The 44,563-nt window shown below is 71.9% G+C and carries 35 protein-coding genes and 4 pseudogenes; 26 read left to right on the top strand and 13 right to left on the bottom strand.

What is annotated here, in order from left to right; translation table 11 throughout:
* Together ABD946_RS17675 and ABD946_RS17670 are read right to left on the bottom strand one after the other, a co-directional pair.
* A pseudogene (locus tag ABD946_RS17675) lies at positions 1–179 on the bottom strand (DUF4865 family protein); the annotation flags it as partial.
* A gap of 4,825 nt (positions 180–5,004) precedes the next feature.
* Positions 5,005–5,763, bottom strand: coding sequence for a helix-turn-helix domain-containing protein (locus ABD946_RS17670; protein ID WP_345284657.1), 759 nt, complete (start codon positions 5,761–5,763; stop codon positions 5,005–5,007).
* Between the two features lie 208 nt (positions 5,764–5,971).
* Between ABD946_RS17670 and ABD946_RS17665 the strand changes: the two genes are divergently transcribed.
* Positions 5,972–6,145, top strand: coding sequence for a hypothetical protein (locus ABD946_RS17665; RefSeq protein ID WP_345284655.1), 174 nt, complete (start codon positions 5,972–5,974; stop codon positions 6,143–6,145).
* 728 nt (positions 6,146–6,873) lie between these two features.
* Entirely contained in the window at positions 6,874–7,371 is a 498-nt protein-coding gene (locus tag ABD946_RS17660) for a glycine-rich domain-containing protein (RefSeq protein WP_345284653.1), read from the top strand.
* Between the two features lie 404 nt (positions 7,372–7,775).
* Here ABD946_RS17660 and ABD946_RS17655 read toward each other — a convergent pair whose 3' ends face one another.
* Complete coding sequence (locus tag ABD946_RS17655) at positions 7,776–8,804, bottom strand: hypothetical protein (protein WP_345284651.1); 1,029 nt, start codon at positions 8,802–8,804, stop codon at positions 7,776–7,778.
* Between the two features lie 111 nt (positions 8,805–8,915).
* Positions 8,916–9,446, bottom strand: a complete 531-nt coding sequence (locus ABD946_RS17650; RefSeq protein WP_345284649.1) for an ArsR/SmtB family transcription factor — start codon at positions 9,444–9,446, stop codon at positions 8,916–8,918.
* 361 nt (positions 9,447–9,807) lie between these two features.
* On the opposite strand from ABD946_RS17650, the gene ABD946_RS17645 reads away from it, so the two are divergent.
* The 7 genes from ABD946_RS17645 (at position 9,808) to tpg (ending at position 16,592) form a co-directional block, all read left to right on the top strand.
* Positions 9,808–10,455 (top strand): O-methyltransferase, encoded by a 648-nt coding sequence (locus tag ABD946_RS17645; RefSeq protein WP_380150236.1) that lies wholly within the window; start codon positions 9,808–9,810, stop codon positions 10,453–10,455.
* An 87-nt stretch (positions 10,456–10,542) separates the two neighbouring features.
* Positions 10,543–11,064 carry a MarR family winged helix-turn-helix transcriptional regulator gene (locus ABD946_RS17640; protein WP_345284645.1) on the top strand — a complete coding sequence of 174 codons (522 nt, stop codon included), beginning with the start codon at positions 10,543–10,545 and terminating at the stop codon, positions 11,062–11,064.
* Between the two features lie 108 nt (positions 11,065–11,172).
* Positions 11,173–11,712: a hypothetical protein gene (locus ABD946_RS17635; protein WP_345284643.1), complete on the top strand. Its 540-nt coding sequence runs from the start codon at positions 11,173–11,175 to the stop codon at positions 11,710–11,712.
* Positions 11,713–11,856: 144 nt separating this feature from the next.
* The gene (locus ABD946_RS17630) at positions 11,857–12,576 is read left to right on the top strand and encodes an NmrA family NAD(P)-binding protein (protein WP_345284641.1); all 720 of its coding nucleotides are present in this window, start codon (positions 11,857–11,859) and stop codon (positions 12,574–12,576) included.
* Positions 12,577–13,053: 477 nt separating this feature from the next.
* Positions 13,054–13,314: a hypothetical protein gene (locus tag ABD946_RS17625; RefSeq protein ID WP_345284639.1), complete on the top strand. Its 261-nt coding sequence runs from the start codon at positions 13,054–13,056 to the stop codon at positions 13,312–13,314.
* Positions 13,315–13,597: 283 nt separating this feature from the next.
* A complete protein-coding gene (gene tap / locus ABD946_RS17620) occupies positions 13,598–15,973 on the top strand; it encodes a telomere-associated protein Tap (RefSeq protein WP_345284637.1) in 2,376 nt (791 codons plus the stop codon).
* Between the two features lie 73 nt (positions 15,974–16,046).
* Positions 16,047–16,592, top strand: coding sequence for a telomere-protecting terminal protein Tpg (tpg, locus tag ABD946_RS17615; protein ID WP_345284635.1), 546 nt, complete (start codon positions 16,047–16,049; stop codon positions 16,590–16,592).
* A gap of 34 nt (positions 16,593–16,626) precedes the next feature.
* Here tpg and ABD946_RS17610 read toward each other — a convergent pair whose 3' ends face one another.
* On the bottom strand, positions 16,627–16,947 hold the full coding sequence (locus ABD946_RS17610) for a DUF1232 domain-containing protein (RefSeq protein ID WP_345284633.1): 321 nt from the start codon (positions 16,945–16,947) through the stop codon (positions 16,627–16,629).
* Between the two features lie 268 nt (positions 16,948–17,215).
* On the opposite strand from ABD946_RS17610, the gene ABD946_RS17605 reads away from it, so the two are divergent.
* Positions 17,216–17,878 (top strand): hypothetical protein, encoded by a 663-nt coding sequence (locus ABD946_RS17605; protein WP_345284631.1) that lies wholly within the window; start codon positions 17,216–17,218, stop codon positions 17,876–17,878.
* A gap of 24 nt (positions 17,879–17,902) precedes the next feature.
* Here the strand turns inward: ABD946_RS17605 and ABD946_RS17600 are convergent, their stop codons facing one another.
* The gene (locus ABD946_RS17600) at positions 17,903–18,472 is read right to left on the bottom strand and encodes a TetR/AcrR family transcriptional regulator (protein WP_345284629.1); all 570 of its coding nucleotides are present in this window, start codon (positions 18,470–18,472) and stop codon (positions 17,903–17,905) included.
* A gap of 126 nt (positions 18,473–18,598) precedes the next feature.
* On the opposite strand from ABD946_RS17600, the gene ABD946_RS17595 reads away from it, so the two are divergent.
* From ABD946_RS17595 to ABD946_RS17585, 3 genes are all read left to right on the top strand, one after another.
* A complete protein-coding gene (locus ABD946_RS17595; RefSeq protein WP_345284627.1) occupies positions 18,599–19,150 on the top strand; it encodes a cupin domain-containing protein in 552 nt (183 codons plus the stop codon).
* Positions 19,151–19,371: 221 nt separating this feature from the next.
* Positions 19,372–21,657 carry a tetratricopeptide repeat protein gene (locus ABD946_RS17590; RefSeq protein ID WP_345284625.1) on the top strand — a complete coding sequence of 762 codons (2,286 nt, stop codon included), beginning with the start codon at positions 19,372–19,374 and terminating at the stop codon, positions 21,655–21,657.
* 52 nt (positions 21,658–21,709) lie between these two features.
* Positions 21,710–22,102: an Mth938-like domain-containing protein gene (locus ABD946_RS17585; RefSeq protein WP_345284623.1), complete on the top strand. Its 393-nt coding sequence runs from the start codon at positions 21,710–21,712 to the stop codon at positions 22,100–22,102.
* A 26-nt stretch (positions 22,103–22,128) separates the two neighbouring features.
* Here ABD946_RS17585 and ABD946_RS17580 read toward each other — a convergent pair whose 3' ends face one another.
* On the bottom strand, positions 22,129–22,752 hold the full coding sequence (locus ABD946_RS17580) for a TetR/AcrR family transcriptional regulator (protein ID WP_345284621.1): 624 nt from the start codon (positions 22,750–22,752) through the stop codon (positions 22,129–22,131).
* A 126-nt stretch (positions 22,753–22,878) separates the two neighbouring features.
* On the opposite strand from ABD946_RS17580, the gene ABD946_RS17575 reads away from it, so the two are divergent.
* The gene (locus ABD946_RS17575) at positions 22,879–25,077 is read left to right on the top strand and encodes an MMPL family transporter (protein ID WP_345284618.1); all 2,199 of its coding nucleotides are present in this window, start codon (positions 22,879–22,881) and stop codon (positions 25,075–25,077) included.
* A 117-nt stretch (positions 25,078–25,194) separates the two neighbouring features.
* Positions 25,195–26,460, top strand: a complete 1,266-nt coding sequence (locus ABD946_RS17570; protein WP_345284616.1) for an FAD-dependent monooxygenase — start codon at positions 25,195–25,197, stop codon at positions 26,458–26,460.
* Between the two features lie 287 nt (positions 26,461–26,747).
* On the opposite strand, the gene ABD946_RS17565 is transcribed toward ABD946_RS17570, so the two are convergent.
* On the bottom strand, positions 26,748–28,304 hold the full coding sequence (locus tag ABD946_RS17565; protein WP_345284614.1) for a trypsin-like serine protease: 1,557 nt from the start codon (positions 28,302–28,304) through the stop codon (positions 26,748–26,750).
* A 624-nt stretch (positions 28,305–28,928) separates the two neighbouring features.
* Here ABD946_RS17565 and ABD946_RS17560 point away from each other — a divergent pair.
* From ABD946_RS17560 to ABD946_RS17545, 4 genes are all read left to right on the top strand, one after another.
* A complete protein-coding gene (locus ABD946_RS17560) occupies positions 28,929–29,072 on the top strand; it encodes a hypothetical protein (protein ID WP_345284612.1) in 144 nt (47 codons plus the stop codon).
* Between the two features lie 289 nt (positions 29,073–29,361).
* A complete protein-coding gene (locus tag ABD946_RS17555; RefSeq protein WP_345284610.1) occupies positions 29,362–29,661 on the top strand; it encodes a DUF4193 domain-containing protein in 300 nt (99 codons plus the stop codon).
* 283 nt (positions 29,662–29,944) lie between these two features.
* Positions 29,945–30,724, top strand: coding sequence for a DUF1761 domain-containing protein (locus ABD946_RS17550; RefSeq protein ID WP_345284608.1), 780 nt, complete (start codon positions 29,945–29,947; stop codon positions 30,722–30,724).
* A gap of 176 nt (positions 30,725–30,900) precedes the next feature.
* A complete protein-coding gene (locus ABD946_RS17545; RefSeq protein WP_345284606.1) occupies positions 30,901–31,203 on the top strand; it encodes a hypothetical protein in 303 nt (100 codons plus the stop codon).
* 30 nt (positions 31,204–31,233) lie between these two features.
* Here ABD946_RS17545 and ABD946_RS17540 read toward each other — a convergent pair whose 3' ends face one another.
* The 3 genes from ABD946_RS17540 to ABD946_RS17530 form a co-directional block, all read right to left on the bottom strand.
* A complete protein-coding gene (locus ABD946_RS17540; RefSeq protein ID WP_345284604.1) occupies positions 31,234–33,399 on the bottom strand; it encodes a M48 family metalloprotease in 2,166 nt (721 codons plus the stop codon).
* Between the two features lies 1 nt (position 33,400).
* A complete protein-coding gene (locus ABD946_RS17535; RefSeq protein WP_345284602.1) occupies positions 33,401–34,057 on the bottom strand; it encodes a hypothetical protein in 657 nt (218 codons plus the stop codon).
* Between the two features lie 624 nt (positions 34,058–34,681).
* Positions 34,682–35,218, bottom strand: a complete 537-nt coding sequence (locus ABD946_RS17530) for a hypothetical protein (protein ID WP_345284600.1) — start codon at positions 35,216–35,218, stop codon at positions 34,682–34,684.
* A 359-nt stretch (positions 35,219–35,577) separates the two neighbouring features.
* On the opposite strand from ABD946_RS17530, the gene ABD946_RS17525 reads away from it, so the two are divergent.
* The 3 genes from ABD946_RS17525 (at position 35,578) to ABD946_RS17515 (ending at position 37,961) form a co-directional block, all read left to right on the top strand.
* Positions 35,578–36,288, top strand: coding sequence for a helix-turn-helix domain-containing protein (locus tag ABD946_RS17525; protein ID WP_345284598.1), 711 nt, complete (start codon positions 35,578–35,580; stop codon positions 36,286–36,288).
* 81 nt (positions 36,289–36,369) lie between these two features.
* The gene (locus ABD946_RS17520; protein ID WP_345284596.1) at positions 36,370–36,924 is read left to right on the top strand and encodes a dihydrofolate reductase family protein; all 555 of its coding nucleotides are present in this window, start codon (positions 36,370–36,372) and stop codon (positions 36,922–36,924) included.
* A gap of 458 nt (positions 36,925–37,382) precedes the next feature.
* A complete protein-coding gene (locus tag ABD946_RS17515; protein WP_345284594.1) occupies positions 37,383–37,961 on the top strand; it encodes a DUF6368 family protein in 579 nt (192 codons plus the stop codon).
* Between the two features lie 218 nt (positions 37,962–38,179).
* Here the strand turns inward: ABD946_RS17515 and ABD946_RS17510 are convergent, their stop codons facing one another.
* A complete protein-coding gene (locus ABD946_RS17510; RefSeq protein WP_345284592.1) occupies positions 38,180–38,902 on the bottom strand; it encodes a transglycosylase family protein in 723 nt (240 codons plus the stop codon).
* A gap of 480 nt (positions 38,903–39,382) precedes the next feature.
* Positions 39,383–40,221 (bottom strand): annotated as a pseudogene (locus tag ABD946_RS17505) (GntR family transcriptional regulator).
* Between the two features lie 283 nt (positions 40,222–40,504).
* Between ABD946_RS17505 and ABD946_RS17500 the strand changes: the two are divergent.
* The 4 genes and pseudogenes from ABD946_RS17500 to ABD946_RS17485 form a co-directional block, all read left to right on the top strand.
* Positions 40,505–41,789, top strand: a pseudogene (locus tag ABD946_RS17500) (extracellular solute-binding protein).
* Between the two features lie 166 nt (positions 41,790–41,955).
* Entirely contained in the window at positions 41,956–42,804 is an 849-nt protein-coding gene (locus ABD946_RS17495; protein ID WP_425558646.1) for a carbohydrate ABC transporter permease, read from the top strand.
* Between the two features lie 92 nt (positions 42,805–42,896).
* A pseudogene (locus tag ABD946_RS17490) lies at positions 42,897–43,647 on the top strand (carbohydrate ABC transporter permease).
* A 73-nt stretch (positions 43,648–43,720) separates the two neighbouring features.
* Positions 43,721–44,563: beta-N-acetylhexosaminidase (locus ABD946_RS17485; protein ID WP_345284590.1), on the top strand; the 843-nt coding region annotated here is incomplete at its 3' end.

Raw genomic sequence — 44,563 nt, 5'->3', positions numbered from 1 at the left:
GCCACCGACCAGGAACTGCCATCTCCCGGTGTCGTTCCACAGTATAACGGGGCGTACTGTTCAGCCAGTGATCCCTGCTCGCGCGCGCTCGCGGATCAGGTACGCCTTCATCAGCCCAGACCGGCCCGGTCGTCGAGGGAGTCCCGCCCGACGGCCACCCGCTTGCGGATGATCCCCATGTCGTAGTCGGCGGGCAGGGTGAGCTCGTACTGCTTGCGTACACGGTTGGACTCTCCGGCAGCAAGGCGGTTCGACGGGCCGTCAGGTGATCAGCCTAGTATGCCCCGTCGACCGGGGCGGGGCGGTAACGGCAGGATGTCCCGGCAGACGTGTCACCCGATGATGAGAGGCGGTCCCCCATGGGCCCCGTGTACCCACCCGCGCCCCGGCCACCGCTCCTGGAGCGGGCGGGGTGTGTCTTGCCGAGCGACGAGCGGCGCGCCAGGCGCGAGCGGGCGCCGGCCTGGGAGCGCTTACAAGGACCCAGCAGAAGAACGCAGAAGGGACAAGGACAACGACTGCTGCGACGCCCTCGACTGCGCCGGACGGCTGCACCGACCCCTGTCTTGATCGGGCTTATGTCCCGGTGGTGTTTTCACCTCCGGCCTGCGGGCCGGTTGCTCACCGCCCACCGCCGGTCGCCTCGGCTCCCGGCGGCCGCGCCCTCCCGCCTTCCTGCACACGGCTCGGTGGATCACTACCGCACCCGATCAAGCCCTGGCCGTCGCCGCCTACTGCCCGTACACCCGGAGCTGCTCCACCTACGCCGTGCAGGCCCTGCACCGCCACGGTCGCCCGTGCGCGCCACCCGCCTGACGGCCGGTCGGGCTGCTGCGCTTCTTGCCTCTTGTGTTGGCACCCGGGGTGGCAGCGACCCGGTGCTCGAGTAGTCCTCGTCGCTTCAGTCGGAGTGCAGCGGGGTGGGTGAAGAGCGCCTCGGTGAAGTGGTCACCACGGTGAAGTCGAGGGCGTCGTATAGGCGGACTGCGGTGTCGTTGTCGGCGGGACGTTGAGACGATGTGGTCGGCGGTCTCCGAAGGCGGTTGCAGAGGGCGTGCCCCGCAGGCCGCCGCGCGCGCGCCCGGCAGTAGGGCAGGGCGTTGACGTTGCCGGATCACCGCCACCCGCTGCTGTCCGCCGACCAAGCGTGCACCCCGGCCACGCCGCAAGTCCCGCACCTCGTGCCGGAACGCCCACGTTTCTGGCCGTGTGTCGAGCATAGGTCGTCTAACCAGTTGCCGGGTAGGCGGCGGCGACAGCCCCAGCAGCTCCGGGGGTAGTTAGATCCGGGTGAGCACGGCCGTCTACACGGGACGGGCTCGTGCGGCGATGGTGGGGTTGGGGTCGTCAGCACCATCGCAGGAGCGTGTTCCCGTCCTTCAAAGCTGTGTAGGAAACCTCAGGTCGGCTTCACTGGCGCCCTGGGCAGGGTGCCCCGATGAAGCGTCGCGGCTTTAGCACCGGCAGCAGCGCGGCGGCCGTTCTCCGCCCCCGCCGCCCGCTCCGGTCGGCGTGCCGAAGCTAGCACCGGGTCGCGTCCTACGCCGACGGCGTACGGCAGTGGGGGGGGGGGCCACAGGTGCCCCGTTCGTGAGGGTGTACAGCTGGTGTGCTGCAAACAGGTCGTCAGTGTCGGACGAGTTCGACAGGTGCGGCGCCGGGTAGTGGATGCGGCGGCGCCGAGGGGCGCGGTCGGTGGTGCAGGCTGTGCATGGTGCGCGGGAGAAATCCCGGCAGCTACCGGGGTGCGGCCTTGGCGCGGGATCCAGTAGGTAGACCGTTGCCTCACGCATTGCTGCGACAAGTCGGGAGGTGCGTGTGGTTCGATGGCCGCCGAGTGGGGCGGGGATAGCGGTGTGATGGAGGGGCCAGCTCCGTGTGGTGTTTCTGACGGTTGCACTGTGCGATCCGGCGCAGTGGCGGGGTCCCTGACTGTCGTGCTGCATGCGGTTCACGTGCACCCTCCGGGGCTCCCGGTGGAGTGATCCCACCCCTCGGTGATCCACGCTTATGTGGCGTGACGCCCGTGCGCGTGTTGGAAGGGATTGAGCGAAACCCTGAGGCGGTCAGTTAGGGGCAATGTCAGTATGGGGTCTGCCGTTGAGCCGGTCCTGATATGTGGGACGGTGCAAATCGCTGGGTTGGCCTGTCGTCACTGTTTCACCTCGCGTCACGCGACAGAGCCGGGCTGGGCCCCCTATCGGTTTTGTTTTCGTCGTGGGCAGTTCGCGTGGACTAGTCATCCCGATTGTTCTGTGTGCCTTATAGCGGGTGTCGGTGCAGCGCCGTTGCCGCTTGTCCGCCTCGTGGGTGTGTTCAAGAGGACGGCTGTGTGGATGTCCGCAGGTTGGGGCGGGGCCGTGGAGTTTCGGTCCGCGGGGCCCCCAGGCGCTCGTGTCCGGGGTGAGTTCGTTCCTGCTGGTCCGCCTTTGTCAGTCGAGACTTGCTTGCTTGGCCGGTAGGTCGGGTTGAGCTTGGGTGGGGTGAGTGGTGTCCGGGTGCAAGGCGTGTCACTTTGCGCAACAAGGCCACGTTTCGCCGCCCTCTGTCCGTGTGCAGTTTAGTCCTCGTTGCGTTGCTTTCCTCGGGTTTTTGCTTTCGTGGCGGTTTCTCTCACTGGGAGACTGCTTCCACTGCAAGTGGATTTCTGATGTTATGTGCCATCATGGCGGGGCTCCGGACGGATAAGAAGTCATCTCGTTTGGATGAGCCGTCGGGTGCAATTACGGGCTGGCGGTGCGATGCTGGCGAAGCGGCGAAGTTGTCCGGCCTTGCGTTTCGTCTTCTTTGCTCTGGTGCGGTGTAGTGTCGCGAAGCCGCCGAGCCAGGCGACGGTGCGCTCTATTCACTCCTAACGGTGTGGCGGCCGAGGCGCTGAGAGGACTCGACGCCCCGCTGGCGATCGGTGCTTGGGATCTGTCCGTCGTCGCAGGTAGGACCGGATGATATCGGTGGTCTGTTAGCCTTTGTCGCCGTGCAGGTTTTTCCGGACGGCGTAGTGGTGCGCCCGCGGGTCCCGTCGTACTCGTGATGTCGGAATCGTTCGGGATGGTGCGGTTCCGCAAAGGAGGTATCTGTTAGTGTGGCCTGGGCTTGTCGTGCATTGTTGGTCTCCGGAGTAGCACCGTCGAGCGAGTTAGGGTTATCCGAACCGGTACGTTTTTTTCGGTGAGCAGGGTGGATCTTCGACCCGTCTTGCCCCGATCGACACGGATTCGGGGACCTTGTCTTGTTTCCAGCCTTTTCAGGGCCCTCATGTAGTCACTGAGTATCGACCGCGCAGCTGGACCAGTCCAGCTTGGCCGCCGCGAGCCGAGCTTCGTCCAGGAGGGACGCGTGGTCGTCTTTGGGCCGCCACACCTGGCCTTTGCTCGCCACTCTGTGGTTAACGCGTCCGGTGTGGTCGCGTGGTGAGGCCCGGGACGGCCTTCGACGGCAGGGCTGTGCAAGTTTGAGCCCGGGACGCTACGCTCTCCGAGTTCGCGGACGACAACCCGAGTCGGCGGCTCTAGCCACATCATCCGTGCGCGGTCCCCCGTGTGGCGTCGCCGGCCTAACCATCCCTGCTTGGGTCGGTGTCACCGGATCGTGTCTCCGTCACCAGGTTTCTTAGGGTTCTTCTGTGGACCAACGTGGGAACAACCCCAGCAGGTGAGCGTGCGTTAGTCCCGGTCGATCCAGCCGGGCTGTTCATACGATTCAGCAGGCCCGGCAGCTACTATATCTTCAACACTAATGTCCCACCCAAGGGGATGAATATGGTCTTCTAATGACCGCAGCCCTCGTGACAGGAGCCCTCGAACGTGACCTTCTTGTGTTTCTTCTTCCCTCGCGACTTCGAAGACTTCTGTCCAACATCGGACTTCCCCCGCCAACCTCGAACCGAAAGAATACAAGTTGGCGGAGCTCAGAGGTGGGCCGTCATGGTCCGGAAGGCCGCGGAAGCTTCGTATGCCTGCGGCACCATTGAGCTGGATGACTTTATGAAGCTCTGTCGTTCGGGGGGCAATGTCACAAGATTACTACACCCTTGTGTTCGGTTCCGTTTTACGTGCTTTACGCCACATCTACCTTGTTCTTGCTTTCTAGATTATCGTATTCGTAGCTGCATTGAGTCTTCGGTTGTGTGCCTTGTTCAGGACCACTAGTTTGCTTGGGTGTCCTGTATTTCTTTCTTCTGCTGGATAGCGACCTGTTTCTCCTCCGTCATCGTGACAGACTGCTTGATGGTGTGAGTTGTGTTCGCGGCCAGCCGGTTGTGCGAAGATGTGTGGTCGCTAATTTAGATATCTCTTAGTTTCAGGTGATAGTACTACTAGCGAGGTGCCTCAACTCAGTACTGGGTGGTCCTAGCTGCCGTGTAGCGGGTGCGGTCGCCCTTAACGGAGGTGTCCGAGTGTCTGAGGAGGTGGATTCGCGTGACGGGAACCCGCTAGGCCTAGTTAGGGACCGCGCGTCTGTGATGGACCCAACGTCAGCTTCCGGCGGCGTGCTGCCGAACGCCGAGGCCTTCTCACCGTGGCTATTTCCGTGGTGGCCCCTGTGTCTTCGGTGCTTCGTTGTGGCATATCTGGTAACACTGTCGAAGCGTGCGGCTGAAGGTTGGGTGATATCTCGACTCTGCTCAGCTCGCGCCGTTCCCCCCGGGAAAAAGGTGGACCGTGTTAAAGAAAAAATAAAAAGGCTGTGGCCCGTCGGGGTCCTTTGTCTGTTCATCGGACGGGGTCGGTAATTGCCTTGGGCGAGGATGGTGTGGGGCGAGGGTGAGCTCGTCGACGACTCTCTCTGAGGATCCGCACTTGCCAGGCCCGCATGCTTGTGGTTGTCCATCTAACACTTTGGATGTTGCTGTGGCTGCTTCGTTCAAAAAAAAAAAAAGGTGACCGAGGTGTAAGGGTAGAACAACCACAAAGCAGCCCTGGAGGCGAACCGCTCGCCTTCATGATCCTCATGCTTTCGTCTCCTTCAAGATCGAGGCAATTCGCTCCCGCGACTGAGGCACCGTCAACGCCACGGTCCGCAAGTGATCGTAGAGACGTACGGCTTTCCGGAAGAAGTCGGGAGACGCGAGTATCGTCCCGTCGTGGGATTCTCCACGTACACCACACCCGGGCTCTCCGAGAACGCTAGGATCGTGAGGACTCCACCCATCCCCTGGTGAGCACCGATCTCCCGGGGAAGTACCTGGATCTCCACATCGAGTTCCGCCTTCGCGTCGATCAGGAACTCCAGCTGCTCCCGCATCACCGCTGGCCCGCCGATCTGACGCCGCAACACGAACTCGTCGACGATGAACCAGCAGGTCGGCGCGTCAGCCGCGCGCAGGCGCTCCTGCCGCTGGAGCCGCAGTGCCAACTTCTCCTCGGGGTTCGGTACTTGCGCCTCCCAGATGACCTCGCGGGCGTACGCCTCCGTCTGCAGGAGACCGCTGACCAACTGAATTTCGAGGCTGCGAATGTCCTCGGCCCGCTTCTCGTGCTCGGTGTAGTCGAGCAGGTAAGGCTCGTGGAACGCCTGCTGGACCAATGGCCACAGCCGGGACAGCCCGCCATGTGCGTTGAGGACCTGGTCGAGTCGGTCGAGGAGTTCCTTCTTCGGTGCCCGCCGCGCTCGTTCGACGAGGCCGATCGTGTCGGCGGTGTAGCCGAGGAGTTCGCCGACCTGGTCCTGGCTCAGGCCGGCCCGGTCACGGTAGGCGCGGATCTCGTTCGCGACGAACGCCAGCGGGGTCGACGCGGGATCGACTGGTTTCGGGCTTCCCATCGGTCCCCTCCGGTGGTCCGACAGTGTTGGTTGTCGGACAGACAGCGCCGTGGCGGTGGTGGAGGATGCCCCTCCAGGCGGGACCCGACAGTTCGAGGTGTCGGGCCGTCACACCTGGTGATCGTAGCGCTGCGTGCCGATGCTGATACCCAGAACGAGCCAACGGGCAAGGCTGCAGGCCGAAGCCCGCCGGACGAATGGGTGCAGCATGACCAAGCAGTGGACGATCCCGGACCGACGGACGGCGATCCCCGGCTACGACCAGCGGGTCGGCTCCGCCGACTTCGAAACCTTCGCCACCGACTACCGCAACGGCTGGCAGGCGCGGGGTCGGATGCGCTGCACCGACCCGATGGCCAAGGGATCCGGGAGCGACCAGTGACGGCGGTCCCTCCGCCGAGACCGCCGGCCCCCGCCCCGCCCGGCTGCCTCGCCTGCGTCTGGCTCGACAGCATCGAACGCCAGCAAGCCGCCCCAGACGCGCCGATCCTGATGGACCCGTCGAAGATCGCCGACGCCCGGCGGCACGACTGTGATCCGGCAGAACGGGCTACCGCGGCCGAGGTTGCGGTGAGGATCGAAGCGGCGATGGCCGTCGTCTGGCAACGGCACGCGGCCCTCCGGACCCGGATCAGCCAGCCCCGGCGGTCAGCATGACCGCACCGAACGACGCCTCGTGGATCTCGATCCGCGTCTACGACCGCCGCCCTGACGGCACGGCAGCCGAGCGGGCACCCCGGCAGCGCTACGACGGTGACCTCGCTGCAGGTCTTCGCGAGTACCCGCCGTGCGAGTGCCCCGGCCCGTGCCCCCTGCGAGGCGAACGGCCGTGACCGACGACGATCGGTTCGCCCGGCGGCGGCGTGAGGCCCTGTACTGGGTCCTGCTCGCGCTCGTCGGCACGGCCGTTCTGCTCGGCGCCCTCACCCGCTGAGCACCCCCTTGAACTCCCGGCAGGAGATGTCGAGTTCTACTGCCGGGCTGCACAACGCCCGTCTCGGCCAGCCACAACCCTGGCAGGTCCGCTAGTCGAGACGGGCGAGGCTCCACCGCACGACCCGAGGCACTGGACGGTGCCCCGGAATCGACATGATGCGAGGAGACATCAGTATGTCCGAAACGATCGACGTCCGAATGCTGCTCACCCCCGACCAGTTCGACCTGGTCGTCCACACCGTGCAGGACAACAACCCCGGCATGGCGCAGGAGCTGGCGGAGCGCATCGTCACCGACGCGCTCAAGTTCGTCGCCACCGCCCGCACCTTCCCGAAGGTGCCGATCACGCCGTCCAACGTCGTGGACGAGGGCTGGCACGCGCTGATCCTCCACACCAGCACGTACGCCGAACTCTGCGGCAGGCTCGGCGGGTTCGTCCACCACTACCCGGAGCGGCCAGACCCCTACCGGCACGACGAGGGTGTCCTGCTGCGGACCGTCGCCCTGATCGAGGAGGCCGGCTACACCGCCGACCGTGAGCTGTGGCTCAGCCCGACGCGGGACCTCGTCGCCGTCGCCGCTGCGCAGTGCTCGCACACGCCGGTGCCGGGCGGGTGGCGGTCCGATCAACCCCGGCGCGTGCGCCTCGCACTGCTCCGGCGGCGGAGGTGAGGGTGGTGGCAGCGGTGCGACCCAAGGCATGTGAGCCCCGCTAGCCTGAGACTCCATCAACACGGGAGGCGGGGCCGATGAACGAGGACGAAGCCGAGCGGGCAGCGAGCGAACTGCGACGCCAGGGCCCTTCGAGGGGTGGCCGGGCCCTTGGACCCTGACCATCCGGAGGGCGAGTGGCGGGTGTTCGACGGCGCGGACCCGGCGACCCGGCGGGAGATCACCGACGCGACGGTACATGTCCGGCGGGTCGGGCCTCGGCGCGGCTTCGTCCTACCGTCCAACCCCTGACCGACTGACTGTGACCGCCACCCAGTAGGACCGGGTGGCGGTCACAGTTGGTCGGCGATGGCCTGGGCGGCGCCGGCCGGCGGTCGACCTCCCGGAGGCGGTCAGCCCGGTTCTCAGGACGGATCGGCACAACGGTTGGTGAGGCCGAGAGCCCAGGCGACGGTGGTGAACGGCAGCCGGTCGAGGTAGGGCCACGGGTCGATGGTGTCGTTCGGGCGGGTGCCGAGGACGCCGACCCACGGCGGCCGGAGCCAGCGGTCGACCGGGACTGTGATGCAGTGCAGGTGATACGCGGCCCGCCTCCATCCGAGGGGCTGCGGCCACTGGGTGGCGAGGCGGTCCTCGGCGAGGATGAGGGTCCCCTGGGCGGCGTGGTGGGTGGCGCACCGGCCGTGGCGGCCCGGGCGGACGGAGGGCTGGCGGCGGGTCAGCGCTTGGTGGCGAAGACCTCCAGCTGGCCCTTCGCCTGGGCCTCGACCGCCAGCTGGGCACCGATCATGACCTGCGGGGAGCCGGTCTCCTTGGACGGGCAGAAGCGGGCGTCCTTGACCGGGACGGAGATGAAGAGGGCCTCCTCGTTGCGGACCAGGACCAGCTGGTTGCCGGTGGCGCACTCCGCGTTGGGGGGCGCTGGGCGGGGAGGAGAGCCAGCTGACGGCCTGGTAGAGGCTTTCGCCCGGGCCGATGACGGTCGCGTTCGCCCGGTCGGTGACGAACTTGACGTCGCCGATCACGCCGGTGACCAGCTTGTGGAAGGTGCCGGCCCCGTCGGTGCGCACGTCGGCCGGGCCGTAGAGCTTGCACGGCTTGGCGGAGACGTTGGTCAGCTTGATGACGCCGGACCAGCGGGGGGAGGCGCTCTTGTCCAGTCCGGTCAGCACGCCGGTGACGTCGGTCTCCTTCTCGGAGCCGCCGCAGGACGGGGCGTCGGGCCGGCCGGTCGAGGTGGGCGTGGTTGAGGTCGGAGCGGGGACGGTCGGCGACGCGCCGCCGCCCGTGGCCGCCGAGGGAGCGGAGCCGGAGGCCGTGGGGGAGGCCTTGGTGTCACCGGCCGCCACCGGGCTCCCGGTGGAACTGCAGGCGCTGAGCGCGAGGACCGCGCAGGCCAGGGCGGTGGTGGCGGTGAGGTGACGGTTCTTCAAGGAGGGCTCCCAGGACGGTGAACGGCCCGCTGCTCGGACGGGTCCACACCCAGTACGTTCCGGGCGGGTGGTTCGGTTGCATCCGCGAGCCGGATTTCTGTCGGTGGTCCGTCAGGCGCCGTCGGCGGGGAGGCGCGGGACGTCCGCCCGGTAGAGGCTGACGAGCAGGCCGAAGGCCTCGCCGTGCTCGGGATCCTGGCCGGGGTGGGCGGCCCGGGTCTCGATGGAGCGGGCGAGTTCGCGGGCCTGCTCGGGGGTGAGCCAGAGGTGGCTGAGGCGGGTGTGGGTGGTGTCGTCCCGCTCGGGCAGCATCTCGGCGAGCGCGGCCTCCACCAGGAATCGGGCCCCGCCGCCCTCCTCCTCCGGCAGTCGGAAGCCCCGGCTGACCAGCGCGAAGTACTGCTCGGTGCCGCCCCGCACCTGCCGGGTCTCGGCGACCCGGACCAGCCCGGCGTCCTGGAGCACCCGGACGTGGTGGCTGACGGTGCCCTTGGCCAGGCCGGTGGCCTCCGCCAACTGCCGCAGGGTGGCCGGGCGCTGGCGCAGCGCGTTGACCATCTTGTGGCGGACGGGGTGGCCGAGGGCCTTGAAGTGCGCGGGGGAGTCGAGCGTCAGCGGCTCGTCGTCCTCGGGGGGTTCCATGCGGAAAGTGTCCATGGAATTCGACGCTTTGACAATCGGGCCCCTCGCGCCCCAGACTCCTGCTCGACCGGAAGCGTCCGTATCCGTCGACACTTTCAACGGGGGGAACCGCATGCCCATCTCCACCGCCCGCATCGCCACCGACCGCGCCGACCTCCTGCGGGCCGCCCTGCCCCTGGGGCCCGACGGCCGCCTGGCCCTGGCCGGTGGCGTCTGCACCGTCACCGCCACGGCGGACGGCCTCGAACTGACCGCCACCGCGCCGGACTCCGCCTCCCTGGAGGAGATCCGACGCACCGTCACCCGCCTGTCGGCCGACGGGCCGGCGGTGGAGTGGGGCGCCCCGTACGGCGGGGACAGCCTGGAGACCACCCACCCGGTCGCCGCCGAGTACGTGCTGGCCCACTGCACCCCCGCCGACCAGGTGCTGCGCGAGCTGGAGGCCGAGACCCGCGCCCTCACCGGCGGGGCCGCCCGGATGCAGGTCTCGCACGACGAGGGCGCGTTCCTGACCCTGTTGACCCGGCTGGTCGGAGCCCGCCGCGCCGTCGAGGTCGGAGTCTTCACCGGGTACTCCTCGCTCTGCATCGCCCGCGGCCTGGCCGACGGGGGCCGTCTGCTGGCCTGCGACGTCAACGAGGAGTGGGGATCGATCGCCCGCCGCCACTGGGAGCGGGCCGGCGTCGCGGACCGGATCGACCTGGTGATCGCTCCCGCCCTGGACACCCTGCGTGCCCTGCCCGACGCGCCCGAGCTCGACCTCGCCTTCGTGGACGCCGACAAGGCCGGCTACCCCGCCTACTACGAGGAGCTCGTGCCCCGGCTGCGCCCGGGCGGCCTGATCGTGCTGGACAACGTCTTCCTCGGCGGCCGCGTCCTCGACCCGGCCTTCGACGGGCCGGACCACCGCGCGATCCGCGAGCTCAACGCCTTCGTCGCGGCCGACCCCCGGGTGGAGGCGGTCATGCTGCCGCTGCGCGACGGGGTGACGGTCGCCCGCAAGCGCTGAGCCGTCCGGGGCGGTCCCGCGCGACACGGCGGGTCGTTTCGCGGAAGTCCTTGACCGAGGAGCTGGTTAGGCGCCATATTACTTCTCGTGACCCCGCAGTCCGCATTCGACCCTGGCGCCCCGAGCCTCGATCAGGCGCGCCGCCAGATCTCCCGATACGGCCTCGCGGCCGACCCGCAGGCGGTGCTCGTCGCTGCCCGGCTGATGGCGGCCGGCACCCGAGTCAGCCAGGCGGGCGAGGTGCACTTCGGCCGCTTCGGCCTCTCCACCGGCCGGTACCGGCTGCTCGCCGACCTGGAGGACCACGGCGGTGAGAAGTCGCCGTCCCAGCTCGCGGCCGGCCTCGGGGTCTCCCGGGCGACCGTGACCGGGCTGGTCGACGGTCTGGAGCGGGAAGGCCTGGTGGCCAGACGCCCGTCCGCGGAGGACGGGCGCGGCAACGTGGTGATCCTCACCGCGCGCGGGGCCGACCGGCTGCGCACGCTGGCTCCGGAGCACTTCGCCCGGATGCAGGCGATGGTCGGCGGGCTCTCCGAGGAGGAGCGCGCCACCTTCCTCGACCTGCTGGCCCGTGTGGTGGCGGGCGTTGACGCACTCACCGAAGACTGACTCCCGCTCAGGCGGGCCGCATGGCGGCCCGCCTTCCTTCGACCCTATTAGTTAGGGACCTAAGTACAAGTCTTGGGCCTCCCGTCGACCAATGGAAAGAGACCGTTCATGCGGACGAGAACTCCTGACGCTCCGGCGCCGTACGTCCTGTGGAAGGAGGTGCTGCCCGCCTACCTCATGCCCGCCGTGATGGCGAGCGCCGGCGGCTTCGCCTCCGGCCAGCCGCAGTTGGTGGCCGCCGCCCTCACCACCATCGGCGGCTCCTCCGCCCTGGTGGCCGGCGCCCTCACCGTCGCCCTGCACCGCCGCCCCGTGCCGGCCCGCCCGCCGCGGACCCCGCGGCTGCTCGCGGCCCTCGCCACGGGCCTCGCCGGCGCCGCCGCCGGCCTGGCCGTCGGCCTCGCCGCCTCCCAGCTGCTGCCGCTGATCCCCGCGCTCGACGGCAGCCCGTGGCCGGGCCGGCTGCCCGCCGACTTCGCGATCTCGTCCGCGATAGCCGGCACCATCGCGACCTTCCGCTGGCGCGGCAGCCGCGCCGCGCAGCGGGCTGCCGCCGCAGCCGCCACTGATTCCGCTACCGCTACCGCTACCGCTTCCGCCACCGCCGAGCCTGCTCAGGCTCCGCTCCTCGAAGGGCAGCCCTCGTGATCGTCGTCATGGGCGCAGCCGGCGCCACCGGCAGCGCCACGCTGCACGCACTCGCCGCCCGCGGCGTGCCGACCCGCTCCCTCACCCGCGACCCCCGACGGACTCGCTTCGTCGCTGGACGGCTCCGTCCTCGCCACCACGGAGGTGCTGGCCGCCGACGCCGCCGACCCGGACTCGCTGCGGGCCGCCTTCAAGGGCGCCGAGCAGCTCTTCCTCACCATGGCCAACGGGCCGCAGCAGGTGCGGTACGAGCTGAACGCCGTCGAGGCCGCCCTCGACAGCGGGATCCGACACGTCGTCAAGATCTCCGCACCGGCCGCCGAGGCGGACTCGCCGGTCGAGGTCTCCCGCGGCCACCACCTCATCGAGGAGCGGCTGCGCGCGACCGGCATCACCACCACGGTCCTGCGGCCGTACGCCTTCCTGCAGAAGCTGCTGCTCCTGGCGCCCGGCATCGCCGCGGCGGGCGTGGTGACCGGCGCGATGGGCGTGGCGCGCTGCAACTACGTGGACGTCCGCGACATCGGCGAGCTCGCCGCCGAGACCCTCATCCGCCCCGAACTGGCCGGCGGCACCTACCCGCTGACCGGACCCCGGGCCTACAGCTACCCCGAACTCGTGGATTTCCTGGGGGAGTTGCTCGGTCGGACGGTCCGCTACGTGGACCTTGGGCCGGACGGCCTGCGGGCTCACCTGATCGAGCGGGCCGCGATGCCGGAGTGGTTGGCCACCCACGTGGTGGAGATCCAGCAGCTGGCGGTGGTCCGGGAGGAGCGGCCGGACGACACCTTCCGGCGGGTCACCGGGCGGGAGCCCCGGACCCTGGAGGCCTTCCTCGCCGAGAACCTCCACGTCTTCCGCTGACGAGTGGCGGAGGTGGGGGTGTGATCCTCCCTTCGGGTGGGTTGAGGTTCGGTGGGCGGCGGTGGCGGGCAGAGCCCGTTCCGTGACGAACTCATCCTCCGCAGCCTCCGCAGGGCGCCGGTCGCGCCCCCGCCGCCGCCCGTCCCGCCCCGCCGTCGGCCTGCAGGCCCACCGCGCCCCGGTGCCGCCACGGCACACCGGCCGGGGCGGGTGCTGCCGGACCTGGTCCAGCGAACGCCGCGAGCGGAGCGGCCGCGTCGTGCGCACCACGTGGCACGAACCGGCCTGCAAGGCCGCGGCGGGACAGTGCGGGTGACGGACCCTCACGGCCCGCGCGGTGGCGGGCGGTTCGCCGTGGGGGAGAGGGCACTCGGCGTGCGGCCGAATGGGTGGGTTCGGGGGCCGTACGGTTCGGTGTTCGGCTGAACGAGTTACGGAGCGTGACTTTCCGCTGACCCGTTTGCCATGATCGGACTCATGCGAACCTTCGGTAAGGCGTTCGGCGCCTTCATTGCGGCATGCGCTCTCTCGGCTCTCCCCACCACCGCCTTCGCGGACAACGCCGCCGGTCAGTCCGGCAGCGGCAACGTCGCCATCGGTCAGGGCTCCGGCGCCGACGGCGGCGGCGTCTCCTCCAACTACGCGAACGTCACCTCGGTGACCGCCACCGGCTCCAACGTCGGCAACAACCTCGACCTCTGGCCCGGCGCGGTGCTGGTCGTACCGACCGGCCACTGAGGCCGGAAGCCCGACCCATCTGAGACCACCCGAGGGTCCCGGCCGTAGCGCTACGGCCGGGACCCTCCGTCGTTCCCGCCCGGCGGCCGGCGACCCCTTCGGCGCCGGAGGTCCGTCCTGACGGCGGAGGTGCACCGAGATCGTCGGGAGCAGGGAGATCGCTTGCTAGGGTCTGGTACCTGACCCCGCTCGCCGGTCGAGGCGCCGGGGCAGGTGGGAGGACGTTCGGGAGGTCGGTCCCGGGCGGTCTGAGACGGCGTCAGAGAGGGATCAGGAGACGGACATGACCGGTGCCTCGCCGCAGCAGACCCCGGACGCGATCGACGCGTTGCTCGGCGCCGGTCCCCGGCGGGCCGTCCCGCTACCCGAACCGGCCGAGCGCAAGCGGCTGCGCACCGAGTACGGGCTGACCAAGGCGGAGACCGCGGCGGCCCTGGACGTCAGCGCCGGGACGCTCACCGCCTGGGAGTCCGGGCAGCGCGAACCGCAGGGGGAGGGGCGCGCGGCGTACGCGCGGCTGTTGGAGGGCTTGGCGGCCCGGCTCGCCCCGCCGCCGCCCGGTCCCTCATCCGCGCCGGTCACCGCGGGCGCTCCGGCAGATCCCGTTCCGGCAACTCCGGCTCCGGCCGCGGCCGGTGAGGTCGTGGTGGAGCTGGACCGGACCGCCACGGGGGAGCTGGTGGTCGCGGAGCCGCAGGCGTGCGTGCGGTGCGGACGTCCGACCCCGTACCGCGCGCAGGGCCGTCCGGTGCACATGGGCGGCTGGTGCACCCCGGCCGTCTCCGCTCCGGTGCAGGTCTCCGCTCCGCCGCAGGAGGCTGCTCCGGCGCAGGTCGCCGTCCCCACCGGCGTGCCGCAGGCCGCGGCTGCCGCGCCTTCGGCTCCCGCCGCGCCGCGCCCGCGTACGGCCGTGCGCTCCCGACCCGCCGCGCCCAGGAAGGCCCCCGCCAAGTCCGTGGCCGCGCAGTCGGACTGGGAGCGGGCGGCCGCGGCCCGCTTCCCGGCCGGCCCGCTCGCCGTGCTCGACGTCGCCGCCGACGGCCGGGGGCTGGTGGCGTACCTCGCGGACGGTTCCCCGGCCGCGACCGCGCCGGACGCCCGTACGGCCGCCGCCGCCGTCGAGTGGGCGCTGGAGGCCGGACTCGGGCAGGGGAGGCTGCACCGGCACGGCCGCGACGGCGATCCGCTGCTGGTCCTCACCGACACCGCGCTCGCGGAGCTCGGCCTGCCCAGCGCCGGCCGTGACGAGAAGCAGGACTTCGTTCCGCGCCTGGGCCAACTCCCCAAGAACCACAAGGCGGTGAAGGCGCTGGAGAAGGCCGGCTGGCTGCTCACCCAGCGCGGTCTCGGCCCGTGGGCCCGGATCTACCGCACGCCGGAGGACGGCCGTCGCCAGTGCGTCCAGCTCTGCGTGCCGGCCTGGGGCGCCCTCGCCTCCGGCGGCTGGTCCGTCCCCGACGGCCTGGACGCCCCCGGCCTGGCCCGGCTGCTCGGCACGTACGCCACCCGGGTGCTGACGCCGCGCGGTTCGACGGCCGTCAGCGGTCTGGAGCTGGTGACCTCGCTGCGACCGCCCACGCGGGCGGTGCGCACCGAGAGCGGCTGGACCTCCGGCCCGGTGGAGGGCTCCCGGACGCACGCCTTCGACGCCGCGCCGCCGGAGGTGCCCGACGTCCACCCGCTGGCTCAGGAGCGGGACGGGAACGGCGAGTTGGTGACGGAGGCCTGGGACTGGCACCGGCCGCTCACCCCGGCCGAGAGCGCCCTGCCGTACGCGGTCGGACTGGACGTCAACATGGCCTTCCTCGCGGCGGCCGGCCGTCTCACCCTGCCGCTGTCCGAGCCGGTGCACGAGCTCGCCCCGGCCTTCGACAAGCGGATCCCGGGCAGTTGGCTGGCCGACCTCTCCCAGGTCCCGGTCGACCCACTGCTGCCCAACCCCTTCACCCCGGACGGCAGTTGCCCGACCGGTCCGGCCTGGTACAGCACCGCCAAGCTCGCCTACGCCGCCGAACTCGGCCACCCCGTGCAGCCGGCCGAGGGCTGGCTGCGGCACGAGTCCGGCCCCTACCTCGACCCCTGGCACAAGCACCTGCGGCAGGCCTACGTGGACACCATGGCCGCGCTCGGCATCCCGCTCGACCTGGCCGACACCGACCCGGTCGCCTTCCTCGACGCCATGGCGGGCCTGCGGACGGCCGGCGACCCGGTCGAACTGGCCGTGCTGAGCGCCGTCAAGCAGACGGCCAAGGGCACCATCGGGAAGTTCCGGGAACGGCCGCGCGGCCACGGCTACCGTCCCGGCGAGCGCTGGCCCGCGCTGGAGCGGCCCACCTGGGACCCGTTGATGCGCGCCCTGGTCATCGACACCGCCACCGTCAACCTGCACCGCAAGCTCCGCAAGGCCGCCGCCGAGGGCCGCCACGCCTTCGCGGTGCTCTCCGACTGCGCGGTCTTCGCCTCGCCGGGCCCGGGTGCGCTCGACGTCCTCACCCGGCCCGACGGGGCCGTCAGCGGCGCGCTGCGGCTCGGGGTGAGCCCCGGGCACGTCAAGCACGAGGGCACCCGGCCCATGGCCGAGATCGCCGCGCTGCTCGCCGACGGCGTCAACCCGGCCCGGCACATCAAGACCGGCGGAGCGGTCTCCGCCGACGAGTAGGACGAACCGGTGACCGGCGTCCGTCCGACGCCCCGCCGGCACCACCACCATCCGTACGAGGAGGAGCCGCAGCGTGGGGGAGATCGACGAAGGCCTGGAGCGGGTGGAGCGCACCCGGCCGATCCCGCAGTCCCTGGGCGCCCGGCTGCGGTTCCTGCTCAAGGGGCACAAGGGCTCCACCAAGGCCCTGGCCGCCGAACTCGGCGTCTCCCAGCGCACCGTCCAGCGGTGGCTCAAGGGCACCTCCACCCCCAAGCCGGCCGCGGCGGCCAAGGTGGAGCAGCGGGTGAGGGCGAAGTGGCAGCCGAGGGTGCGTCAGCGGGTGCGGCGCGACGCGGAGAAGCGCGGGTTCATGCTGCACCTCCAGGCCCGCTTCGGCTTCACCTCCTCCGCCGGCTCCACCGACGACCCGCGCCCGCGCACCCTCACCCAGCTGATGCCCGGCGAGGTCGCCGCCCGCCTCTACGCCGCCCGTGACGCCGGGGCGACCCAGGCCCAGCAGGAGCAGATCCTCGCCGACGCCCTCGGCGACCACTACTTCAAGGACGGCGGCCACCGCGCCGCGGGCCTGGGCGTCGAACTGACCGACCTGGAGTGGCTTGACATCGAGCAGCTGTAGCGAGCGGTGAGTGCGAGGTCGTCATGCGAGGTCGTCAGGCGGCGTCGCGGCCGGCCTCGCGGTCGGCGTCCGGCGGGGAGTGCGGGCCTGGGCGGAGTGCCGCCTGGTGGAGGGAGCGCAGGGCCAGCAGCAGGAGGCCGATGTCGTCGAGCAGGATCGGGTCGGGCAGCAGGTCCACGGGGCTGACGAGATAAGCGATCGACCCCCAGAACAGGACCTTGTTCGACATCGGGATCCCCGAGGCCGTCAGGACCTTGCGGGCCTGGACCAGTTTCACCAGCAGCACGGCCGCCACCACCATGCAGGCGACCACCAGCGCGCCGGCCAGCCACCAGAACACACCGCCGCCGTCCATCCGCGTCCCCGCCCTTCTCCCGTTCCGATCGGGTCCCGTCAGCCTGCCCTCTTCCCTGCGGACCATACACACCTGTCGGCGGCCCGTGGGGAGTGTGAGGTGCCGAGCCGCTGGTGGGGTGTGCGTCAACGGTGCTGTGGGGGCGGGTAGTTGGCTGGTTCGGTGATGTGTCGGGGCGGTGTGTCTCTGGGACAGTGGAAGAGCTGGTAGGCCGCGGCCGAGTGTTCCGGTGGGGGGACCCGGCGCGGCTCGTGATGGGGGTACCGTCATGGCCACTGCCGCGATCAACGGCAACGTCGTCACCGTCGACATCGACTCCACGCCGCCGCTGCGGCTCGACATGTCCCTGCAGCGCCACTCCTACCGCCACTGCGGCACGGCCGCCACCGCCGCAGGGGTCAACAGCCTGCTCCACGCGAGCGTCGACGACGCGACGATCGTGGCGGAGGCGCTGGAGGTCGGCGGCCTGCTGGAGACCCTGCTGGCGAGCTCCAAAGGGAAGTGGGGCCCGCTGTTCGGCCGGAGCCTGACGGTCACCTCGGGCCGCACCTACCTGGTCGACAACTCCGGGCTGGTGCCCGGCGCCGCCCCCAACCACTTCTTCGTCACCGGCGGCCGCGCGGTGTGGGCGGGCATGACCCAGGCCGAGTTCCTCGCGGCCCGGGACGTCCGGAGGGTCGAGGACGAGTTGCAGCAGCGCCGCACGGCGGGCGACACCTACCCGTACCTGGACGCCAAGCGCTTCGCCGCGAAGGAGGCGGAGCCGGGGCCGGGCGGTGCGGCGGGCGTGGCGGGGCGCGGTGGTGCGGTGAACCCGGTGGTGCGGGCGGTGGTCGCGGCCCGGGTCAGCATCGTCGGCGTGGACAGCACGCGGTTGGCGACGCTCTCCGGCCGGGGCGACATCGTGGCGCTGATCGTCAACCGGGGGTAGTGCCGGGGAGGCCGCGGCCGGGAGTCACGGGCGCGTCGCGTGGACGGTCCGCACCAGGGCGGTCATGACGTCGACCGCCTGCTCGTTGGTGAGCTGCTGGTCGCGGCACAGGGAGTGCCAGGTGGTGAAGGCGGCGGCGTGGCCGATGACGGCCGTGCGGACGGGGTCGTGCGGCCGGGGCCAGGCGTCCGCGAGGGTGTCGACGTAGCGGCGGAAGGCGCCGAGTCGCAGGTCGCGGACGGCCGGCGGCACGACGTGCTGGTCGCGGTGGACCAGGGCGAGCATCGCCTCGCCCTCGCGGTAGTGACGGTAGAGGTCGGCGAGTCCGACGGCCAGGCGCTCGACGGGGTCGGCGATCCGGGCCCAGCCGTCGGGGTCGGGCAGGGTCTGCCGGGCGAGCCAGTGCGCGGAGCAGGCCGTGAACAGGGCCGTGTCGTCGGGGAAGTGGCGGTAGACGGTCAGCCGGGTCACACCGGCGCGCTCGGCGATGGCCGCGATGCTGGTGGCGGCGGGGCCGGCGGTGCCGTGCAGGTGCACGGCGGCCTCCACGATCCGCTGCCGGGTGCGGTCCACGTCCTCGGCGCGTTTGCGCATCTCGTAGCCACGCGGTTTCGGTGAACGCTGCTGTTCGCTCAACTGTTGACGCCCCGGAGTCGGCGGAGGAGACTCGTTTTCAGAGAACACCAGTGTATCCCGAAATACTGCCGGGAAGTGATCGTCATGACCGGACCGCTCATCAGCCCGCCCGCCCCGTCCGCCGCGCGCGTGCCGCCGCCGCTGACCGTCGTCCGCCCGGGCGAGGGCACGGAGGCCTTCCTCGGCTCGATCGGGGTGGCCTTCAAGCTCTGGGGCGCCGACACCGGCGGAGCGGTCTCCGTCGTCGAACACCCCTTCCCTGTCGGGGCGTTGGTGCCGCCGCACCTGCACACCCGCGAGGACGAGTACTCCATCGTCACCGAGGGCGAGATCGGCTTCCGCTCCGGCGACCGCGAGGTGGTCCTGGGGGCCGGTGGCTACCTCACCAAACCCCGCGGCGAACTCCACACGATGTGGAACGCCGGCCCCGCCCCGGCCCGCATGATCGAGATCATCAGCCCGGCCGGCTTCGAGCACTTCTTCCGCGAACTGGCCGAGCTGCTCGCCGACGGCCAACCCCTCGCCGAGGACGCCCTGCCCCGCCTCGCCGCCGGCTACGGCCTGCGGTTCGGCCGCCCCGACTGGCTGCCGGACGTCATCTCCCGCTACGGCCTCACCCCGCCGCCCGGCTCCTGAGCGCGGCGCACGATGCCCGTTGGGAGGCCTTCAACTGACAGGCATGGTGCGGGCGGCGGCTGGGTAGCGGACGGACCATGGACGCCGCACTGTTGTGGACGGCCGGGGGAACGCTCGCCGGATGCGTCGCGTTGGGATTGGCGAGCTGGCAGATCCGTCTGCAACTGCGTCAGCATGCCCTGGGCGGTGGGCCGTTGGAGCCGGATCCGCAGGATCTTCCCGTGACGGTCCCGGTCTTGCCGCCCGTGCGCAGCCTGCCGGCCGAGTTCCGGGGCCGCCAGGACCAACTCGACGAACTCCTCACCATGGCGGGGCACTCCGAGGGGCGGGTCGTGGTGCTCACGGGGATGGGCGGCATCGGCAAGTCCACGGTGGCCGCCGCGGTGGCCGAGCAGGTGCGACGACGCGGAATCCGTCGGCACGTCTGGTGGGTCTCCGTCGCCGAGCCGGGCAGCCTGGTCGCGGGGATGCTGACCATCGCGCGGACCCTCGGGGCGTCGACCGCCGAGCTGAACGCCATCGCGTCCGGAGCGCCGCAGGCACCGGACGCCCTCTGGGCCGTACTGGAGAGGACCAGGCACCGCTGGCTCCTGGTCATCGACAATGCCGACACGCCGCAGGACCTCGCCCTCCCCGGTGCGCCCGCCGGTCCGCAGGGGGAGTCCACCCACGACACCAGCGCGGCGCGGGTGGCCGACGGCCGGGGCTGGCTCAGGAAGCCGCGCAGCGGAATGGTCGTCGTGACCACGCGCTACGCGGACGCGGCCACCTGGGGCCGGGACGCGACGATCCGCCGGATCGACCGGCTCGGCGCCGCCGACGCCGGGCGGATCCTGCGCGACCTCGCACCGGAGGGCGGAGACCAGCGGGAGGCGGAGAGCCTGGGGGAGCGGCTCGGTGGTCTGCCGCTCGCCCTGCACCTGGCGGGTCGTTACCTCGGTTCGGACTTCGCGCTGACGCGCGGGTTCGCTGAGTACCAGAGGTCGCTCGACACCTCCTCCCGGTCCGTGGACTTGCTGACCCCGGACCGGGACCTGAACCTCCCGGACCGGGCCACCGTCCTGCGGACCTGGGAGACCTCGCTGGACGCGCTCGACCTCGCGGGCGTGCCCCAGGCCCGTACCCTTCTGCGGCTGCTCGGCTGCCTCGGTTCCGCGACGGCGCTCCCCGACGACCTGCTGGATCCGGAGCTGCTCCGCACGCTCGCACCGCCGGACGCCGTCACCGCCACCGACCGGATCGGCTGGCTGGAACAGGGCATGCGGGCGCTGATCCGCCTCGGCCTGGTCGACCGGACGCCGGCAGCACCCGACGGCGAGCCGACCGGTCACCTGATGCTGCACCCGGTCGTGGCCGATGTCGCACGGGTGCACCTGGACACCGAACGACGGGCCGGGGAGGTCTCGGCGGTCGCCACGCCGTCCGTGGCCGTGGCGCTGATCGCCGGGGCGCTCGACCGGCTTGCCACTGACCGGCCCGCCGACTGGCCGCGGTTCCGCCTGCTCGCACCGCACTTCCGGGCCCTGCTCAACACCGTCGCACCGACTCTCGACGGCGAGGCGCTGGCGCTGCTCGCCCGCTGCGGGACGACCCTCACCGACTACTGCGAGTGGAGCGGGCCGGCCTCCTTGGGGGTCGAGGTCGCGACTGCGACGCTCGCCGCCGTCCGCTCGCTGCCGGAGGATCACCGCGACGTCCTCGAGGTCCGTTACTGGCTGGCCCGGTGCAGGGTGTTCCAGGACGACAGGGTCGCCGCGGAAAGGGAGTTGGGACAGCTCCACGCCGATCAGGTGGCCGCTCTCGGGGCTGCCGCACCGGAGGCCCTGCGGACCGAGTGTGTGCGTGCCGCCGTGCTGATCGGCCTCGGCCGCTACGAGGAGGCCGACGAGCTGCTCAGGGCGGTACTCGCGGCGCAGCGGGAGGTCCTGGGCGAGCGCCATCTCGACACCCTCGCGACCTACCACGAGCTGGGGCGGGTCGAGGGCCACCGCCGGCGCTGGCCCGAGGCCGAGGCGATGTTCCGCACGGCCGCCACGGGCCGGGCAGCGGTGTTCGGCACCGACCACCCGGCGGCCCTCGCCAGCCGCAACCGGGTCGGCTGGACGATCGGCGAGCAGGGGCGGACCGAGGAGGCCGAGGCCGAACTGAGCAGGGTGCTCGCGGTGCGCCGCAGCCTCTTCGGAGACGAGCACCACGACACCCTCGCCACCGTCGAACGGCTCGCCTGGGTCCGGGCGTTGAACGGACGGCTCGACGAGGCGGAGCGGGATCTCGCCTCCGTCGTCGGGATCAGGACCCGCCTGATGGGCCCGTCCTACCTCGGGACCCTGAACTCGACCGTCCTGCTCGCCCGGGTCATCGCCCGGCAGGGCCGACGGGACGAGGCGAGGAGCCTGCTGCTGGACGTGCACGAGCGGCAGCAGCGACTGCTGGGGAGCGGCCATCCCGAGACGGAACGGACCCGAGCGCTGATCGAGCAGCCCGGGCGGGCAGGGCCCGCCGGGTAGTGCTCGCCCCGTGCGCGTTCGCTGCACCCTGACGCCTGTGAGAATCGTGCGCATGAACGATGCTGACGGTTCGACAGGGGCCCGCCGAGCGCCGCGGATCACGCACCTGGAGTGGGGCCGGATGGAGGTCGAGGGCCTCGCCCCCGGGAAGGACTTCGTGCTGTACCCGGGTGGGGGGCATGCCTGGGACTGGAGCGTGCACGGCACCCGCCACGCAGCGGGTGTCCAGCCCGGCGACGCCCAGGAGCTCCTTGACCAGGGCGCCGAGGTGGTCGTCCTGACCCTCGGGATGGACCGGGTCCTGCGGATCGCCCCGGCCACCCTGGAGCTCCTCGCGGCCGCCGGTGCGGAGGTGCACGTCGCCGACACCCGTGCCGCCCTCGACCTCTACAACCGCCTCGCCGAGACCCGCCCGACCGGCGCGCTGTTCCACTCGACCTGCTGACCGACCGTCACGTGCCCGTGAGGGTGTCAGTCCGGTGCCGCGGCGCTCAGGAGCGCGTGGACGGTCGTGGCCATCGTGCGGGCGGCGGCTGCGGTGCCGAGGCCGGAGCTGCGCCAGTGGTGCCAGGTGGTCCAGGTGGTGGCGGCGTCCAGGGCGTGGAGCAGGTCGGTGCGACGGGCCCGGGTGAGGGGGTCGAGCTCGGTCGCGAAGACCTCGGACAGGCGTTGGCGGGCGAAGTCGAGCATCAGGCGGACGGCTTCGTCGATCTGCGGGGACGGGTTCTCCAGGCGCATGACGGCGAGCCGGGTGGGGGTGAGGCCCTCGAGGATGCGGGCGCGCTGGGCGACCAGTTCGGCGATGCGTACGTCCCGGGGGCCCGTGGTCGGCAGGGGGCCGACCTGTGCCATCAGCTGGTCCAGGCGGCGGGTGATGGCGACGCCGGTGAGGTGGGCGAGATCGGCGAAGTGGTGGAAGACCAGGCGGCGGGAGACGCCGGCGCGCGCGGCGACCTGGTCGGCGGGGAAGGTGGTGCGGCCTTCGTCGAGCAGGGACAGCACCGCGTCGGCGATCCTCTCGCGGGTCTGTTCGCCGCGCGCGGTCCGGCCGTTGACGGTGGGCTGGGTGGGCTTCGCGGGCTCGGTGCGTTCCACGGGGCTCCTCTCCTCGTCTCGCGTTGACATTATTGCACTCCGAGTGCAAGCCTCTCGATTGCACTCGGAGTGCAAGTGTCGTTTCCCGGGGACCCGCCGCCCCAGGCCATGCGAGAGGCGCCCGGCATGCTCACCCTCACCGGACGCTGGTGCGTCCGCAGACCCGGAACGGTCCTGACCGGCTGGCTGCTCCTGATCGCCGCCGCGCTCGCCGCCGTGACGCTCCTCGGCAGCGCCACCTCCGAGACCGTCACCATCCCGGGCAGCGACAGCCAGGCCGCCCACGACCTCGCCGCCCGTTCCTTCCCCGAGGCGCCCTCCGGCAGTCAGCCGGTGGTGCTGCACGTACCGCCGGACCGGCCGCCGCTCGGCTCGGGGCCGTCCGCCGAGGCGGTCCGGGCGGCGGCCCGCGCGATGGCCCTGGTCCCGCACGTGCTCGACGTCGGCCTGCCCTACGGGGACGAGGGCCGGGCGCGGATGAGCGCCGACGGACGCACCGCCTACCTCACGGTCGAACTCGACGTGAGCGCACGCGGGTTGACGCCCGAGCTGACCCGTTCGCTGCTCGCGGCCGCGGCCCCGGCCGAAGCCGCCGGCATCGAGGTCACCCCCGGCGGTGGCCTCGCGGCCGCGGCCGACAAGGGCTCGACCCACCGCAGCGAACTGGTGGGGATGGCCGCGGCCCTGGTCGTGCTGGCCCTTGCCTTCCGCCGCCCGGCCGCCGCCGTCCTGCCGCTGCTGACCGGTCTGGCCGGGCTCGCGGTGTCGCTCTCGCTGCTGGGGCTGGTCGGACACGTGGTGGACGTCCCCTCCGCCGGCACCACGATCGCCGCGATGATCGGCCTGGGGGTGGGCATCGACTACACCCTCTTCAGCCTCACCAGGTTCCGCGAACTGCGCGGCGCCGGCGTCGAGGTGGGCCCGGCGGCGTTGGCGACGACCACAGGGTCGGGGCGTGCCGTGGCCTTCGCCGGATGCGCGGTGGTGGCGGCGCTGGCGGGGCTGGCCCTCGGCGGCCTGCCGCTGTTGTACGCGCTCGCGCTGGCTCCCGCCCTCGCGGTCCTGACCGCCGTCGCCGTCAACCTCACCCTGCTGCCGGCCCTGCTGGTCCTGCTCGGACCCTGGCTGAGCGCCGAGCGCCCTCCCGTCGGGGCGGGTGACCGGCGCCGGACGAGGGGTTGGCGGCGGATCGCCGAGCTCGTCACCGCCCGGCCCTGGCGCCCGCTGTTGGCGGGCCTCGCCCTGATGGCCCTCCTCGCGGCTCCCGCACTGCAGTTGACGTTCGGTCAGCTGGACGGCTCCCACCACGCCCCCGGCACGATGAGCCGTACCGCCCACGACCGCCTGGCCGGCGCCTTCGGACCGGGAGCCGAGGCCGCCCTGCTGGTGACGGCCACCCTGCCCGCCCCTGCCTCCGCCTCCGACTCCGTCTCCGCCATGGGACCGGCCGGGCCTGGGCTCGCCACCGTCACCGAGGCGTTGCGGCGCACACCCGGGGTGGCGGCGGTCGCCGGGCCCGCCGTCGCGCCCGGCGGACTGGACGTCCGCTGGAAGGTCACCCCGACGAGCGCGGCCGCCGACCCCGCGACGGCCGGCCTCGTCCACCGGCTTCGGGCCGGGACGCTTCCGTCCGTGACCGCGGGCACCGGCTGGGTCACCCACGTCGGCGGCGTGCCCGCCGCGCAGGCCGACCTCAACCAGCGGATCGCCGACCGGCTGCCCCGGGTGGCCGGGTTCGTCCTGGCCACCGCCGCACTCCTGCTGCTGCTGGCGTTCCGCGCGCCGGTGGTGGCGGTGAAGGCCGTGCTGCTGAACCTGGTCTCGGTCGGCGCCGCGTACGGGGTGCTGACGGCGGTGTTCCCCTGGGGGTGGGGGCGGGCGCTGACGGGGCTGGACGCGGCGGTGCCGGTGCCCGGGTACGTACCGCTGCTGATGTTCGCCGTGCTGTTCGGCCTGTCGATGGACTACGAGGTCTTCCTGCTGACCGCCGTCCGCGAGGCCCACCTCCAAGGCCTGGACGACCGCGCGGCCGTCGTCCAAGGCCTGACCCGGACGGCCGGCGTCATCACCTCGGCCGCCCTGATCATGGTCAGCGTCTTCCTGGGCTACCTGCTCTCGGGCGATCCCGTGGTGAAGATGTTCGGCATCGGCCTGGCCACCGCGGTGGCCCTGGACGCCACCGTCGTCCGCGGCCTCCTGGTCCCCACCAGCATGGTCCTGCTGGGCCGCGCCAACTGGTGGCTCCCGGCGCGCCTCGGCCGCCTGCTGCCGCGCATCGCCGTCGAGGGCCGCCAACACGCCCAACCGGACGTCCACGGGACGTAATGTCGGCCGTACCGATGAGTCGTGCGCGGTTCCGCAGTCGACACTCCGGACCCATCGAGAGCGGTGGGCCCGTGCCGGGGGCGACCCGGCGCACGAGGAAGCACACGGAGGCAGTGAATGGGCGTCGACGACTTCGGGCCGCGGTCCACGGTCCGCACCGCAGGGCAGCGGGCGCGGGCGGGCGCGCCCAGGCTACTGGTGGCGGGGGCGGGCATCGCGGGGCCCGCACTGGCCCACTGGCTGCACCGGCGCGGGGCCGAGGTGACGGTGGTGGAACGGGCCCCGGGTCTGCGTCCCGGCGGTCAGGCGGTGGACGCGCGCGGGATCGCCAAGGAGGCCATCCGGCGGATGGGGTTGGACGCGGCGGTCCGCGCCGCGTGCACCGACACCGCCGGCGCGCACACCGTGGACGAGCACGGGCGGGTGCTGCAGACCGTCCGGGCGGAGGACGACGGCGGTGACGGGTTCATCGCGGACATCGAGATCCTGCGCGGGGACCTGTCCCGGGTGCTCCACGAGGACACCCGCGACGGCGTCGAGTACGTCTTCGGCGACCGGATCGCCTCGCTCGCCCAGGACGCCGACGGAGTCGACGTGGTCTTCGCGGGCGGTGCCCGGCGGCGCTTCGAGCTGGTGATCGGGGCCGACGGGCCCTACTCGGAGCTGCGGGCGATGGCCTTCGGGCCGCACGAGCGCTTCCTGCGCCCCCTCGGCCACGTGCTGGCGTTCTACAGCGTGCCGAACGAATTCGGCCTGGACCGCTGGCTGCTGGAGTACCAGGACCAGGCGTCCGGACGCTCGGTCCTGCTGCGGCCGATCCAGGACGCGACCCGGGCGATGGCGATGTTCTACTCCGCCGCCGGTGACTTCGACGTCGACCACCGTGACGTGGCGGCGCAGAAGCGTCTGCTGCGCGAGCGGATGGCCGGCCTGGGCTGGCTGGCCCCGGAGATCCTCGCCCACGTGGACGACACCCCGGACTTCTACCTCGACCAGGTGGCCCAGGTGGTGATGGACCGTTGGTCGAACGGGCGGGTCGGGCTGCTGGGCGATGCGGCGTTCTGCTCCTCACCGATGTCCGGGCAGGGCACGGGGCTGGCACTGGTCGGTGCCTACGTGCTGGCCGGAGAGCTGGCCGCCGCCGGGTGGGACCCGGCGGCGGGTTTCGCCCGCTACGAGACGCTGATGCGTCCGTTCGTCGAGGCGAACCAGGAGATCGGCCGCCTGAACGCCCGCACCCGCGAGGTCCGCGGGCCGGACGCCGAGCCGCTCCCCGACTTCTCCGGCGCCTGGTTCGCCGACCTGCTCACCCGCGCGATCAACGGCGTCGACCTGCCCGACTACGCGGGGGTGCCGGACTCCGCGCCGCCGCCCCGGCGGTAGGGCGCCCTCGTCACCGGCCGCGGGACGACATCGACGTGCGGTTCCCCGACCTCAGGCATGTGCAGGGCTCGGGGACCGACCGGGGCGAGCGTGCCCGGTGTTGTCCTCCGCCTCCGCGTTCGCAGCTGCTCTTGAGGACTCGGCAGGATCCGCGTCGACGCCGACGCCGCCGCCGGCTGGAGCGGGCGGTCGCCGACGCGTGAACCCGGCAGGTGCCCGACCCCGACCGCGGGCCGGGCACCGCACCCGTCACCGCGGCTCGACCGGCGAGCACCCGCAGGGACGGCCTAGCGAGGTGCTGCTGCGCCACCGGTCAGGGCGCAGTCCGGTCGGGTGAGCTTCAACCGGGAGCCGGTGGTGAGGCAGGCGGCGATCTGATGGACCTGCTGGCCGTAGCTGCGGCCCTGCACCGAGGTCACCGATCCGTCCCGGCCGACCTCGCAGGGGTTGTTCTCGGTGCACTGCTCGCCGTCCTCGTTGTGGGTGTTGTTGATGCCCACGACGGTCTCGCCGTCGGACGCCAGCAGTGCGCTGCCGGAGTGGCCGGCCCTGCTGGCGCAGTTGCCGGTGGTGGCGTAGCGCACCGCGTTGTCCTGTTGGTAGCCGGCCTCCCGCAGGTGCGGCACCACGGCCTCCACCGTGCACGACGGACGGTTGAAGTTGTAGGCCATGGTCAGCCGGTCGCCCTTGCGCATCGGGGTGGTGGACAGCCGGAAGACCTTCGCGCCCTCCGCGGCCAGCTGCGCGTAGGTCTTGTCCAGCCGGTACAGCGCGATGTCCGTGCCCGACATCGTCGCGTACACCAGTCGGGTCGCGCGGGCGCTTGCCCGGGGGTAGCCGGCGGGGTCGTTGATGGTGACCGGGTCCTTCAGGTCGGCCGGCCGGTCCACCAGCGCCGTTCCCGGCGCGGGCCGGCCGCTCGGCACGCAGTGGCCGTTGGTCAGCACCAGCGCCGGGTCCTTGGGGCGGGCGGTGGGCGGACGGACCACGGAGCCCAGGCAGTTGCCGACCTTGGCCGCGCCCTCCACGTTCGGGATCGGATCGAGCGGCGGCACGTCGGTCCCGGTCACGATGCCGTTGATCCAGGCGGAGTTGGGTGCGACGTCGGCGTAGAGGCCGGGGAAGTAGGAGTTCTTGTTGCCGGCGCCGACGACCGTTCCCGCCAGCACCCACTCGTCGCCCTCCCGGACCAGGGCAGGGCCTCCGGAGTCCGTCGTCCCGGGGCCGAGCGGGGGAGTGGTGCGGCCGATGCACAGCAGCGAAGCGGTATCGGTACCGTCCCAGCACTCCTCCATCGGCAGGACCTCGGTGTCGGCCTCGCGGAGCCTGCTGGGGAAGCACACGGGGTCGTTGAAATCGTCGCAGCTGTCCGAAGCCTGCCCCCAGCCGAGGATGCGGGCGGGCGTCCCGGCAACGGGCGTGGTCGCGGACAGCCGCACGGGCTTGGCCCGTACGGGGGTGCCCAGGTGCAGCAGCGCGATGTCCTCGCCCGGGGGATCGTACGCGGCCGTACGCCGGTAGAACCTGTCGACCTCGGTGACCTCGCCGCCGTTGGTGACGTCCAGCGAGCCGACGCGGACCTTCCAGCCGCGGGGCACGCCCGCCTTCGAGCCCGTCGGGGTGCTGGCGCAGTGCCCCGCCGTCACCGCCCACTGCGGAGCGATGAGCACGGCCCCGCAGCGGTGGCCGTCCGGGCGGGGGGCGTCGTACTGGAGCGAGACCATGAACGAGTACGGCTGGGTGGACTCGGTGCCCCCGATGACGGCCTGCGCCGGCAAGGCGGTGACCAGACTCGTGATCGCCGCCGCCCCCGTCGTCAGGACGGCGGCCGTCCTTCGGCTCATCCACGTGCGCATGTGTGACTCCCGTTCGTCCGCCGCCGGGCCCTCGGCCGGCGGCCATGTACGGAGGAACGGCACCGGGCCGTTCCGCATGGCCACGATCTTGAACGCGGAGGGTATCCGGTAGGCCTCACCCGCGCTTCAGGCACACTGCGGGAGCCACTCAAACGTGTTTCAGCGAGAGCCTCGGAGCCCGTAACACGGTTGCGAGCCCTGGCTGCTGACCTTCCATCAGCAGGGGGGAGTGCGGCGTGGAGGCCGAGCCGTCGTTCCCAGCCGGGCCACTGCGCGCTCGACGGGTTGGCGCCAGCGGCGGTAGGTGGCCTGCCACTCGGAGTCGCTGCCGCAGCCCGCGCTCCGGCGAGCGTCGGATCGCCGCGTCGTCCTCCACCACCAGGCCCGCACGCCGGGTCAGGTCCGCAGAGGTCCTGCCGACACCCGCGAAGCTGCCCGCGCCCGGACTCAGGCCGAGGCCACCGCGGCGGGTGCCGCTGATCTGCGTCGTGGCGGTCGGGTTCGCCGTGGCCGCGCTGTGGACCCCGCACCGAAGGGGCCTGCTCGCCACGTCACTGGCCGTGCCGGCGTTGGTGTTCTGCCCGGTCCGGCTGGTGTACCAAGTGCACAACGGTGCACAACTCCTCGGCCCCCGGGTCGGAGCTGAGCACGTTGGAGGTCGGAGAGTGCTACGGCCTCATCACGGACCAGGACGGCAAGAACACCTCCGGGAAGCGCCGGGCCACCTGCTCCCACGAATGGGTGTTCCAGTCCTGAGCGGCTGGTCAAGGCCGAAACCGGGCGGTCTGCCGTTGGGCGATCCGTGTCGCGGCCGGTGACGGATCTGGTCCGCTGAGTGTGGGGTCGTCAGCTGGTCGCGGCGGGACAGGAGTTGCCGGTGGCCGGGCCTGGCGACTGCCCGGATGTGGGTGATGTGTCCTTGCACCCGGTACACCTCGGTTACACTCCGCACACCATTCAGCACCGGAACCGGCGCGGGCCGGGAGGCGGTTCGGCGAATCCGCCCATGCCCGTGCCAGTGCCTTCAGACGATGAGGACTCCTTTGTGGCAACCGACTACGACGCTCCGCGCAAGGGCGACGACGACAGCTCGACCGACAGCATCGAGGAGCTGAAGGCCCACCGGAGCGACAAGTCGGGCTCCAGCATCGACGCCCTCGACGTTCTCGAGTCCGCCGATGGTGTGGAACTCCCCGGAGCAGACCTCTCCGGTGAGGAGCTCACCGTCGCCGTTCAGCCGATGATGAGCGACGAGTTCACCTGCAGCAGCTGCTTCCTGGTGCACCACCGCAGCCGACTGGCGCGCTTCAAGAACGACCAGCCGATCTGCCGCGACTGCGACTGACCGGGCATCGAGCCACGCGCCCACGCGTCCCTCACGGGGGCAGCGGGCGCTGCAGGACATCCTCGACCGCGGCACCGGCTCCCGATCACTTCGGTCGGGAGCCGGTGCCGGGTGAACGCGTGAGGGCTTCGGCGACAGTGTCCCGGCGAGTGGCGGCCGGATTGCCGCGGGCCGCGGGTGGGTGCCTCCGGGCGGCTCCCAGGGCCGAGTTTTCGCGACCCACCGGCCGGGCATGACTGCGGCGGCAACCGCCGCGCCCCGTTCCGAGGACTGAGGCCAGGTCATGCAGTGGTGGAGCGTCAGTGCCTTCGTCGTCAGCACCGTCGTGGTCGCCGTCCTCGCGAACCTCTGGGCGTTCCTGGCCTGGCGGCGCGCCGACCGGGCGCTCGCCCGGGCACTGGCGGAACTGGACGAGCGTACGGGGGCGCTGTACCCGGCGACCCTGCTCGCCCACGGCCGGAGCCGCTACGACACCGTGGCCACCGGATGGGCGGCGATCCACCGCGCCAGGAGGCCGCTGCGGGACGGCGAGCTCGACCACCCGCTCACCGCCCTGGCCCGCGAGGTCGTCGACCGCGGACTCCCGCAGGACCTCACCGAGCTCACGGAGGGACCGGACTTCCGTACCGCACACGGCGAGGAGGCCCGGTGGGTGGCCGACCGGATACCCGGGCCCGAGCAGGAGGGCAACCTTGTCCCGGCGCTGATGGGCTTCCCGGCGGTCGTGATCTCCGGCTGGATGGCGCTCTGCACGGTCGTGGGCCTGGCAGCCTGGCTGTCGCGGACGGGGGCGGCGGCAGACGACACGAGCCCGCCGGACGACGGCTCAGGTGCTTACGGCGGTGCGGTGCTGGCCGGCCTGCTCGTCTGGCTGGTGGGGTTCGTGGTCGTGCTCGCCGTGCAGGCGCTGTTCTGGTACCCGGTGCGGGAGCGCTGGCTGCGCAGGTTGCGGGACCGCAGCGCGCAGCTGGTCCAGCGCGAACTGGGTGATGCCCACGACGCGTTCCTCGCCGACCTGGGCAAGGGGGTCGCTGACACGCTCCACGCTCGGGAGGAGAGGTGACGGTCACCAGTGCGCTCCGGTCGGCACGGTGACGGTCCGTCACTCCTGGGCTGCAGGTCACGTCCGCCGTCGACGGGGTGCCGAGGTGCTGTAGGGGGCGCCCGATGTGCGGGGAGCGGAGGGTGGTGTGAGAAGCTTCGGCGCTCCTTGCACCACGTCTCACCTGGGGGAATCCCGTGCGGGTCCTGCACCGCCGCCACCTGTTCACCGCTTCGACGCTCGCGCTGGCCGCCCTGCTGACCGCGTGCGGCGGGCCGGCCGACTCCGGACCCGCCGCTCCCCGCGCGTCGGTGTCACCCTCGGTGGGCAGGTCCGCCGCCGTGGCCTTCGATCCGGAGGTGGCGCTCGCGAAGTCGGCGGATGGCCGCTACTCGGCCGAGGCCGCCATCACCTCCGCGACGGACGGCGAGACCCTTCACAGCACCCGAACTGAACTGACCACCGGCGGCCGGCGGCCGACGCGGTGGGCGTGCACCTGATGCCGGAGCAGCGGCCGCTCGTGGGGCCGGTCAGCGGTGGCGTCCTCCGGTGCGCCGGGGACGGGCCGTCGGCTCGTTCTGCGGGGCGGCCGGGCGGGGCAGGGGGGCGGCCTCGGGCGGGGCGGTGGTCGGTGCCGGTCGGTGGTGGTGGCGGAAGGCGTAGACGGTCGACGCCGTGAGGCGGCCGGTCACCGCGAGGCCGGTTGCGGCTGCGCCGAGCAGGAGGGCGAGCCCGGCGTTCCCCGGAGCGCTCAGCAGGGCGGCGACCGTGCCGACACCGAGGCAGACCGTGGCGTACCGGACGCGGCGCCGGAACTCGGCGTCGTGCGGGGCGGCTGCCGCTCCCGCCAAGGCGCCTGCGGAGCAGATCAGCCCGGAACCGGCGACCAAGGCGAGCGGCGAGTCGGGGGGTTGCTCCAGGAGGTGGGACGCCGCGGCGACGGTGCCCGCTGCGGTGGCGGCCGTCACGGCGTGGGCGAGCAGGAGTCGAGGGCCCGTCACGGACGGCGCCTCTGTCCGGGTCGTGCCGTCCGGCGGGAGCAACGGCGTTGGTGCGGACGCCCGTTCGGGTTGGCGGCGTCGGAACACCAGGAGCACGCCGGCGAGCACGGCGCCCGCGATCACCGCGCCTCGGAGGTACGGCGTGCTTCCGCCCGGAAGGGCCGTCGGGAACCAGGTGGCCGTGACGAGCACGCCGTACGCACCCACCGGCCAGGACGCGGCTCGTGGCCCGCGCAGCGTGTCGTGGGCGAGGGCGAACAGGGCGAGCGCCAGGACCGAGAGGACCGCTGTCAGCGCGAGGCCGAGCAAGGCGGTGTCGGTGAGCGGACGCCACCACATGCTGTGCAACTGGGCGGAGCGGCTCCCGTACGGCTGGCTCGGGTGGAGTGCGCACCCGGCGTAGAGCCCCGCGAACATGCCCAGGGCGATCAGTGCCAGCCGCCCCGTCCCGGCGCGGCCGCCGCCCCAGGCGCCGACCGTGCGGCGGATGCCGGTCCCGAGGACGGCCCCGGCGGGCAGGAGGAGGGGGAGAGCCAGCCAGGTGTAGACCGGGCGCAGCGTGTCGATCTCCAGGAAGCCCAGGCGCCCCCCGGTCAGCATCAGCTCGAAGCTGTCGCCCAGCAGCAGATTGACGGCCAGCAGGGCGACGCAGCCGGTCAACGCGGCGTCCCAGAAGCTGAGTTCGCCGGCGAGGGCGGGGTGGCGCAGGGCGGCCCGGCGGCGGGGGAGGGCAGGGTGGGTGCCGAACGGCAGACCGCCGCCGTCGCGTCCGGCGGCCAGGTCGGTGAAGAAGGCGTCGAGGCTGCGCTGCAATCCCGCCCTCCGCCCTGAACGGGTGTCGTGGCCGTGGACGGCGAACGTGTCGGCGTGCAGTTCCCTGGACTGGAGGAAGGCGTTGCGGGCGGCGTACACCAGACCGGCCAGCACGGCCAGGTGGAAGGAGAGCTGCCCGAGGTACCCGCCGTCCCCGGCGTCACCCGACACGGCGAAGCCGAGGGCGGCGACGAGCAGGACGAGGAAGGCCCCCCACAGCGCGCCGATGCCCTGGGTGACGTCGAGGTCGCGGTGGCGGATGTGGCCCAGTTCGTGACGGACGACCACCTCGAAGGTGTCCGGGGCCTCGTCGAACCGGCGCTCCATGCCGCTGCCGAGCTCGATGTGCCGGCGCCCCCAGTGTCCGAAGGCGACGGCGTTGGAGGTGTAGTCGCCCGGGTTCAGCCAGACCCCGTGGACGGTGACGCCCGCTTCGTCCGCCAGCCGGAACACCGCCGCCGCGAGGTCCGGCCGGTAGCCGGTCCCCGGGCGCAGCCTCAGCAGGCGGTGGCGGAGGATCTGCCAGTACGGGCCGAGCCAGTACAGGACGAAGCCGCCCACCCCCAGGATCCCCAGGGCCAGCCCGACTCGGAACTCGCCCCGGGGGACCGGGGGTTGGGGGCAGTGCTGCGCCAAGTACCGCTGCAGAGCCGGTCCGTCCTCGCCCGCCACCTGTTGCGGTGGCCAGACCGGTGCCAGGCGGAGGATCTCGCGTTCGACGGGGGAGAGCGGCAGTTGCAGCTGGTACTGCCTGACCGCACCCGGCCAGCACATGGCGTACGCCATGCCGGCGTCGTCCTCCCGGCTGGTGGTGGCGGGGAAGGCGATCGTGACCGCCGCGCTCATCAGGGCGACGCAGAAGAGGAGGGCCCGGGCGAACACGTCAGCTCCCGCTCGCCGCTGGGCCGTTCCCGCCCCCGTTCCCGGTGGTGTCCCCGTCCGGATCCCGGTTCCCGGTGGTGTCCCCGTCCGGATTCCCGTCCGGGTTCCGGCGGTCGGCGGGGCCGGGCGCACCCGGGCCGATCGCCGGGGTGTCGGCGGATCCTGCGGCCAACGCGGCGACGAGCTCTGCCAGGACGGAGTCGGCGATCTGCTCCGCCCGTTGCCGGTCGGACGTGTGGCGCAGGGCGCCCGACAGCGCAGCCTGCCGCCAGCGGACCAGCTCCGCCGCGGTGGGTGCGGGCGGCTCGGCCTCCGGCGGCAGGTCCGGTTCGGCGGGCTCGGGCGGCTCCTGGTCGGCCCCGCGTCGACGGCGCCTCACCCGGTCCGAGAGGCGCGAGGCCAGCCGGCCCATCCACTGGGCGGACATCGTCCCGAGCACTCCGGCGGCCGCCGACAGCGCCGCGGGCGTGACCACGTCGGTCGCCAGCCCCACGATGTCGATGGACAGAGGCCTACGGCGCCGCAGGCGGGGGCGGAAGTGGCTCCGGGCGCGGCGCTCGAAGAGCGGGAGTTCCTTCGGGGCGACCTCGGCCACCACCGGCCGGGCGAGGGCGCGGATGATCCGACGGCGTTCCGCCCGGACCCGCCACGGGCTCACGGGCCAGGCGGCGTCGGATGATTTCGAAGTCGTCATGAGTGTGTGTCAGCCCCCCGTTGCGGTCCCGGACTCAGCTGCGACCGCGGTGATGTCGGACATCGGCCCGCGTGCCGCGACGTGTCGTCAGTATGGCCCCGTGATCTCACGCTGTCCGGCCATCGGCGCGATCGGGCTCCGGGCCCGTTCTCGGGCCGTCCCCGGCTGGTCGGGCCGCACGGGCGCAGAGGGAGGCCACTCCGTCGAACGCGGCGGCAGAGCTCACTCGGGTGGCCGTCGATCGCCGCCGGCAAGTCCCGAGCCGCTGTCCTCACCGCAGGGTCACCGTCGTGGGTGAGCCGGGCCGCTGTCGGACGGCGGATCAGTGCTTGATGCCCAGGGCCGGGACGAGGTCCGCGAAGCGCAGCTGGTCGTGCATGGAAGCTCCCCACCGGCGGTCTTCACGCGGTCCCGGCCGCACCACCTCGGTTGTCGAGGCCCTTCGCTGCGGCGCAGTGCCGGTCGCAGGGGTGGCGGCGATCGGAGACGTGTGTGCCGAAGTGCGGCGCGCGGGGCGGGGGTTGGTGCGGCCATCCGGGGGGTGAGGGGATGCCGGGCCGGGTCCGTGCCGGTGGGTGGAGCTGGTGCTCATGGCCCGTATCGGCTGCGGTGCCAGGCCACCTGTTCGGGGGGCATCGAGGACGAGATCTTCTGTACGTCGCCAAGGTGTCTGTTGTCCCCTCGCGCGGGCCGCCCGCGTCGGGCCCAGGTTTCGCGAGTCCGGTAGGTGAGGAGGGACACGTGGGAGGTGGGCTGCCAGTGCAGCGTGTACTCGGGGGCGTTGGAGTCCGGGACCTCCTCGAGGACGGTGCGGCGGTGGGCGAGCAGCCGTTGCAGTTGGTGGAGGCGCAGGTGGCGGTCGAAGCGGCCGTACCGCGCGCTGATCGCCGTGGGAACGGTGCCGGTGGCCCCGGATGCGAGCCGGTGCACCTGGACGGTGAAGTGGTGGCCTTCCCAGGGGTGGTCAGGTGATTGCCGGTGCCAGAAGAACTCGACCAGTCCGTAGTCGTGCCACATGGAGTCGGCGTAGACGCTGGACTCCGTGAAGTCGGGGCCGAGGATCGCGGTGACCTCCTCGGGGGTGTGCGTCGGCTTGGCACCGAGCACCGTGCCGGATGTGATCACGTCCAGGTAGAACGCGAGCGAGTGCGGGGTCAGGTGCCTTCTCCTTGGCTTCGCTGGGGGGCCTGGGGTCGGGGCCGGGTGTTGGAGCGGGTTGCTGCGGATCGTCGTCGTACCCGGGGTGGTGGTGAGGTGGGGGCCGGTGGGGAGATGGTGGCGTTCTCGCCGGGGGGAGGGCAAGTCCTCGCCGGCTCGGCGGGTGGTCGCCGGCCGTGCTCGGAGTGTGCGGTACCTGGCCGGGCAGCGGGGCTCGACGGTGGTGGTTCGGGTGGGGTGGGTGTTGTCGGGTGGGGGTGTCAGAGTTGTGGTGGACGGGGCGGGTTGTCGGGGCCGGGTGGGTTGGGGTGGTTGGGTTGGGTTTGGTGATCGAGAGCCGGCCGTCGGAGTCGGTGTACGTGGAGCGGGTGTGGCGCAGTCGCAGTGAGGGCGCCGGTCGGATGATGTCGGTGGCGACGTCGCACTGGGAGCTGGTGTTCTGGGAGCACCAGGGCCAGGTGCAGGCTGCGGTGCTGGGGCCGGAGGAGAAGGCGTCGTGGGCGCCGGTGCCGGGGGACGCCGCCTTCTTCGGGATCAGCTTCGCGTTGGGCACCTCGATGCCGCACATTCCGGTCAGTTCCCTGGTCGGCGGCAACGCGGAGATCGCTGACGTGACGCGGCGTTCGGTGTGGTTGAAGGGCTCGTCGTGGAGGGTGCCCGACTACGACAACGCCGAGGCGTTCGTCCTCCGGATGGTGCGCGAGGGCATCGTGGATTTGGACCCGGTGGTGCCGGCCGTGCTCGGCGGCGCCCGCCCCGATGTCTCCGACCGCACCCTGCAGCGGCGCTTCTCCGCGGCGACCGGCCTGACCCAGGGTGCCGTGCGCCAGATCGACCGCGCCCGGCAGGCGGCCGTGCTGATCCGGGAAGGGGTCTCGGCGGGGGAGGTCGTGCACCTGCTGGGTTACTTCGACCAGCCGCACCTGGCACGGTCGTTGAAGCGCTACGTCGGGCGGACGGCCACGCAGTTGGGCGTCCGGGACGCGGCGGAGCCGCTGTCGCTTCTGTACAAGACCTCGCCCGCGGTGCCCGCCTAGTGTTCAGGACGTAGCCGGAACGGGGTCCAGCTCCCCTCGCCGAGGGCGGGCTGTGGGCCCCGAGTTCATCGTGGAGGAATCATGCGCAAGGTCGTCTCGGGTCTGTTCGTCTCGCTCGACGGTGTCGCCCAGTCGCCGAACGAGTGGCAGTTCGCGTTCGACGAGGAGATGGGCGCGGCGTTGGCCGGCACGCTGGAGTCGGCCGACACGATCCTGCTGGGCCGGGTGACGTTCACCGAGTGGGCCGGGTACTGGCCGACGGTGACCAGTGGCGAGGACGCCGGCTTCGCCAAGTGGATCAACGACTCGCCCAAGTACGTCGTCTCCTCGACCCTGGACAGCGTCGAGGACTGGGCGAACAGCACCCTGGTCAAGGGTGCCCTGGTGGCTGCGGTCAACGAGCTCAAGGCGGGCGAGGGCAAGGACATCACGGTCGCGGGCAGCCCGACGCTGGTGCGTTCGCTGCTGGAGCTGGACCTGCTGGACGAGCTGGTGCTGCTCATTCACCCGGTGGTGGCCGGCGGGGGCCGCAAGCGGCTGTTCGCCGACGACGGCGCGCTGACGAAGCTTCAGCTGGTGAGTGCCCAGCCGACCAGCAGCGGGGTGATCATCGCGACGTACCGCCCCGCGCGCTGAACGGAGCGCCGTGGCGGACCGTGCCGCGGACACGGCCGGTGCGCCACGGTGACCCGGCGGCCCACCAGGCGGTGAGCCCGCCGGCCATGACCCCGGACCACGACGGCAGAGCGAGGGCCGGCCGTTCGGCACCGCGGTGAACGACGACAGCGACGGCAAGAAGACCGGTACCGCTCGCAGTCTCCGCGACCAGGGCGCCGTCGTCGCCAAGGCGTGACACCCGCCAGCCGTGCGTCCCGGGCGGCTGCTGTTTCGGGCTGCGGACGTTGCCGGCAGCGGGCTCCGGTGCACCAGGGCGGGGCGGTGGGGCCGACCGTGCTCCTCAGGCGGTGGTCGGTCTCACCGTGGCCGTGGCCGCGGCGGCCTGTCGGTGGGCGAGGCGGCAGCCGGAATCCGCTGGCGTGTACGGCCGTTGGCCGACCAGACTGGGGCGGAGGTGGAATCGGAAGGGGGACGTGGTGGGCGACCAGCCGGTTGTCGGTCTGTGGTTGAGGGAGCGGACCGATCCGTGGGACTGCGAGCCCTGGCTCCGCGATTTCTGCGGCGTCAGCCCGTCGTGCGGTGAGAAACCGGCTCCGGTGATCCTCGTTCGCGATCCGGCTCCGCTGGGCCTGCCGGGCTTCGACCTGACGGATGTCCACTCAGTGGACTACGGGTGGCCCGAGGCGCCCGATCCCGACGATCTCGTCGACGCCGCGCTCCCGCAGGGCCTCGTGCCGCCGGCCGAGGTGGCGTGGCTGCACGCGGTCGGCCGCGGGCGGGCCAATCAGGTCGTGCTGGGCCACCTGGCGCTGTTCCTCGCGCAACGCCACGACGCGTTGATCGACGTCTGTTACCTGCTCGGGTCGGGTCCCTACGACGACCGGGACGACGAAGCCCAGCTCGCCGACGCCCGGGCCGTGGCCGCCTCGCTGCCCGGAGGTGTCTGGGAAGTCCCGTACCTCACCGAGGACGGCGACACCTGGTACCGGCACGTCTGCGACCGCGAGGCGTTCGCCGCCTGGCTCGACCACCCCGGATTCGAGCTGTACAGCTGATCCGGAGCTCTGGCGCGGCCGCCGCGCCGGCTCGCACGCGCTCACCGACGCGTTCGACAACGCGCGCAACCGCACCCGCCTACGAGCTGCGCCGAGCCGAGCGACAGGCGATGGCGTCGCCGGTACGTGCTGTCGGGTACTCGGGTACGACGAAGCCTCCTTCCACGGACCTGGGTCCGTGGAAGGAGGCTTCGTGGTCTGCCGGTTCTGACCGTGGGTCAGATGCTGAGGACCTGGCCGGGCAGGATCATGTCGATGTCGCCGCCGATGACCTGGGCGTTGTTGCTGTACAGGGTGGTGAGGTTGACGCCGTGGGCGGCGGCGATGGCGCCGAGGGTGTCGCCGCTCTTGACGGTGTAGCTGCCACCCGTGCTCTTCTGCACCGGGGCGGCCGCGGCGGCCGGGGCGGACTTCTCGACGGGCTTGCGCTCGGTGCCGCGCGAGGCGGCCTGGGTGTCGTTCTTGGGCGCGGCCTTGGTGCTCTGGTCGGCCTGCTTGGTGGACTTCGCCGGGGCGCTGGTGGCGGAGGTGTCGACCTGCGGGGCGGCGCCGCCCTTGGTGAGGCCGGCCTTGACGGAGCAGACCGGCCAGGCGCCGGGGCCCTGGGAGGCGAGGACCTTCTCGGCGACGGCGATCTGCTGGCCCTTGGTGGCCTGGGCGGCGGAGGAGGCGTACTGGGTGCCGCCGTAGGCGGCCCAGGTGCTCGGGGTGAACTGCAGGCCGCCGGAGAACCCGTTGCCGGTGTTGATGTTCCAGTTGCCGGTGCTCTCGCACTGGGCGACCGAGTCCCAGGTGGAGGAGGACGCGGCGGAGGCCGAGGTGGCCGTGACGAGGCCCGCAACCGGAAGGGCGGCCACAGCGCCGCCCATCAGGACCATCCGCAGGCGGTTGCGCTTGACGGTGGCGGTGGTGGTGGCGGTGGTCTCGTGACGGAAGGTCATGCAGATCCTCTCGGAAAACCCCAGGCGGACAGTACGGAGCGGCCCCGAACAGTGGGTGGTGCTCCGAGATGTCTCACGCAGCGGGCGGCTGTTCACACGGGGGGTGTGGTGGGCCGCCCCGGTCACCTTCGCCGCGTGTGCCTGGCCGCCTCAAGGGGCGGGGGCCGCGGGCGGTGAACCCGGGAAGTGCGCTGTGCACTGCTTACGAAGCTACGAGCCACCGGGGCCTGGGACAAGCATTTCGCCGAAATCGCAGCTCAGGGCGGCGTTACCGAAGGTACGGCCGAGCCCGCACCCCCGATTCCAAGGGCTGGGCGAGCCCGCCGGAAGATCGTTCCAGGACCCGATGTGGCCGCCGTCACCCCGCCGGGACGGTGACGGCGAGCACATCGTCCACCCACCGCGAGGACACGGCCACGCACGGTCGGATCCGGCGGCGGAACGCGGTGGCCCCCGTCACAGCCGTCTCACGGCGCGGGCTCACAGCACCGGCTGGATGTCCCCCGTGGTGACGGTGTGCCCGGTGCCGCGGGTGGTGAGGTCGCCGGGGGGGATGCCGGGGTGGTGGCGGGTGTCGTCGGAGGAGGCGGGGGGAGGGGTCGGCGAGGGCGATGCGGGAGACGATGCGGTAGCGGTCGCCGCGGTAGAGGGAGTGGACGTATTCGACGGGGGCGGCCGGTGTCGTCGGTGGTGAGGCGTTCGAAGCGCAGGGCGGGGGAGAGGGCCGGGACGGAGAGCACGCGGGCCTCGCGGTCGCTGACCACGGTCGGTTCGATGGCCTGGACGGCTTCGCGGACGCGGACCCCGTGGGCGGCGAGGAGTTCGTAGAAGTCCCCGCTCTCCAGGGCGGCGGGGGAGAGGCCGGGGGCCAGTCGGCGGGGATGTGGAGGTGCTCGATCGCCATCGGCTCGCCGTCCACCAGGCGCAGGAGCGCGATCTGGAGGATCTCGGCGGCGGGGGAGAGGCGCAGTTTCCGGGCGATCGCGGGCGCCGGCCGGCAGCGTGGCGAACTCGAGGACCTGGCTGGTCCAGGTGCCGGAGGGGCGGGGGACGCTGAAGGACGGGGCGCTGCCGCCGGCGGGGGTCAGCTCCTGGACGATCTTGGCGAGGGCGACGAACATGCCCCGGCCGTGCTCCCTGGTCAGCAGGCCCTCGGCGACCAGTTCGTCGACGGCTGCCCGCAGGGTCGGGCGGGAGACGCCGAGTTGGGCGCAGAGGGTGCGTTCGGAGGGGATCGGGTCGCCGGGGGCCAGCGACTCGGCAAGTTCGCGTAGGTACTCCCGGACGTTTTCCCTCTTCAATCCCGTGCCTGTGGCCATCGCGGATCCCGTCCTTCATCGGTGCGTCACTGACTGGTCAGACCATACCAGACCAGTTCGCCGAGGTGACCAGTTACCGAAGGGTCTCCCCGGAGGGGCCAGGAGCTGGATCTTTCCGCAGTTGAAGGCCGCCTGTGGGCCGAAACGGAGGCCTTGACGGAGTGTCGGGGCTGTGCGACCTTCTCATACCACCGGCCAGACCAGTTGGTCCGACTGGTAAAGAAACGTCGAGAGTGGTCACTCCAGCAGACCGCTCTCACTCCTCCCCCAAGGCGGCACCAACGTGAGACCCACCGCTCTTCCGACCACCCTGCGCTCCGCGGTCGCCCTCCTGCTTGGCACGGCCACCCTGGTCGGCTGTTCCTCCTCTGGCTCCGACGGCGGCTCCACGGCGGCGACGCCGTCGAAGCTGACCGTGTGGATCATGCGGGACAGCGTGACCGACGGCTTCCTCCAGCGGTTCAAGGCCGACTTCGAGGCGGGCCACGCGGGCACCACCCTGGACGTCCAGATCCAGGAGTGGGACGGCATCGGCCAGAAGATCACCAGTGCGCTGGCCAGCAAGGACGCGCCGGACGTCATCGAGGTCGGCAACACCCAGGTCGCCCAGTACGCGGCCAGCGGCGGCGTCAAGGACCTCAGCGACAAGACCGCCGACCTCAGGGGCGCCGACTGGATCCCCGGTCTCGCCGAGCCCGGCAAGATCGACGGCAAGCAGTACGGCATCCCGTGGTACGCGGCCAACCGGGTCGTCATCTACAACAAGGACCTTTTCGCCCAGGCCGGGATCACCACCCCGCCGAAGACCCGCGAGGAGTGGATCGCCGACACCACCAAGCTCAACTCCGGTGGGAACGACGGCATCTACCTCTCCGGCCAGACCTGGTACGCGCTGGCCGGCTTCATCTGGGACGAGGGCGGCGACCTCGCCGTCAAGGGCGCGGACGGCAAGTGGGCCGGCGCGCTGGACACCCCGCAGGCCAAGGCCGGCCTGGCGTTCTACCAGCAGCTCCAGGCGCTCGGCAGCGGCCCCAAGGACTCCGACGAGGCCAAGCCGCTGCAGGCCGAGGTCTTCGCCAAGGGCAAGAGCGCGCAGGTCATCTCCACCCCCGGCGGCGCCGCGGCCATCCTCAAGGCCAACCCGGCGCTCAAGGACAAGCTCGGCTTCTTCCCGATCCCCGGCAAGACCGCCGCCAAGCCCGGCGCGGTCTTCACCGGCGGCTCCGACCTGGTCATCCCCGAGTCCTCCCGGCACCAGGACGCGGCGTACGAAGTGGTCAAGGCGCTGGCCGGTGACAAGTGGCAGACCGACATGGCCAAGGAGATGAGCTACGTCCCGAACCGGACCTCGCTCGCCACCGCCCTGGCCGGCAACGAGGGCGCCTCGGCGATGGCCGCCGGCGCCGTCAACGGGCACGCCACCACCCAACTCCCCCAACTGGGCGGTGGTCGAGGCGAACAACCCGATCAAGCAGTACATGACCCAGGTGCTCACCGGCGCCGACCCGGCCACGGCGGGCAAGGCCGCCTCCGAGGCCGTCACCAAGGCCCTCAACAGCTCCAACTGACCCCCGCAGAGCACTCCGAGAACGGGAGTCACGCCGTGCTCACCGCACCCGAGGCCGTACCTGCGGCCGCACCCCCGCCCGCCCAGGTCACCGCCGGCCGCCGCGCACCCGCGGGAGGCGCGGGGCACTCGCCGCGGCCTGGCCGTACCTGCTGATCGCCCCGACGCTGGTGGGCACGGCGTTCCTGCTGCTCTACCCGCTGGTCCGGAACCTCCTGATGTCGTTCCAGCACTTCAGGATGGCCGAACTCATCCACGGCGGAGCCGAGTTCGTCGGCCTCGCCAACTACACCCGGGTGCTGGCCGACCCGGACTTCTGGACGGTGGTGCGCCGCACCCTGGGGTGGACGGCGCTCAACACCGCGCTCATCATGCTGTTCGGCACCCTGATCGCCCTGATGCTGGCCAGGCTCGGCCGGCGGATGCGCCTCGCGGTGATGAGCGGCCTCGTCCTCACCTGGGCCACCCCGGTCATCGCCGCCACCACCATCTTCCAGTGGCTCTTCCAGTCCCGCTTCGGAGTGGTCAACTGGTCACTCGACGCCCTGGGGTTCCACGGCTTCCGCGACTACGCCTGGTTCGCCCACGGCGGCTCGACCTACGCGATCCTGGTCGGGCTCATTGTCTGGCAGTCCGTGCCGTTCGCCGCCCTCACCCTGTACGGCGGCCTCACCACCATCCCCGCCGAGCTGTACGAGGCGGCCCGGCTCGACGGTGCCGGATCCTGGCAGACCTTCCGCCTCGTCACCTTCCCCGTCCTGCGGCCGCTGTTCGCCCTGGTCACCTCGCTGGAGGTGATCTGGTGCTTCAAGTGCTTCGCCCAGATCTGGGTGATCAGCCAGGGCGGCCCGTCGAACGCGACCACCACGCTGCCGGTCTACGCCTTCCAGATCGCCCAGTCCCTGCACAAGTACGACCTCGGCTCGGCCGTGTCCACGCTCACCGTCCTCATCCTCGCCGGCGCCCTGGTCTTCAACCTGCGCCGGATGTTCCGCCAGGAAGGAGAGGCGCTGTGAACGCCCTGGCCGCCCGCCGCACCCTGCGCCGGATCCCGCTCAACGCCGCCGCCCTGGCCGTCCTCGCCGTCTCGGCGTTCCCGGTCTACTGGATGGCGATCACCGCCCTCAAGCCCACCGCCGACATCCAGGCCGACACCCCCTCCTTCCTCCCGCTGCACCCCCACCCTCGACCACTTCCGCACCGCGGTGGACGCGGACGGCTTCGGCACCTTCTGGCGCAACAGCCTGATGGTCACCGGCGGGGCCGTGCTGCTCTCCCTGGTGGTGGCGCTGCTCGCGGCCTTCGCGGTCGGCCGGATGCGCTGGCGCGGCCGGCGGGCGTTCATCCTGACGGTGTTCATCGCCCAGATGGCGCCCTGGGAGGCGCTGCTGATCCCGATGTACGTGATCGCCCGGGACACCGACCTGCTCGACAGCCTGTCGATGCTGACGCTGGTCTACTTCATGACCACCCTGCCGTTCACCATCGTCACGCTGCGCGGGTTCCTCGCCGCCATCCCGGTCGAACTGGAGGAGTCCGCCCAGGTGGACGGCTGCAGCCGGGCCGGGGCGTTCCGCCGGGTGACGCTGCCGCTGCTCGCCCCCGGCCTGCTCTCCACCTCGCTGTTCGGCTTCATCACGGCCTGGAACGAGTTCGCGTTCGCCAACACCCTGATCATCAAGAACCAGGACGCCCGCACCCTGCCGGTCTGGCTCTCCTCCTTCGCCAACGTGTTCGGCACCGACTGGGGCGCCACGATGGCCGCCTCCTCGCTCTTCATGCTCCCCGTCCTGCTGGTCTTCCTCGTCCTGCAGAACAAGGTCACCTCCGGCATGACCGCCGGCGCCGTCAAGGGCTGAGCCCGGCCCCCTGACGCTCCGTCAAGCCCTGCCGCCCACCCGCCACCTACCCCGGAAGAAGAAGATCCTCCCCGTGATCCTCCCGACCCCGGTCGACCTCGTCCGCACCGCCGGACGGTTCACCTTCACCGAGCGGACCACCGTCCGTGCGGACGGCGACGCCGCTCAAGTCGCCGACCTGCTGCGCACGTTGCTCGGCCCCGCCACCGGGCTGCCGCTCGCCCCCGGTGCGGCCGGAACGGTCGTGCTGACCCTCGACCCCGCCGAGCGGGAGCTCGGGGACGAGGGGTACCGGCTGACCGTCGACCCGTTCCAGGTGACCCTGCACGCCGCCCGGCCCGCCGGCCTGCGACACGCCGTCCAGACCCTGCGACTGCTGCTGCCCCCCGAGGCACTGTCACCGCGGCCCGTGCCCGGCGTCGTGTGGAGCCTGCCCGCCGTCCGGATCACCGACCGGCCCCGGCACCCCTGGCGCGGGTTCATGGTCGACACCGCCCGGCACTTCCAGCCGCTGGAGCGCCTGCTCGCCACCGTCGACCGGATCGCGCTGCACAAGCTCAACGTGCTGCACCTGCACCTCACCGACGACCAGGGCTGGCGGCTGCCGGTGGACGCCTACCCCCGCCTCACCGAGATCGGCTCCCGCCGCGCCCGCAGCATGGTCGGCCACGCGGGCTCCGCCCGCTACGACGACCTGCCCCACCAGGGCGCCTACACCAAGGCCGAACTGCGCCACCTGGTCGCGTACGCCGCCGAACGGGGCGTCACCGTCGTCCCCGAGATCGACATGCCCGGCCACACCCGGGCCGCGCTGGCCGCCTACCCGCACCTGGGCAACCACCCCGAGCGGCAGCTCGACGTGTGGACCGAGTGGGGGGTGTGCGAGACGGTGCTCGGCGTGCACGAGGAGGTGTTC

Origin of the sequence: Kitasatospora albolonga, from assembly GCF_039535905.1 — a bacterium.
GTDB lineage: Bacteria > Actinomycetota > Actinomycetes > Streptomycetales > Streptomycetaceae > Kitasatospora > Kitasatospora albolonga.
This window is presented reverse-complemented; position numbering and strand designations above follow the sequence as displayed.

Excerpts from the sequence above, each read along its gene's own strand:
- ABD946_RS17665 (WP_345284655.1), top strand. The coding sequence starts at position 5,972 with ATGACCAAGCAGTGGACGATCCCGGACCGACGGACGGCGATCCCCGGC.
- ABD946_RS17595 (WP_345284627.1), top strand. The coding sequence starts at position 18,599 with ATGACCGGACCGCTCATCAGCCCGCCCGCCCCGTCCGCCGCGCGCGTG.
- ABD946_RS17600 (WP_345284629.1), bottom strand. The coding sequence starts at position 18,472 with ATGCGCAAACGCGCCGAGGACGTGGACCGCACCCGGCAGCGGATCGTG.
- ABD946_RS17565 (WP_345284614.1), bottom strand. The coding sequence starts at position 28,304 with ATGAGCCGAAGGACGGCCGCCGTCCTGACGACGGGGGCGGCGGCGATC.
- ABD946_RS17660 (WP_345284653.1), top strand. The coding sequence starts at position 6,874 with ATGTCCGAAACGATCGACGTCCGAATGCTGCTCACCCCCGACCAGTTC.
- ABD946_RS17610 (WP_345284633.1), bottom strand. The coding sequence starts at position 16,947 with ATGGACGGCGGCGGTGTGTTCTGGTGGCTGGCCGGCGCGCTGGTGGTC.
- ABD946_RS17575 (WP_345284618.1), top strand. The coding sequence starts at position 22,879 with ATGCTCACCCTCACCGGACGCTGGTGCGTCCGCAGACCCGGAACGGTC.
- ABD946_RS17625 (WP_345284639.1), top strand. The coding sequence starts at position 13,054 with ATGCGAACCTTCGGTAAGGCGTTCGGCGCCTTCATTGCGGCATGCGCT.
- ABD946_RS17570 (WP_345284616.1), top strand. The coding sequence starts at position 25,195 with ATGGGCGTCGACGACTTCGGGCCGCGGTCCACGGTCCGCACCGCAGGG.
- ABD946_RS17550 (WP_345284608.1), top strand. The coding sequence starts at position 29,945 with ATGCAGTGGTGGAGCGTCAGTGCCTTCGTCGTCAGCACCGTCGTGGTC.
- ABD946_RS17520 (WP_345284596.1), top strand. The coding sequence starts at position 36,370 with ATGCGCAAGGTCGTCTCGGGTCTGTTCGTCTCGCTCGACGGTGTCGCC.
- ABD946_RS17650 (WP_345284649.1), bottom strand. The coding sequence starts at position 9,446 with ATGGAACCCCCCGAGGACGACGAGCCGCTGACGCTCGACTCCCCCGCG.
- ABD946_RS17585 (WP_345284623.1), top strand. The coding sequence starts at position 21,710 with ATGAACGATGCTGACGGTTCGACAGGGGCCCGCCGAGCGCCGCGGATC.
- ABD946_RS17510 (WP_345284592.1), bottom strand. The coding sequence starts at position 38,902 with ATGACCTTCCGTCACGAGACCACCGCCACCACCACCGCCACCGTCAAG.
- ABD946_RS17605 (WP_345284631.1), top strand. The coding sequence starts at position 17,216 with ATGGCCACTGCCGCGATCAACGGCAACGTCGTCACCGTCGACATCGAC.
- ABD946_RS17635 (WP_345284643.1), top strand. The coding sequence starts at position 11,173 with ATGCGGACGAGAACTCCTGACGCTCCGGCGCCGTACGTCCTGTGGAAG.
- tap (WP_345284637.1), top strand. The coding sequence starts at position 13,598 with ATGACCGGTGCCTCGCCGCAGCAGACCCCGGACGCGATCGACGCGTTG.
- ABD946_RS17670 (WP_345284657.1), bottom strand. The coding sequence starts at position 5,763 with ATGGGAAGCCCGAAACCAGTCGATCCCGCGTCGACCCCGCTGGCGTTC.